Below are 57,671 nucleotides of genomic sequence, written 5' to 3'. Positions count from 1 at the left end.
TGGCGTGATCGAGACCCGCTACGCCCTCTACCCACAACACAGCGGCAGCGTGATGATTCCCGCGCAGACGTTCAGCGCAACCCTGGTGGAGTCGCGCCCGGCCCAGGAGAACACGCTACAGGGCACCAAGCCGGGCAAGATGATTCACGTCAGCTCCGCGGCCCTGCCCTTGACGATCAAGCCCAAGCCGGACCTCTACCCCGCCGACGCCCCTTGGCTACCTGCGCGTAGCCTGACCCTGAGCGAAGGCTGGAACCCCACGCCTGACCACGTGCAAGTCGGCGACTCCCTGACCCGCAGCCTGACCGTCCAGGCCGAAGGCCTGTCCAGCGCACAGCTGCCGGCGCTGCCCAGCACCGAGGTCAACGGCCTACGCCGCTACCCCGATCAACCGGTAATGGCTAACCAGACCAGTGACCGCGGCCTGACCGGCAGCCGTGAAGACCGCGAAGCCCTGGTGCCCACCCGCGCCGGCGCGCTGGAGCTGCCGCCAGTGGACGTGGTGTGGTGGAATACCCACGAAGATCACCTGGAACGCACCAGCCTGCCGGCGCGTACCCTGCAAGTGGCGGTTAACCCTAGCCTGGTGGTAGACACGCCCGCGACACCGACCATCATCACCGCACCCGACGATGAGCGCCTGTGGCTGTGGCAACTGAGCACACTGGCCCTGGCCTGCACCACCCTATTGGGCTTCGGCCTCTGGTGGCGCGCCCGGCGGCAACCAGCCGTGCAGCGCGCCGCGCAAACCGGCCCAAGCCCACGCACCTTGCTCGACGACCTCAAGCGTGCCACCCAGGCCAACGACCCCCACGCCACCCGCCAGGCCCTCGACGCTTGGGCGCGGCAACAGCCAGAAACCCTGGCCGACATGGCGGCGCGGTTTGTGCCGCTGTCGGATGCGTTGGATGGGTTGAATGGCGCGTTGTACAGCGAAAGCGGCCAGTACTGGCTGGGTGAGGATCTATGGCGTGCGATCAAGGCCATCCCGGTAGCCGAACGCGAGCAAGACCCGGCGACCGATACCACCAGCTTGCCGCCGCTGTATCCCAAATAACCGCACGCCAACTGACACACCACAATTCAAAATGTGGGAGCGGGCTTGCTCGCGAAAGCGGTGGGTCAGTTAACATCAACGTTTGCTGGGCCGACGCCTTCGCGAGCAAGCCCGCTCCCACATTTGATCTTCGCTACTTTGAACATTTCGTTCGCTTAACTGACTGGCATTAGGGCTTGCCCCCGATGACGATGGGTCAGCCACCGCTAACCACGATGCGCAGCGAGCCGATCTTGATCTTGATCTGGCTTTTGATCTTAGGCGCCCCGTTAAACCACGCTGGCCGGAATTCGATATTGATTTGGGGGGTAAACCGGCAGGGATGCCGGTTTAGCCGCCCCGCGCCATGGATGGCGCGTGGCGGCGGCCCCCCAAATCAATGTCGGATTACGGGCACACCGAGCCTAAGCGAGGTGCCGAGTGGTGGGGCAAGAGCCTTTTGGTTACTTTTGGGCTCTTTTCAAAAGTGACCCGCTGTAAGAGCGGAACCAATAGCAGCCGTTACCGCAGAAACGGATATGTACCCAATCAGACCCAACATCCCGGCCAGCTGTCAGGCCGCCTTCGCAGGCAAGCCCCCTCCCACATTGGATCTGTGGTCACCCACAGGCACCGGGTGCGCTTTTACAGGTAAACTCCCCTCCTTTTCATCTTCTCCACGGAGTTCGCCTTGCGTCTGTTCCACACCTCCGACTGGCACCTGGGCCAAAACCTCCACGGCCAGGAACGCGACTTCGAACACGCCTGTTTCCTTGAGTGGCTGCTGGGCCAACTGAATGCCCAGCGCCCGGATGTGCTGTTGATCGCCGGCGATATTTTCGACACGGTCAACCCGCCGCTCAAGGCTCAGGAGCGCTTGTATGACTTCATCATCAGCGCCCACGAACAAAACCCCAGCCTCACTATTGTGATGATCGCCGGCAACCACGACTCTGGTTCGCGTATCGAACTGCCCGCACCGCTGATGCGCCGCCTGCGCACCCATGCCCTTGGCCGGGTGTTGTGGCTGGACGACGGCCAGTTGGATGCCGAACGCCTGCTGATCCCCTTGCCGGATGCCAAAGGCAAGATTGCCGCCTGGTGCCTGGCCTTGCCATTCCTGCGCCCGGCGGAAGTCACCGGTGCCCACCTTGGGGACGACTACCTGCGCGGTATCGGTCAAGTGCATGAATGGTTGATCGCCGCTGCCAACGCCAAACGCAAGAAGGGCCAGGCGCTGATCGCCATCAGCCACGCGCATATGGCTGGCGGTTCGGTGTCGGAAGACTCCGAGCGCAGCCTGATCATCGGCAATGCCGAGGCGCTGCCGGCCAGCCTGTTCGATAAGAGTGTCGGTTATGTTGCCCTCGGCCACCTGCACAAGCCGCAGAAGGTCAATGGCGAAGAGCGCATACGCTACAGCGGCTCGCCGATTCCGCTGTCGTTTTCCGAAATCGGCTATAAGCACCAGATTCTCGACGTGACGTTCCAGGGCGAACGCCTGGTCAACGTCGAAGCGCTGCCGATTCCGCGCTCGGTCAACCTGCAACGCCTGGAAGCCGCGCCCCTGGCCGAGATCCTCACGCAACTGGCCGAGTTGCCCGACATCGACTTGCTGGCCGAAACCCAGCGTCACCCCTGGCTGGAAGTGCGGGTGCGGCTCGACGAACCACAACCCGACCTGCGCCAGCAGATCGAAACCGCCCTGCAAGGCAAAGCGGTGCGCCTGGTGCGTATCGCCGCCGAGTACGCCGGCCAGCGCGGCAGCGCAGAAGCGGACGACGAGCGCCTGGTCGAACTCGACCAGCTCACACCCCAGGAACTGTTCAGCCGCGCCTGGCAGGACAGCTATGGCAGTGAAGTCGATGAACAGACCATGAAGGATTTCGCTGTGCTACTCCAGGAAGTGCAACAAGCGGGTGAACAGCCATGAAGATCCTTGCCATTCGCCTGAAAAACCTCGCCTCCCTGGCCGGCCCGTTTGAAATCGACTTTACCGCCGAGCCTTTGGCCAGCGCAGGTCTGTTCGCCATCACCGGGCCGACCGGCGCCGGTAAAAGTACCCTGCTCGATGCGCTGTGCCTGGCGCTGTTCGGTGCGGTGCCGCGCCTGGGTAATCTTGGTAAAGAAGGCAAGATTCCGGAAATCGACGCCGAACTGGGTACCGATGATGCACGAACTCTTTTACGCCGCGGAACTGGAAGCGGCTACGCCGAAGTAGATTTCGTAGGCGCTGACGGACATCGATATCGGGCACGCTGGGAAGCAAACAGAGCCAGGGAAAAAGCCAGTGGGCGTTTACAGGCAGTGCGTCATAGCTTGTATGACCTTGATATCAATCAGTTACTGGCTAGCCAGAAAAAAGAAGCTGAACAACTCATCCAAACAAAACTGGGCCTCAATTTCGCTCAGTTCACTCGCGCAGTTATGCTCGCTCAAAGCGAGTTCAGTGCTTTTCTCAAAGCCGATGATAAATCCCGTAGTGAGCTCCTTGAGAAACTCACTAATACAGCCATCTATAGTCATCTCGGCCGAAGAGCTTTCAGCAAAAGCAAGGAAGCTGAAAAAATACATGACGACCTGAAAACCCAATCCAACGGTGTAGTTCCGCTGGCCGCCGAAGCCCGCGCCGAACTGGATCAACAGTTGGCCGTGGCCCAGCAACAGCTCAAGGCCCAGCAGGCTCAGCTCAAGCAGTTGGAGTTGCAGCACACCTGGCTCAAGGAACTGCGTGAATGGCAGGAGCGCCAACTCAGCGCCGTCGAACAGTTGCAACAAGCCCAGCAACACTGGGACAGCCTAGGCCCGCAACGCCAGGACTTGAGCCGCCTCGATCAGTTGGCGCCGCAACGCCATCACTTCCTGCGCCAGGCAGAACTCAGCACCTTGCTGACGCCGCTCGCGGCACAGATTCAGCAGCACATTGATCAGCAAGTCATCCTGCATGCCCGCCAGGAACAGGCGCAACAACAGCAAGTGGCCGCCCAAGCGGCTCTGTCCGAGGCCCTGAAAAACCAGGCCGACGCCGCGCCTCTGCTGCGCCAGGCCGTCGACGAACAAAACAACCTCGCCCACGTGAACAGGGAACTGGCCAAGCGCACCGAGGAGAAGCAGCAGCACGCCAGCGCGTGCACCGAAGGCCAGGCCCTGCTCGACGGTTTGCACGAGAAGCAGGCCCAAGTCGCCGAGCGCCTGCAACGCCTGGCTACCGAGCTTGAGCACAGCGCCGCCCTCGCGCCGCTGAGCAATGCCTGGAGCGCTTACCGCGACCGCCTGCAACAGCTGATGTTGATCGGCAATCGCCTGAACAAGGGCGAGGCCGAACTGCCGCAGCTCGAACAGCGTGCCAGCACCGCTGCCGAACACTTCACCCAACAGCGTGAAGCCCTGAACCTGCTCTACCAGGAGGCCGGTGCCGAACCCCATGCAGTGGCCGAACAAATTCAATTGCTGGCCAGCCTGTTGCAAGACAATCGCAAGCAGCAGCGTGCCTTCGAAGACCTCACCCGCTTGTGGGACAGCCAGCAACAGCTGGATCAACAGGCTGGCGTGCTGACGCAGAAACTCGCCGACGCCGCGCAAAAACGCGAGCAACTGAACCAGACCGGCCTGCAAACCAAGGCCGAACTCACTGTGGCCGAGCAAACCCTGACGGTGACCAAGCAACTGCTCGAGCGCCAGCGCCTGGCCCGCAGTGCCAGCGTCGAGGAACTGCGCGAGCAGTTGCAGGATGACCAGCCCTGCCCGGTGTGTGGCAGTCATGAGCATCCGTATCACCAGCCCGAAGCGCTGCTGCAAAGCCTCGGTCGCCACGATGAAAGCGAAGAGGCTGCGGCGCAGAAAGCCGTCGACAACCTCAAGGAAAAACTCACCGAGCTGCGCGCCGAAGTGGGCGGCTTGATCGGCCAGCAAAAGGAATTCCTGCAGCAGCAGGAGCAGTTGGCTACGCAGCAGCAGGGCCTGGCGCCGAGCCTGCAAGCGCACCCTCTGTACACGTCGCTGTTCAACCAGGACGCCACCCAGCGCAGCAGTTGGCTGGCCCAGCAACTGGCCCAACTGACCCAAAGCATCACCCAGGACGAGCACCGCCAGGGCGCCCTGCTCAACCTGCAACAAAACGCCGGGCGCTTGCAGCAACAACTGCAAGCCGCCCAGGACGCCAGCCAGCAAGCCCGGCAATTGCTGGTGGACCAGCAGCGCGAACTGGCCAACGACCGCGAACGCCTCGACACAGAACTCAGCGCCTTCGCCAGCCTGTTGCCCGCGCACACCCTGGAAGGTTTGCGCAGTACACCTGCAGCGACCTTTATGCAGCTCGACCAGCAGGTCAGCCAACGCCTTGAGCAGTTGGGCCATCAGCGTGATGAACTGGCCGAGCAGCAAGAGCGCCAACAGGCCATCGAGAAACAACAGACCCACCAGCAACATCGCCAGCAACAGCTCGACGCCCTGAATCTGCAGGTCGCCGAGTTGGCGGCGCAGCATCAGGTCGTCCAGGAAAAACTCAGCGGCTTGTTGGGTGACCACCCCAGCGCCGAACACTGGCAGCAGCAACTGGAGCAGGCCGTCGCACAGTCACGCCAGGCCGAGACCGATACCAACCAGGAACTGCACGCCGTGCACACGACCCTGGTGCAGTTGGTGGCGGACCTCAAGGCCCAACAGGAACGCCAGCAAGCATTGGAGGCAGAGCAACACAACCTGGCGACGCGTGTCACCGAATGGCGTGCCCTGCACCCCGAACTGGATGACGACGGCCTGACGCGCCTGCTGGCCCTGGATGAAGCCCAGGTCGCGCAGTTGCGCCAGCACCTGCACAACAGCGAAAAAGCCGTCGAGCAGGCCAAGGTACTGCTGCAAGAGCGCGAACAGCGCCTGGCGGAACACCAAGCGTTGCACAACGGTAACCTGGACGCCGAGCAGTTGGACAACACCCTGGCGACGCTTAACCAGCAACTGGCCGAAGGTGAGAAACAATGCGCCGAACTGCGCGCACGTCAATCCGAAGACCAGCGCCGCCAGAACGCCAACCAGGCCCTGGCCGAGCAGATCGCCAAGGCTTACGAGGAATGGCAGCGCTGGGCGCGCCTGAATGCGCTGATCGGCTCGGCCACCGGCGACACCTTCCGCAAGATCGCCCAGGCCTATAACCTCGATTTGCTGGTGCACCACGCCAACGTACAACTGCGCCAACTGGTGCGCCGCTACCGGCTTAAACGTGGCGGCAGCATGCTTGGCTTGTTGGTGATGGACACGGAGATGGGCGACGAACTGCGCTCGGTGCACTCGCTGTCGGGCGGCGAAACCTTCCTGGTGTCGTTGGCACTGGCCTTGGGCCTGGCGTCCATGGCCTCGAGTACCTTGAAGATCGAATCGCTGTTTATCGATGAAGGGTTTGGCAGCCTGGACCCCGAGTCGCTGCAATTGGCGATGGACGCCCTGGATGGCCTGCAGGCCCAGGGCCGCAAGGTGGCCGTGATTTCTCACGTACAGGAAATGCACGAGCGCATCCCGGTGCAGATCCAGGTCAAGCGCCAGGGCAACGGGCTGAGCACGTTGGAGGTCAAGTGAGCGAGGTGCTGCTGTATTCGTTCCGGCGCTGCCCCTATGCAATGCGGGCGCGCCTGGCGTTGCGTTATTCGGGGGTAGCTGTGCGCATTATCGAAGTCAGCCTGAAAGCCAAGCCGGCCGAGATGCTGGCGCTGTCGCCCAAGGGCACGGTGCCGGTGCTGAACGTCGGGGACCAAGTGATCGAGGAAAGCCTGGAGATCATGGAATGGGCGCTGGCCCAACACGACCCCGAGGACTGGCGCCTACAGGGTAATCCGGCGGTGTACGAGCTGATTGAAGCGAACGACCAAGGGTTCAAACATCATTTGAATCGATACAAGTACCCCGAGCGGTACCCGGAGCAACCGATGGAAGCTTACCGGGCCGAGGGCGAGGTGTTCTTGCAGAAGCTGGAGGGTTTGCTGGCAGAGCGGGAGTATTTGCTTGCCGATCACCTGAGCCTGGCCGACGTGGCGCTGGCGCCGTTTGTACGGCAGTTTGCCCATGTGGATCGCGAGTGGTTCGCGGGGACGCCGTATCGGCGCTTGCAGGCTTGGTTGCAGCGGTTTCTGGAGTCGCCGCTGTTTATTGCCGTGATGGCAAAACCCTGAGGCCAATACAATCAAGTGTGGGAGATGGCTTGCCTGCGAGGGTATCCACTCGGTGCATGGGCTACACCGAGTCGTCAGCATCGCAGGCAAGCCAGCTCCCGCACTTGACCGTCGCTCAATTGAGGCTCAGTGCTGGGTCTTGTGATCCAGCGCCGCATAGAAGTTGGCGCTCTGTTGCAGGTATTTCTGGGTGTAAGCCGTGACATTGGATTTTTTGCTGGTGACTTCTACGGTGGCGGCAGCTGGCAACGCTACAGTGGCGGAAACAGCGGAAGCGGCGATGATCGAGAAGAGATTGAAGTTCATGGCGGTAACCCTTGTGTTCGTTTGGTTGGGTGGCCGGGGAAGGCCTTGGAACCCAACTTACGCCCGAGGGTTGAACCTTAGAAATGCTTTGAAACAGTAGCCGCTATCAATCGAATTAATACAAAGGGTCAGGCCCCGCATGGCGGGGCCTGTGGCTTATTGACGCACCAGGAACTTGAGGTCGCTGGGGGCATCGATCGGCAATTTCTGCACGGTTTTACCCAGCAGGCCGGTATTGGGGTCGCGCTCTACCACCACGATCTCATTGCTTTTCTGGTTGGCGATCAGCAGGAACTTGCCGCTCGGGTCCAGGCTGAATTCACGCGGGTGGTCGCCATCTACGGAGCGACGCTGGATTTCCTTGAGGTGCGCGGTGGCCGGGTCGATGCTGAACACCAGCAACTGGTTGGCCGTGCCACGGTTGCTCACATAGAGGAACTTGCCATCGCTTGAGGCATGCAACGCGGCGCCGGCCTTGTCGGACACCGGTTGGCCGGCGGCATAGTCAAGCAATTGGGTTTGCGTCAGCTTGCCCTCGTTGTAATCGAACACAGCGACCTGGGCGCTCATCTCGGTGGTCAGCCAGGCGTGCTTGCCGTCAGCGCTGAACAGCAAATGACGCGGGCCACTGCCTGGCGGCAACTGCACCGAGGGCGGGTTGGCCGGAGTCAGCGGCAACTCGTGATTGGCCTTGGGGTCGTAGTGGTAGACAAACACCTTGTCCGCTCCCAGGTCCTGCACAAACACATAGTTGCCATCCGGCGACGACACCACCGAATGCACATGGTTGGAGGCCTGGCGCTCAGGGTTCACGCGGCTGGCCGGGTGCCCGCTCAACTGTACCGGGGCCGACAGCTTGCCCTCGGCGTCTACCGGCAGCACCGCCAGGCTGCCGCCCGGGTCTTCCAGCACCGAATAGTTGGCGACGAACAGGTGGCGCCCATCGGCGGCGACGCTGGAGTGAGTCGGCTCGTTGCCCAGGCTCTGCACCTGGTTGAGCAGCGTGAGCTGATGGTTCTTTGGGTCGATGCTGTAGCTGCTGACGCGGCCGACCGGGTCTTTCTGGCCCGGGCCGTTCTCGTTGACCACAAACAGGTACTTCTGGTCCTTGGAGACCGTCAACCACGATGGGTTGGCCGTCTTGGCCGCCAGCACTGGCTTGCCGCTGAACTGGCCGGTGCGGCTGTCAAATTGCAGGCGGTAGATGCCTTCGCTGCTGCCGGCGGTGTAGCTGCCTACCAGCAGTTCATAGGTGTCGGCCGGTGCGGCTTGCACCGACATGGCACCGACGCTGCCCGCCATCAGCAGGGGCCAGAATTTACGCATCATCATCGGCTTGATCCTCATCGTTATTGTTGCCGGTGAAGGCGCTCATGCAGATCAGGCGGTGCTCGCCCGACTCACCGGTCAGGGTCCAGCTTTGCAGGGTGTCGTCGAACGTGGCCGCCTGTACCTGGGCCAGGCTGAATGCCCAGCGTTTTTCAGCACGGCCGTCCATGGCGGTGATCAGCAACTTCTCGTCGTTTAACTCGAAGTCAAAGGCGTGCAGGCCATCGATTTCGAGCATGTTGCTGGTGGCAAGGACGGTGGTGAGGGTCGCAGTTTCGGCAGTCATAACATCAGTCGTTCAGAGGAAAGACCTCATGATAGGTCAAAATGTTGCATCAACCTAAAACCCTGTTTTCTCCCACCGGGGGCATTCATATGCCGCCACAATTACTGCCTCCTCACCCGCCCTGCGTGCCATCGACCTTTGCCGCTGGTACAGCGTCTCCGGAAACAGCTGATTACTCATTGCTCATTTAACGGTTGAGCGCCGGTCGTTAGTTTTCAGCGGGAAAGATCTCAACGACAAGGAAGCTACACGATGATCCATGGAAACCACCCTCCACGACTTTTCGACTACGCCTTTAGCCCTGTACTGCCAACTCCCGCTGCCCTCCAGCCGGCTGAAACAGCCCAAGCAACACCGCCCCTCCCTTCCAAACCTGCACCCCAATCAGATCACGGCCAGCCACTGCGCAGAAGCAGGCGTGATGCCACCTTGCATTACGAAGTAGCGGGTGAGTCCGGGTTAACTGTTGTACCCCTGCGTTCAACGCCTCTTACCACGCTTTCCACGCATCAACCGGCGACAGCGCCCCGCTCACCTGACATCACCGCTAACACCGTTGCCCACCAGTTCGCCGAGCGCCCCAAGCTGCGTTCGGTGGTGTCGGGCATGCTCAGCGATGCCCTGAAAAACCTCTACCCCACCCTGGCGTTCGACCTCGAATACACATCACTGGCCGAACCCACCTCAAACAATCCGCCGCAATACTGCCTGACGCCCTTGCTGGACGTGGCCTTGAAGCACCTCACCAGCGACGGCGAGCTGGACTTTACCGACAAACACTCACTGGCCTGCACCTTGATCGACCAAGCCACAGGCCATACGCTCAAGCCGGCACCCTCGGCGCAAGGGTTGACGCCGGGCATCGATATGCAGGCCGTCGAGTTGGTGATCCGCAGCCTGCGTACCACCCTCAAGAGTGAGTTCGAGCACGCGTTGATTCGCCACTTCACCGGCGATGACTATAACGCTCAAGACACAGGCGCGGCCGGTGCGAACCGTTGGCTGTGGCTCAGCGACGCCTTGAGGGACACCCTGAGAACCGCCGCCTTGAAACAACCCGGGCTCACGGAGCAACAACGCGAAACCCTCGATCAGGTCATCACCTACCCGGACCGTGCGCAACGCCAGAGCGCAAAAGGCGACGCCGCAGCCAAGGTGTTCATCCTGGACACCGCCGTGCGCAAAGGTACTGATACATCCGCTCAGCTCAGCCCGGACCTGCTGATCACCCGGGAAGTGGCCGGCCGTACGCAGGTACTGCATGCGACCGCGGCCGGGGTAATTACCGCGTACGACTCATTGCAAGCATTCGGCGATGCCTGGGGGCGAAACCTGGAGAAGGCATTCGTATTCGACAGCCTCGACTGGAAGCGCCAGGAGCCCGACGCCAATATCTTCGATACACAAGCGGCGCTGATCCTAAATGCCATGGTGGAAAACGTAGCGTCCATTCGTCTTCCAACATCGGGCACCCCGGATGAGCTTGAACAGGTGTTCTCCCGGGCAAGCGACCCAAGCCCCTGGTTCGTGGGCGCCTACACCCCCGACCCTACTGAGCTTGGGCGCCTGCGTGACAAGCTGCCGGGTTGGCTCAGTAACGCCAACGATGCGGAACGCGACACCTACCGACATCACGCACTGGCGCTGGCCAGCAGCGTGAAACGCAACGACGGTCGTACTTTCCTCGACGGCGTTCCCGATATCCGCACCTATGCCCAGCAGCAGTTGGACCAGCACCTGGCCGGCAAAGGCTATACCGCCCAGGATGTGGACGTGGTGTTCAAGGTCGCCGTGGGTAACCTGGGCAGCGGCTACATTGAACGGGTGAAGATGAGCCTGGTCGACATGGCCCTGGAAAACCTCGCGGGCTTGCCCAAGGGCGAGATGGAAGTCCACCTGCACGGGCAACCGGTCAGCGACCCGCACATGCCGCAGATGCTCAAGAACGTGATCAGCAGCGTGGATATCGGTCGCCACTACCCACAACTGCTCAATCGCGAACTGCTCAGCGACACCCCGCAATCCCGGGAGCGGGCAGCACGGTTTGTCGAGCAGGTGCCGATCCAGCTCGCCATGCAGGCGTTGGAACTCAAGCTCAAGGGCGAAGCGGGCATAAGCGCCCAGGGTTACCGTTTTGTCGAAGCCCTCACCCAGCCAGGCGCGGGCAGCAAACAGGTGGACGGGCAGGAAATCACCGTGCGCCCCCTGGCATTTGTGCGCAAACCGGGGGCAACGCCAGACGTGGTCGACAATATGTTCATCATCGAACCGCTGGCCGGCAGCAGCGGCCCACATATTCTCTATCGTCCTCAATTGAAACCCGCGTTGCTCGAATTCGCCAGCCGCGAGGCACTGCTGGAGGCCGTCCGCAAGCCTGGGGCATTGCAAGACAGCGTGCTGGCCTGGCTCAAAGATGACAAAACCCGCGCGGTCTATGGCAACGGCGGTTTTCATACACCCAATATCGCGCGCTTTACCGTGTTCAACGAGTTCGACCCACCCACCACACCCAAGCCCACCACCCTCGCCGTCGACGGCTATGCTGACGCCACCACGCTGCGCCAGGACCTGCTCAACGGTGACCTGTTCACCCATTGGTTCCGCTCCAACGCCAACAGCCTGGTCACCCTGGCAGAAGGCCAATCCACTTCCGACGCTGAAAGCCGCTGGGCCTCGCACAAGGAACTCGGCTGGCTGTTATTCAACACATTGTTGCCGGTATTGCGCGGGCCGGGGGCGATGGCGGGCTGGTTGCTGCAACTGGCCAATAGCGAAGAAGACATCAAGCGGCTTTCCACACAAAACGACCCGGACCCGACGTCGGCAGTGGTCGACCTGTTGATCAACCTGGGCCTGACGCTGGGCCACGCCTCCAGCGCGGAACCCGGCAAGCCGGCACACACGTTTGAACGCTTCGAGCCAGACGCTAATCCCGACAGTCCTGGGCCTAGCCGCCGTGACACTCAAGAGCCCGTTGTTCACCAAGCCGTCATCCGCCAGGATCCGACACCCCCTGTCACCACCAGTTTCGGTGGCGACGGTACGGCCATCGATATCCGGTTATCGAGCCCACGCGGGCTGACGCCAAACCTGCTGGCGCAGATCGACACGTTCAAGGTACCGGCGCCGGCTGAGCCTGGCTCTCCCCTGACCGAAGGTATCAGAAGGGGTCTGTATAAGGTCCACGACCAACTCTATGCCAATATCGGCCAGGCCTGGTTCCGCGTGGCGATCGACCTGGACGGCCCCTTCGTCATTGATGAACAGAACAAGGCCCGTATAGCGCCACCCATCTCCCGCGATGGCCAGGGTCTGTGGCACTTTGACGTCGCCCCCAAGCTCAAGGGTGGCATGCCAAAAAACGAGAGCCTGCAAGATACAGTCAAAAGAAACCTGCTAGCGCAGAAGCAAGCAAAGGCGAACTTCCACCGCAGCAAGCGGGAATTGAGCAAAGTGGAGGAAGCCCATTCAACCGCAATCGAAAAAATCAATACCAGCCTCTCCGAGTACGAGACCGCTCGAAAAAAACTCAAGACGCTTCGCAACCTTTCCAAGAATGAGGGTTCGGCACAGCGATTTCTTGCGCCCTATCTGGAACAGTGCCGAGCCACCGAGCGGCTCAAGAGCAACCTGGACCAGCAACTTCAGGCGCTCAAACCGCTGACACAAGCCCTGAAGGTGGCTGGCGAAAAAGCCATTGAAATCATTGCGCCCAAAAAAATCGGTGGGTTTGACGACCTGTCCGAATTCAAAAAGGACCGCTCATCGGTATACGAAAGCATCCTGCACGCCCTGACTGAAATAGATAACGTTTACACGTCTCTGGCCAACGACGCCCGCCACGTTGGAGTGAATGGCGCCTCGCTGGAGGAGTTGATGAGCCAGACCAATAGAGGCTCCAGTATCGCTTACGATGAATTGATGGAAGTGTCCGAAATGGCCTATCACGCTACTGAAAATCTATTGGCGTCGAGGCAACCGGTCAGTGACACATTTGATCAGTGGAAGAACGACTCCCCCTTTGGTAAGAAAAACGCCGAGGAGTACATCCAAGAGCGATACGCCTCCCCTCCCGCTGCCAGAGTACTGACAGCAAAACTGAACAGGATGTCGTTCCTCAAACTATTGACCACGACATGGACAGCCCGCAGCCCAGAGGCAACCGATCGGTTGCAGATGAGGCGCTTCCTGACAGAATCCCTGAAAACCGAAATAGCCGCTTTTAACGATCTGCGCCAATACACCGGCTACACCTTGAGCGAACGCAATGCCACACTGACAACCATTATCTCTAAATACAAACAGGTATTGAGCGACGGCCTCCTTATGCAGGAGGAGCATCCGGAGCTCTTTCGGGAGCAATACCACCAGCGTTTCACCGAGGTACTCAATGAGCTCATCGCTGAAGCGGAAACCGAGTTGGTCCAGGTCGTCGACGAAGAGCAGTTTCTTATTCCAGCAGCGCCCGCACGCAACGACCTACAAACCAGACCGCATAATCAGCGCGTGTTCAAGACCGAATACAAGGAGACCTTGCTCGGCATACTACGCGCCCCGGAACCCGGTCGGACCTTTGATATTGTCGATGTGCTCGATCCACAAAGCGGCCAACCAGTAGCAAGCTACAGCGATCACTCGGATGCGGATGGCCGTGGGTGGGTGAGGATCGTCCCTGCTGAGCCCGTACAAGCGCCCCAAGGCTCTACTCCCGCGAAGTCCTTGGCGAGCTACAAGAAAGAGGCGCAAACGCTGATAGATGGCACGGCAAGCATCGAGCGTACGATTCGCTTCCAGAAGACAAAGCTTGCCGATCCGCTGCGACGCGACACCGTCTCCCCCAGAGACTGGTACGACATGATCAATACACCTGCCAAACAACTCAAAGCAATGGCAGACCAGGCTGAAGCCAACCATCTCGCCAGACCTGAAACCGCCGAATTGGTTGCATACTGGCGAGCCACCGCCGAAGAAATGTTTCAGAACGCGCGCCAACATGCGGCAGACGGCTATTTGGTTCAGCCGCCGACAGCGGAGAATGTAGACTTCTTGTGGCGCAATAAATTTGTCGATATCAACCTTGTGCAGCGGGACACTCCTACAGAGAGTGGTGATTTCTTCACCGAATACTCTGTTCGCCAAAAAGGCCAAGAAAAACCGGTGTGGTACGCCCACTTTCACTACCCAAAGGAAAACTGGCCACGCGCCGATTACTCAGCCGCGCATCTGAAAATCGCATCCCAGCGGCGCAAAACCCAAAAAGACTTGATTCGCGAGGCAGGAAAAAACGGCACCGTGGAGAAAATAATCAAGGCCAGGATCACAGTGCCTCTGGATGAGAAACTGTTCCTGCCGTTGTGAAACTAAGCCGCTGACACGTAGTAAGAAAGCCGCACACCGTGCGGCTTTTTTACGGGCCTAGTGTGCAAACAGCGAATTGCCCTTCTGCCCCGCCAACTTCTCAGGCTTGATCAGGAACCGCGCCAGTGCCGGCAGCAGCCACAGTGCACCGAACATGTTCCACAACAGCATGAATGTCAGCATCAGGCCCATGTCGGCCTGGAACTTGATTGCCGAGAAGATCCAGGTGCATACCCCAATCGCCAGGCACAAGCCGGTAAACAGCACGGCCTTACCGGTAGACTTGAGCGTCTGGTAATACGCCTCTTGCAGCGGCAAGCCCGCCCGCAGGAAACTTTCCAGCCGGCTGTAAATGTAGATGCCGTAGTCCACACCAATCCCCACGCCCAGCGCCACCACCGGCAAGGTTGCGACCTTGACGCCGATGCCCATGAACGCCATCAGCGCGTTGCCCAGCACCGAGGTCAGTACCAGCGGCAGCACGATGCACAGCGTGGCAGCCCAGGAACGGAAGGTGATCATGCACATGGTCGCCACGCACAGGTACACCAGGATCAGGATAATCAGCTCCGATTCCTTGATCACCTCGTTGGTGGCCGCTTCGATCCCGGCATTACCGGCGGCGAGGATGAATTCCAGGCCGTCCTTGTTGTTCTCCTTGGCGAAGTCCTGCACCGCATGCACCGCGCGGTCAAGGGTTTCGGCCTTGTGGTCGTTGAGGAACACCAGCACCGGCGCCAGGGAGCAATTGTTGTTGTACAAGCCATCGGCACGGGCGATGGAGTTGTTGAGCACGTCCGGGTTGCGCGACAGGGTTTCCCATTTCAGGTTGCCCTCGTTCATGCCCTTGATCATCTGCTTGGACACGGTCACCAACGAGATCGCCGACTGCACACCCTCGGTGTTCTGCATCTTCCACATCAACTGGTCGATAGGCGCCATCGCCTCGTAGCGCGAGCAGCCTTCGGCCTTGGTCTTGACCATCACCACCAGCACGTCGGAACTGGTGGAATAGTTGCTGATAATGAAGTTGTTGTCCTTGTTGTAGCGCGAGTCCGGACGCAGCTCCGGCGCGCCTTGGTCCAAGTCACCGATCTTCAGGTTCTGGCTGTACCAGAGGCCGCCACCGAAGGCGATCAAGGCCAGGAAAATCGAAACCGGGGCGACTTTGGGGCTGGCGAATTTGGACAGCAGCCGCCAGAACGCATGTTCGCGGTTCGCGTCTTTCTTGCTTTTGGCGACGGCACGCTTGCTGATGCCGACGTAGGAAATGGCTACCGGTAGCAGGATCAGGTTAGTGAACACAATCACCGCCACGCCGATCGACGCGCCGATGGCCAGCTCACGGATCACGCCGATGTCGATGATCAGCAGGGTAATGAAGCCCACCGCATCTGCGAGAATCGCGATCATCCCTGGCAGGAACAACTGGCGGAAGGTGCGCCGTGCGGCGGTCAGGGCGTTATCGGCGTCGCTGGATTGCAGGGCGATACCGTTGATCTTCTGTACACCGTGGGAAATACCGATGGCGAAGATCAGGAACGGCACCAGCATCGAGTACGGATCCAGCCCGAAGCCGACGGCATGCATCAGGCCCAGTTGCCATACCACGGCCACCAGGGTCGTGCTCAACACCGCAATGGTGCTTCGCAGGCAGTTGGTGAACCACAACAACAGGACCAGGGTGATGGCGAAGGCCACACCAAAGAACAGCACCACCATGATCAGGCCATCGATCAGGTCACCAACTTTCTTCGCAAAGCCGACAATGTGAATTTTTACATTAGGGTTTTGCGCCTCAAACTTGTTGCGGATCTTGTCCTCAAGCTCGTGGGAAAACTTCTGGTAGTCCAGGGCCAGTAACTTGCCCTGATCCTGCGGGTCCGGGTAGGACTCCAGCAGCGGGATATCGACGATGCTCGACTTGAAATCGTTAGCCACCAGGCGCCCGACCTGGCCGGACTTGAGCACGTTGTTGCGCAACTGGTCGAGGCTTTGCGGCGAGCCGTTGTAACTTTGCGGGATCACTTCACCGCCGGCAAAACCCTCCTCGGTCACTTCGGTCCAGCGCACGCTGGGGCTCCACAGCGACTTGAGGCCCGAACGATCGACGCCGGAGATGTAGAACACCTCATCGTTGATCTGGCGCAGCGTCTCCATGTACTCCTTCGTGAAGATATCCCCGTCCTTGGCCTCCACCGAGATGCGCACGGTATTGCCCAGGTTGGCCAGATCGTTGCGGTGCTCCATCATCTTTTCGATGAAGGGGTGCTTGAGGGGGATCATCTTTTCAAAGCTGGTGGACGGGCGAATCAACGTCGCCTGCCAGAACAGGAAAATGCTCACCAGCAAACAGATGACGATCACTGCCGGGCGATTGTTGAAGATCAGGCGCTCAAGAAAGGTCGCTTTATCGTTGTGATGACTGCTCATTGAAACCCGCCTTCTTATTATTTTGAGAGGTCAGCGCCAGCTGGCGTGGCGACGCGAACGCCACCCTGCCCGACCAGAATCAAGTTGCCGTCGCCCGCCGCCGTGACGGCCGACAGCGAAATGCGGTCCGGGCGATTGAACACGCTGAACGTCGCCCCGTCGTCATGGCTGACCACCACGCTACCGCCATTACCTACGACTACGATGGAACCGTCATCCAACAAGGCCGCGCCCGACAAACCAAACTCCAGCGCGCCCCGCGCCGCATTCAGCTGGACTTGTTCCCAGTGGCTGCCGAAATCGGTGGAACGGTACAGGTTGCCGCGCAGTCCGTAGGCCAGCAGCGTGCGCGGTTGCGCAGTGCTGATCACGCCGAACAGCGAGCCTTCATAAGGCCCTTCGAGTTTTTCCCAGGTCTGGCCGTCGTCACTGGAGCGGAACATGCTGCCCTGCTCACCAACGATGAACAGGCCGGCGTCCTTGATCTGGGCAATGGCGTTGAGGTGGAACTGGTCTTCGTTGTCGAGGCGGTCGCTGATGTCGTCCCAGGTTTTGCCGCCGTCGGTGGTCTCGATCAACGCACCGTAGGCGCCCACGGCCAGGCCGTGGCTGGCGTCGTTGAACCACACATCGAGTAACGGGGCTTCGCGCTTGAGGTCTTGATATTGCGGGGTCCAGGTGGCACCGCCATCGGAGCTGGCAAGCACTTGCGCATCATGGCCAACGGCCCAGCCGTGTTTGTCATCGACGAAAAACACCGCCGTGAGCAGTTGCCGGGTGGGGACTTTGGCTTGGGCCCAGGTGTGGCCCTGATCATCGGAATAAAGGATATGCCCGCGATCACCGACCGCCACGAGGCGCTTGCCCGCGTGAACCACGTCGATCATCAAGCCTTTGGCGGCCTTGGGAGATTCAATCGCAAAAACCGCGGCGGCGGTGGTATCGCTGGCGGCCAGCACTGGCGTCGACAACACGGCACCTGCAAGCAGCGAGAGCGCTGTGGCCAGCAACGCAACCCTGCGTGCGGCGCGTGGGCGGCAGACAACCCAACCCATGACAGGCTCACTCATAGACCTTTCTCCCATTTATTATTGTTAGGTCGTCTCATCCAGGGCCTTGAAACCTGCAATCTAGAGCGCCTGGAGTAAGCAGGAGCCATCCTATCGGGCTTTGGAATCGTCTGACAATCGGCGCTACGTTATCTTTTGTTAACTGGCGGCGTTTGGCCAGATGGTGAATGTAGCGGCATCAGGGGAAATGATGAGTACAAGAAGCGCGTCCCACTGGCGCCGCCAAATGAATTTTTATTCCATCTATTGAATTAAGGGAATTTTTATTCCATTAATAGCCTTCCTGAAAACAATAATCCAAAGGACCACGGCTATGCGTGAACTCGGAATCGGCTTGATCGGCACAGGCTTCATGGGCCGCGCCCACGCGCTGGCGTTCAATAACGCGCGGGCGGTATTTGAACTGCCGGTACACCTCAAGCTGGCCGCCCTGGCCGACGCCGACACCGAACGCGCCCAACGTTGCGCCAGCGCCTGGGGGTTTGCCCAGGCCCATGGCGACTGGCAGGCGTTGATCAATGATCCCAAGGTCGACGTCGTGGCCATCACCACACCCAACCATCTGCACTACCCCATGGCCATGGCCGCGATTGCGGCAGGCAAGGCGGTGTATTGCGAGAAACCCCTGGCCGTCAGCCTCGAGCAAGCCGACGCCATGCGCTGCGCCGCCAGTGCTGCCGGGGTGGTGACGCGAGTCGGCTACAACTACCAGCACAACCCGATGATCGTGCTGGCCAGGCAGATGATTGCCCAGGGTGAACTGGGCGAGATCATCAGTTTCCAGGGTGAATTCAGCGAAGACTTCATGGCCGACCCGACGTCCCCGTGGTCGTGGCGCTGCGAGGTGGCCCACGCTGGCGGCGCCCTGGCTGACCTGGGCAGCCATCTGCTGTCGATGGCGCGCTACCTGGTGGGCGATGTGGTCAGTGTGTGTGCCGATACCCAGACCGTGCATGCCCAACGCCCCGCCACGGCCGGTAGCCCGACGTCAAAAGCCATCGCCGTGGACGACCAGGTGCATGCGCTGCTGCGCTTTGCCAACGGTGCCCGCGGCACAGTAAGCAGTAGTTGGCTCAAGCACGGCTACAAGAACCACCTCAGTTTCGAAATCAGCGGGACCAAAGGCACACTGGCGTTCGACCAAGAGCGCTTGAATGAACTGAGCCTGTGCCGCATCGGCCAGGACGGTTTCCAACGCATTCTGGCAGGCCCGGCCCTGCCAGGTTATGCAGCGTTCAGCCCGGCGGCGGGGCATCAGTTGGGCTACAACGAGTTGAAGACCTTGGAGGTGCAGGAGTTGATCATGGCGCTGGCCGGCCAGGGTGCACAGGGGACAGACTTTGAAGCCGCGTGGGAAGTTGAGCGGCTGGCGACGGCGATTCGCGTGGCGGCCCTCGAGGAGCGCTGGGTCAAAGTGGCCACGGTTTAAAATGTGGGAGGGGGCTTGCCCCCGATGGCGGTGGGTCAGTTACAGATGTATTCACTGACACGCCCTCATCGGGAGCAAGCCCCCTCCCACACTTGAATCACCAGTGGATTCATGTCAGCGCAACGCCCGACGAAGTACTTTGCCCACAGTGGTCTTGGGCAGTTCCGTCGTACGAAATTCCACATACTTGGGCAGCTTGTACCCCGTCAGGTACTCCCGGCAATGCGCGAGGATCTGCTCCTGTGTCAGGTTCGGGTCCTTGCGCACCACGATGATCTTGACCTTCTCCCCCGTCACCGTATCTTCCACACCAATGGCCGCCACTTCACCGACACCCGGATGCATCGCCACCACATCCTCGATTTCATTGGGGTACACGTTGAAACCCGAGACCAGGATCATGTCCTTCTTGCGGTCTACCAGGCGGATATAGCCGCGTGCGTCCATCACCCCGATATCACCGGTAGACAGCCAGCCCTCGGCGTCCAGTACCTCGGCGGTTTCCTTCGGGCGTTTCCAGTAGCCCTGCATCACTTGCGGGCCACGTACTTGCAGTTCACCTTGCTCACCGATATCCGCCAGCTCGCCGTCTTCGCGAACAAAGCGCACCCAGGTCGACGGCAACGGCACACCAATGCTGCCGGTAAACTCCATCTCACGCATGCGCGAAATATCAATGGGGCTGATGCTCACCACCGGCGAACATTCGGTCAGCCCGTAGCCTTCGATGATCGGCAGGCCGGTGACTTCTTTCCAGCGCTTGGCCACGGCCGTGTGGGTGGCCATGCCGCCAGCGATCACTATGCGCAGGTCGGAAAAGTCCCGCGCACAGAACGCTTTGTTCTCCAGCAAACCGTTGAACAGCGTGTTCACCCCGGCGATCCCGTTGAAACGCTCTTTGCGCAGGATCATCTGCACACGCTTCACGTCCCGCGGGTTGGCGATCAGGATATTGCGCCCGCCCAGGCACATGAACATCAGGCAGTTCACCGTCAGCGAAAAGATGTGATACAGCGGTAGCAACGTCACGTTGGTTTCCTGCTTGTGCTGGTCCAACTGGTCGCCGACCCAGGCTTTGGCTTGCAGCAGGTTGGCGATGATATTGCGGTGGCTGAGCATCACCCCCTTGGCATCGCCGGTGGTGCCACCGGTGTATTGCAAAAACGCCAGCTCATCGCGGTCCAGGCTGACCGGCAGATGATTCAGCGCCCTGCCCTGTTTCAGCACCTGGTTGAAACGCAGGGCGCCGGGCAGCTTGAACGCCGGCACCTGCTTCTGTACGCGGCGCAGGATGAAGTTCATCGCCGCGCCCTTGAAGGTGCCCAGCAAGTCACCGATGGCCGCTATCACCACCCGCTTGACGCTGCTGCCGGCCACGACTTTTTCCAGGGTGTGGGCAAAGTTCTCGAAGATCACCACGGTCTCGGCGCCGCTGTCCTTGAGCAGGTGCTTGAGCTCATGGCTGGTGTACAAGGGGTTGACGTTGACCACCACCGCCCCGGCGAGGATCGTGCCCAACAGGCAGATCGGGTACTGCAAGCAGTTGGGCATCATCAGCGCCACGCGGTCGCCCTTCTGCACGCCCTGGCCCTGCAGCCAGGCGGCAAAGGCAATGCCCTGGGCCTGCCAGTCGGCGTAGGTCATCTCGGTGCCGATGCTGACGTAGGCGACCCGCTCACGGAATTTTTCCAAGTGTTCCAGGAACACTTCGCGCAACGACGGGTAGTCCTCGATCCCGGCATCGATATCGGCCGGAACGCCGGGCAGGTAAGCGTTCAACCAGATGCGTTCGGCGTGTTCCAGGCTGATAGCGTTCATGGCAGTGTCCTTATTGTTGTTGTGAATAGCGCTACTTTTCGACGATGGCGGTGATGCCCAACCCGCCCGCTGCGCAGATCGAGATCAGGCCGCGACCACCGCCGCGTTCATGGATCGCCTTGGCCAGCGCCGCCAACTGCCGGCCGCCGGTGGCGGCGAAGGGGTGCCCGCAGCCCAGTGAGCCGCCGTTGACGTTCATCTTGCTGCGGTCAATGGTGCCCAGCGGTGCGTCCAGGCCTAGTCGCTCGCGGCAATACTCGGGGTCTTCCCAGGCCTTGAGCGTGCACAGCACCTGGGCGGCAAACGCTTCGTGGACCTCGAAGAAATCGAAATCGGCAAAACTCAAGCCCTCGCGCTGGAGCATGCGCGATACGGCGTAGGCCGGCGCCATCAACAGGCCCTCGGTGCCATCGACAAAACTCACTGCCGCCGTCTCGCCAGTGCGCAAGTACGCCAGCACCGGCCAGCCGTTGGCGCTGGCCCAATCTTCGCTGGCAAGCAGCACCACTGAGGCGCCGTCGGTCAGCGGCGTCGAGTTGCCGGCAGTGAGCGTACCGTTCTGCGGGTCGAACGCCGGCGACAAGCCCGCGAGTTTTTCCAGGCTGATATCGGCACGCAGGTTGTTGTCCCGGGCCAGGCCGCGATAGGGGCTGATCAGGTCGTCGAAAAAACCGCGTTTATAAGCCGCATCCAGGCGTTGGTGGCTGGTGAGGGTCAGTTCGTCCTGGGCCAGGCGCTTGATCTGCCAGCGCTTGGCCATTTCTTCGCAGTGCTCGCCCATGGACAGGCCGGTGCGCGGCTCGCCGTTACGCGGCAGCAGCGGTTTGAACAACATCGACGGCCGCACTTTCAGCAATGCCTTGAGTTTGTCGCCCACGCCCTTGGCCCGATTGGCCGCGAGCAAGGTCTGGCGCAACGATTCGTTGATGCCGATGGGCGCGTCGGACGTGGTGTCGGCGCCACCGGCAATCCCGACTTCGATCTGGCCGAGGGCGATTTTATTCGCCACCAGCAGCGCGGCCTCAAGCCCGGTGCCACAGGCTTGTTGCACATCATAGGCGGGCGTTTGCGGCGACAGCGTGGTGGACAACAAAGACTCACGGGCCAGGTTGAAATCCCGCGAATGCTTGATCACCGCCCCGGCGGCAAACTCACCCAGGCGCTGGCCGTGCAGGTTGTAGCGGTCTACCAGGCCTTGCAGGGCGGCGACCAACAGGTCCTGATTGCTGTCATGGGCGTACACCGTGTTGGAGCGGGCAAACGGGATGCGGTTGCCGCCGATGATCGCCACACGGCGGGTCGGGGCCGGGTTGAAGCTGTAATCAGTCATTGCTGGCTCTCTTTCCAAATGAACAGCCCGCGCATATGGGGTTTGTCCCCAGCAAAATTGCGCACTTCGAACTCACGGCGTGGGCCGGTCACCGGGTGGCTCCACAGGGCGACCTGGCCGGGCAGGAAGATCGGCAACTTGAAGTCGCAATGGGCTTGGGCCTGGCTCAATCCACCGGGCGGTTGTTGCGCCGCCAACGCGCGACCCAGTGTCCACATGCCATGGGCGATGGCGCGACGAAAGCCGAAGAGCCTGGCGCCGATCACACTGGTGTGAATCGGGTTGAAATCCCCCGAGACCTTGGCAAAGCGGCGCCCCAGGTCAGCAGGCAGCACCCAGCGCTGGGTGCGCAACAAGCCGTCTTCCTGCAACGGCAGTGGGTCACTCCAGGGTTCACCCACGGGGTTGTCGACGTCACGACGCAGGTACAGGCTGTCGCTTTCCCATGCCAGGGCGCCTGCACTGTAGGCACGGGTGGCGATGCTCAATGCCTGGCCCTTCGGATGGGCTACCCAGCGCTCGCAATACACCTCCAGGCGCAGCGCGTGGCCCTCGTGCAGGCGCTGGTGCTGACGAATGCGATTGGCCAGGTGCACCATGCCGCTGGCCGGGTAAGGGAAGGTCGGCCGGGTCAGCAGCATCAAATGCAATGGGAACGCCAATACATGGGGATAGGACAGTGGCACGCCCTGTTCGCGACGAAAGCCGCAGGCCCGTGCGTAAGCGGCGATACCCGCGGGCGAAAGCTCCACCGCAGAGCGCACCAGCCGCGCCGTGGGCAACGGCGGCGCACCGTCGAGCTTGGGCTTGCGCAAGGCGCGCATGCCGTCGAGCAACAACTGCGTGTGCGAGGGCGGTGGGTCGATAATCTGCGTCACATACTCCATCGGCTCAGGCTCCCAACAGGCTTTGGCCACATACCCGCACCACTTGGCCATTGACCCCGCCCGAGCCAGGATGGGCCAGCCAGGCGATGGTCTCGGCCACGTCGATGGGCTGCCCGCCCTGGGACAACGAATTCATGCGCCGCCCGGCTTCGCGGATCATCAGCGGGATTTTCGCGGTCATCTGGGTTTCGATAAACCCGGGCGCCACCGCATTCACCGTGACCTGCCGGGCCGCCGCACGTGGCGCCAGGCCCTGTACCAGCCCAATCACGCCAGCCTTGGAGGTGGCGTAGTTACTCTGCCCAAGGTTGCCGGCGATACCGGAAATCGACGACACGCACACGACGCGCCCACCGGGGTTCACGCCCTGGCTGTCGAGCAACGCTTCACTGAGCAGCAGAGGCGCTTGCAGGTTGACCGCCAAGACACTGCGCCAGGCGGCTTCGGTCATTTTGGCGATGGTCTTGTCACGGGTGATCCCGGCGTTGTGCACCACCACATCAAAGGCACCGTATTGGCTGACATGGGCTTGCAGCAACGATGCGGTGTCGGCGGCCGTGATATCCAGGGGCAAGGCTGAACCACCGACACTGGCGGCCGCCTGCTGCAATGCGTCCTGGGCCTGGGGCACGTCCACGCACACCACATGGGCGCCGTCCCGCGCCAGTACTTGGGCGATGGCCAGGCCGATGCCACGGGAGGCGCCGGTGACCAAGGCGCGTCGACCGGCAAAGGGTTTGTCCCAATTGACGACGTTGTTGCCATCGACCGATTTTTCCAGGCGCACCACCTGCCCCGAGACATAGGCAGAACGGCGCGACAGGAAGAACCGCAGGCTGCTGTCCAGCGCCTCTTCAGCACCGGGAGCCACATAAAGCAATTGCACGGTGATCGCCCGGCGCAGCTCCTTTGCCAGCGACCGCACCAAGCCCTCGAGGGCACGCTGGGCGATGGCCTGGGGCAAGTCCTTGCAGTGTTCCGGCGCGGTGCCGAGTACCACCACGCGGCCATGCTGGCCGAGGCGCTTGGCATTGCTGTGAAAGAACACGTAGAGCTCGTCGAGCTGTTGCAGGTCGGCCACGCCACTGGCGTCGAACACCGCGCCTTGCACCTTGACCGTGGACGGCGCCTTGAGGGTCGCCGGGGTGGCGGCGACGGTGTCGGTGGCGCTGAAGATGCGCTGCACCGACGCCGTCAGGCGCCCTGCCCCAGCGATGATCACCGGATTGGCCAGCCCGGCCTGGCCGCTGCGATGACGTTGCAGCGGCAAGGGTTGCGGCAAGCCGACAGCCTGGGCCAGGCGACGGCCCCAGGGGGAATTGACGAATGAAAGGTAGTTGTCACTCATAGAAGGTTCCACTCACAACACAAATCCTGCCTGTAAACCCGGTCAAATGTGGGAGGGGGCTTGCCCCCGATGGCGGTCTATCAGGTAAATCTGCTGGGCTCACACACCGCTATCGGGGGCAAGCCCCCTCCCACATTTGGACCGCGTTTTTCCTAGTTAACCGAGGCGTTTTCGCTTTGGCTGCTGCGACGCTTGGCGGCCGGCTCGAGCGCTTGCTTACGCTGCTGCAACGCCTCCAACAAACCAAAGTCCTGGGGGAAGTCATCCACCTGGATGCCGTGGTCGGCGTATTCCACATAGCGCGCCAGCAAGGCGTCTTCGTCGTCGCTGATCAAGTCCAGTGCCCGCGCCTTGACGCGCCAGCCGGTAAAGGCCGCGGCAGAAATCGGCATCGGCTCGAGCAGGCCTTGCTTGATGGCAGGTTTGAGCCGAGCCTCGATCAGCTCCACTTGCGGCAACAAACGGAAGCCCAATTCGCCGTAGGCCAGCTTGTCGATTTCCGGGCGAGGAATGTAGGAATTGGCCAGCAAACGGTCGCGGGTTTCACCTGGGGTCTGCACCACATCCGCCACTTGCGCCAACAGGCGGTCCGAGGGTTTGCGCAGCGGAATGCCCAGCGGGAAACTCAAGCCACGCACCACTGCCGCAGCAGGTTTGGAGGGATAGTTGTCGAGCACTTCGGCCAAGGCTTCGTGGGCACGCAACAACGCGTCCTGGGCCGCCCAATGCACCAACGGCAGGTCGGCCTGGGGCCGGCCATCGTCCTCGAAACGCTTGAGCACGCAGGAGAGAATGTATAGCTGCGACAGAATATCCCCCAGGCGCCCGGTGATACTTTCCTTGCGCTTGAGAGCACCCCCCAGCACGCCCATGGAAACGTCCGAGATCAACGCCAGCACCACCGACAGCCGATTGGCCTGGCGGTAGTAGGACGCCAGCGCCGGGTCGGTCTTGGCCGGTGCCGAAATCAGCCGCCCTCCGGTCAGGGCATGTACCGCTGCGCGTACGGTGTTGGCCAGTACAAAGCTCACATGGCCGAACATCGCGCGGTCGAAGTCTTCCAGCGCCTTGCGCCGGTCCGGGTTGCGCGCCGCTTCCATCTCACGGAACACGTAGGGATGGCAACGAATCAGGCCCTGGCCAAAGATGATCAGGCAGCGAGTCATGATGTTCGCACCTTCCACCGTAATGGCGATGGGGCTTTGCTGATAGGCACGGGCAAGGAAGTTATTGGGGCCCATGCAAATGCCTTTGCCGGCGACGATGTCCATGCCGTCGTTGACGATCATCCGCGCGCGCTCAGTGACGTGGTACTTGGCAATGGCCGAGATCACCGACGGTTTCTCGCCGGCATCCAGGGACGCCACCGAGACCTTGCGCACCGCATCGCAGGCATACAAATGCCCGGCCATGCGCGCCAACGGAGCCTGCACCCCTTCGAACTTGCCGATGGGCAGGCCGAACTGCTTGCGCATCGCCGCATAGGCGGTGGTGCCACGTACCGCCACTTTACCGAGGCCGACGTTGGCCGACGGCAGGGAAATCGCCCGGCCTGCGGCCAGGCATTCCATCAACATGCGCCAGCCATTGCCGACCTGTTCGCGGCCGCCAATCACCCACTCCAAGGGAATGAAAACATCCTTACCGGTGGTAGGACCGTTCTGGAACACCGCGTTCAGCGGCCAGTGACGGCGGCCGCTGTTCACCCCCGGATGGGAGGTCGGGATCAGCGCACAGGTAATGCCCAGGGAACCGGCCGTGCCGAGCAAGCCGTCCGGGTCTTCGGCGCGGAACGCCAGGCCCAGCACTGTGGCAATCGGGCCGAGGGTGATGTAGCGCTTGTCCCAGGTCACTTTGAAACCCAGCACTTCTTCGCCTTCGTGCATGCCTTTGCAGACGATGCCCAGGTCCGGGATCGCGCCCGCATCGGAGCCGGCATAGGGGCTGGTCAGGGCGAAACACGGGATGTCTTCGCCCCGCGCCAGGCGCGGCAGGTAGTAATTGCGTTGGGCGTCGGTGCCGTAATGCAGCAGCAGCTCGGCCGGGCCGAGGGAGTTGGGCACCATCACCGAAATCGCCGCCGCCGAGCAGCGGGTCGACAGCTTCATCACCACCTGGGAGTGCGCGTAGTGGGAGAAGCCTTTGCCGCCGTATTGCTTGGGGATGATCATGCCGAGGAACCCGGCGTCCTTGGTGTACTGCCAGCCTTCGGGGGACATGTCCTGCCAGACCTGGGTGGTTTCCCAGTCATTGGCGATGTCGCACAGGGTTTCGACTTCATTGTCGAGGAAGGCTTGCTCCTCCGCACTCAGGCTGGCCGGCGCGGCTTGCAACAGGCGCTCCCAGTTGGGCTTGCCGCTGAACAGCTCGGCATCCCACCACACGGTGCCCGACTCGATAGCCGCACGCTCGGTGTCGGACATCGCCGGCATGATCGTACGAAACAGGCCAAGGGCCTTGCTGGTCAACAAGGCGCGGCGCAAAGGCCTGATCGCCAGCACCAAGGCCGGCAGTACCACCAGCACTGCCGCAATGGCAATGCCCAGGCCGGCCACTGCGTTGAACAGGTAACCAGCCGCCAGCCAGATCAGGCCGACGCCCAACCACAGGGTGGCGGCAGCTTGTCGATACGCCAGGGCAATCGCGGCTGCGAAACCCACCAATAACCAGATAAGCATGGGGATACCTCTACTTGATTCAGGGCGTGGCAAAAGCGCGGTCAGATCGAAATGAGCTGCGGCGTAAAACCACACTACAAACTTAAAAGAGTAAATTCAAATTTTGTTTTGAAATTTTTATTTAACGCTTTGGCGCAATAATCGAAGGCCGAACGAGTCAGCCTTTAGAGCAGTAATCAAGATCGTTCAGGCAGTGAGCACCAGATGCCTCCGGCGCTCATGCCACGGTGGGTTTAGAACTTGTAAGTAGCTGACAGACTGACAATGTCGCCTGAGGACTCGGCCGAGCCGTCGAGCCGGCCGCCGCCGAGTCGGTCAACGTTCTGGGTCTTGATGTTGACCTTCTCAACAAATTGGTGCGAATACGCGGCGTCCAGGGTCAGGCCAGGAACGGCCTTGATATCGTAACCCGCACCCAGCGAGAGAAAATAACGGTCGCCGTCAGGGATACGTGGATCGCGCGTGGAGTTGCGGGTCGGCGTTTGGTCATACGCCACACCAGCCCGCAGGGTCAACTCATCCGTGGCCTTGAAGTCACCGCCCACCGAGTACATCCAAGCATCCTTGTAGTTATAGGGAATGGCGACGATGGTCGATCCCTGGGACTTGAGCGTGAGGTCCTTGAAGGACGACCACTGGGTCCACATGGCACTGACACCCAAGGTCCACCGGTCGTTGAACTGGTGTACCCAGTCAAGCGCGGCGGTTGCTGGAATATCCAACTGAGTGCTGGCGTGGGCGCCATTGGGGTACAGCTTCAGCCCAGGGTAAGCCGTTTCGACCAGCGTTTTGCCGTTACCGAAGATCGTATCGTCGGTCATCAGGCCGTTGTTCAAGGCATCGGCCCGGACGCTGTATTTGCCCGTCATTTTGTTTTTGATTTTGGCGTGGTAGTTAAGGCCCAACGAGTCACGATCAGTCGGCTTCCAGACAACGCCGGTAAACCAACCAGTAGAGATATTGTCGACCTTCACCCGCATCAGTGCAGTACCGACGCCCGCCGGAAATGCACCGTTACCCAAGCCTGGAGAGACTGACGCCGCCGAAAACAGATCGACGTTCTGGCTGACGAAGCCTTGACTACGCTGGACGATAAGGCCGCCACCGATGGAGAAGTCGTCACGCACTTTGAAAGACAAGGAGCCCGTCAGGCCGACGGTCTCGATTTTGGTGTCCACGGCGAAGTCGCGAAACTTGGAGTTTTCATTCCAGGTGGTACGCATACCTTGCGGCACGACTTGGCTGAGACCGAATGCAAAGCGGTCACCGATGGGGATAACCAGGAAACCGGTAGGCAACCAGGCGGTGAAACCACCCTGGCCGCCATCATTGTTATTGAGTGTTGCCGTGCTGGGATCAAAGCTGCCATCCGGCAACACTGCAGTATTGCTCACCGGATTACCGGTGTAATCGTAAGCTTGGCCGCTGTATTTGATTTTGACGCGGGCGTAGTCCACGGTCTGTTGAACCACGGATTGGTCGACAAACGCCATGGCCGCCGGGTTGTTGTAGGCAGAGCTTGGATCATTCTTGAACAGAGAGCCGCCGCCGAATGCTCGGCCCCAGCCCGGGGCACCGTAAGTCGGCGTGGAGAAACCACCCGCCTGCACGGGCGCAGTCGTCATCAACCCCCCCAGTATCGCCAGCCCCAGCAGTGTTTGAGCCTGTTGTTTCTTACTGATCATGCGGCACTCCTTATTATTATGCGCTCCCGGCATCGCCGGCTTTCCACATCAGCCGGCACCTCTGGCGAGGCGCCGGCCTTTCAGCGGGTGATCAACCCTTTGTCCTGCAACGAACAGCCGTTATGGGTTGACGGTCAGGCCAGCGGCAGTGGTGGTCAGCGAGACCACGTTGCAACCGCCGCTCAGCGCTTGGTTGGCCGCGGTGAGGGTGTGAGTCGCAGCGTTCCAGGCCACGCTGATGGTGGATGGGCCGCAGTCAGTGCCGGGGATGATGATGGTCTTTTTGATGGTGTAGCCCACGTTCTCCACTTGACCGGCAGTGCCCGACAAGGCGGTCAGCTTCCAGCCTGGCGACGGGATGCTTTTCAGGGTTGGCAATGCGCACAGACCGCCGCCGGTCAGGGAGGCATTGTTGATAGTGGCAACGCCACCACTGACATTACCGCTGAAGGTAATGCCACAAGTCACAGAGCCCCCGAATGAAGACGGCGACTGCACCACGATGGAGCCTGCGGTGGTGGTGAATGGGCCTTCTGGGCTGATCGAAGCCGCGCTGGCCATCGAAGCAGCACCCATGCAAACAGCCAGAGCAGTCAACGACACGAGAGTTTTCAAGCTTTTCATTGTTTTTCCTCACATGTTATGGCGATTCGTTTCGCCAGGGGTAATGGCCATGATCGAGAGGTCACGGTGAAACTGCAGAACTTCCCTTTCCAGCCAAATTTCAAATCATCTACCGCTACAACAGTCGGATTCTTTTATTCGATAACTTTGAAGTTGGGCGGCATCTTGATCGACACCGTGTTGATCTTGCAGTCTTCGCCAATGGCAACATCGGCGGCTTCCAACTTGCCGGTGGCGTTGTCCCATGTACCGTCGGCCGTTGAAGGGCCGCACTTGCCGCCCAGGCCAAAGGCATGCACATCCACGCTGATCTTCGACATCGAGCCGCTTTTCGTATCGTTGGCTACCAAGACCCAGGGCAAGTTGATCGCTTCCACGCGACTGCACTTGAGGCCGCCGTCAAACTCGACTTTATCGACATTCACTGATGAACCATCGGCCGCGACCTTGCCGGCGACCTTGATGGTGCAGTCGGCGCTGATCAGCTTGCCTTTGGAAAAGCTGATGGGCCCTTGGGCAGTGAAGGCACTGCCCGCGGGTTCGATACGGGCAGCCTGGGCCTGGTGATAGAAGATAAGGCCCATCGCAGCCAACAGGACATGCGTGGTGAACGTGGCAGGGCTTTGCATGGTGGACGTCCTTCCCTTGAAATTATTTTTGTAGGGTCAAACCACTTTCGTGCACTCAGAACTCAATACCTTGGGCGATAAGAACCTGCGCGATTGACAGATCCCGAGTACGCCAACAACGGTTTAATTCACGTCAAAACGGCTTTGCACTGTTGCTGTACTTCTCCAGATACTTCAGGCGCTTTGACGGTTGAAGATTGGTCAGGGTGATATCCCCGGCATAGTGATTGAGTACGCGATGATCCATGCGCCGCCGCCATAAGTACGGTACATAGGCCCAGACAATCATGCTCGCGTAGCCATACGGCAGTTGCGGTGATTCATCGAAGTGACGCAACGACTGATAACTGCGAGTGGGGTTGGCATGGTGATCGGAATGCCGTTGAAGTTGGAACAGAAAGATATTGGTGACAATTCGATTACTGTTCCACGAGTGGCGTGGCGAGCAGCGTTCATAACGGCCATTGGGCAACTTCTGGCGCTTGAGGCCGTAGTGCTCGACGTAGTTCACCACTTCCAGTAACGAGAAGCCGTAGATGCCCTGGATAATCAGGAACGGAATCACCGCCGCCCCCAGCCAGGCAATCATTGCGCCCCACAACACCACGCTGTACATCCACGCGCTGAGCACGGCGTTCTTCCAGTGCAGGGCCGGCAGGCCGAGTTTGCGCAGGCGTTCGCGTTCCAGGTTCCAGGCCGACACGGCGCTGAACCACACCGAGCGCGGCAGGAACGCCCAGAAACTTTCGCCCAGCCGTGAGCTGGCTGGATCTTCCGGCGTGGCGACACGTACGTGATGGCCACGGTTATGTTCGGTGTAGAAGTGCCCGTAGAACGTCGGCGCCAGGGTGACCTTGGCCAGGAACACTTCCAGGGGCTTGGGTTTGTGCCCCAGTTCATGGGCAGTGTTGATCGCGATGCCGGTAGCGGCGCCGGTGGACATCGCCATGCCCAGGTAGGTGAACACGCTGATTTCACCGTGCAGCTCGGTGCGCGCGGTAATGAACGCAGCGGTCTTGGCCAGCCAGTTGGAGGGCTCCAGCGTGGCCGTGGCGTGCAGCAGGCCGCCGTTGATGATCCAGTCGATGCCACCCGCGGCGAGCCAGCCGGTGATAACCACCGAGGAGATCACAAACACCACGCCGGTGTAGACGATCCAGCGATAGTAGCTCTGGGACTCAAGGTTGCTGACGGCAGACTCGGGCGGGTTGCTGACGTCTTCGCCGAGCAGGCCGTCGATCAAGGGGATGAAACCGAAGATGATCAGCACGCCCACCCACCACAGTTGCTGTACGCCGGTGGTGATCGCCAGGGCGCCGGAGAGTAAGGGAGTTGCCAGGGGCATGATGCCGAGCCACCACAAGTGGCGTTTGCCGTCAGTCCAGACGTTTGGGGCTGCCAGGGTCTGGTTCATGGCAGCCTCCGTACGCAGTCGGTGGGCAGTTGGGCAGCAAACAGGTTCACGGAGCGCTGACTGCCCCGGGAAATCAACCATGCGATAAAAGACGTTGTTTTCATTATTTTATTCGCTCTTAGGCATTTCAAAAATAATTTCAAATTACACATTGAAATAATTTTTTTAAATAAATAACGCGGAATCGTTAGGTCGTCAACTAGTTTTTCAAGCCCTTTTTTACGTGACCGGGCAGTCTCTTTTTAAGCCGATTGGTCAGGTGTCTAGGGCAGGCATCAACGCCTTTGAACCGCGAGTCGGGTCGCACGTTTATTTACTCGCCAGGGCAATGGGCGGGTGCAGCAGCCTGACGTTTTCCCCAGGCCGAACGCGCTTGGCAATCTGCTCCACCAGCGCCGCGACTCGCTCTGTCGCGGTGATCGGCAACATATGCCCCCGCCCTTCCACCACCTGCATTTTCAGCCCTGGCACCTTGCTTGCCAGGGCCTGGCCGTGTTTCTGGAAGTCGAGCACCTTGTCCCGCGCGCCATAGATCAGCCCGATGGGCAGGGTCAGTTGCGGGTAGCGCTTGACCATGTCCGGCAGGTAATCGTTGACCCGGTTGATCTCGGTAGACGCGGCGTAGAAGTTATCGGGACGCATGCCCAGCAACCCGCCGCCGCGGGTGGCGAAGTCCGGCGGTGCAGCATCGGGGGCGAATACGCCCTTGACCACCGCATCTTTGGTCAGCAGGCCCAAGGGCATCGTCAAGGTATGAGCTATCCAGCGCCGTAACCAGGCCGGACGTACCGCCAAAGACAGGAATACCAGCGGTAACACGCGCTGGGGGTGGGTCAAGGGCGCTACCAGCACCAACCCGGACACGGCGTGGGGATGGTCGAGGGCCAGCGCCAAGGCAATCGCACCGCCCAAGGAATGCCCGAGTACCAGCGGCTTATCCAAGTCAAGCGTGTTGATAAAGGCCGCGACCTGCCGGGCCTGGCCCGGCAAATCTGCTGCCGTGCCACGGTGCCGGGTGGAATAGCCCGACCCCGGTCGGTCGAGCGTAATCACGCGAAAATGTTCACGCAGTTGTCCGGACAGGGCATAGGTCAGGTTGCGACTACTACCCATCAGCCCGTGGATCATCACCAGCGGCGGGCCCTTGCCCTCCTCGACATAATGAAAGCGCTCGCCCTGCACCTCGACGAAGCGCCCATTGATCGGCACGGCCGCTTCGATGCGCCGCGTCATCCAGGCACTCAAGCCCCATAACGCCGCGCTGGCGCCCACCAGCACACCTGCAGCGACAACCCATTCGACAGCCATAGCTCGGTCCTCGGCTTCCCTGCTGCTGGCGACCCGACCGGAATTGATCAGGGCCTCAGCCATCGTCCACACCCTGGACCTGGACTTAGTGCACTGCGCGGTCGTCCGTCGGACAAATCGCATATGCGCAACAAGGTCCTAGCGTAGGCGAATTTTTCAGGTAGATTATTTAAAATCTTTTTTAAAATAATTAATTCAATTTTCCTTTGCAATGGTGTTCTATCTAAAAGACAAAACAAAAACAGGAGCCCATCCGATGCCCAAGCGTTTTCTACTTATGAGGCAGCTCTATGAATGCCCACAGTGATTCAATCGACATCGCCATCATTGGCTCGGGGTTCGCTGGCCTGTGCATGGCGATCAAACTCAAGGAGGCCGGGCTTACCGACTTCTTCATCGCTGAACAGGCCGAGACCCTCGGTGGCACATGGCGCGACAACCACTACCCGGGTTGCGCCTGTGACGTGCAGTCCCAGGTGTATTCGTTTTCCTTTGCGCTCAACCCGGACTGGACGCGGCAGTTCGCGGCGCAACCCGAGATCCGTGCCTATCTGGAACACTGCGCAACGCGCTTCGAACTGGCGCCCTACCTGCGTTTCGGCATGGGCCTGCACCGTGCGGTATTCGATGAGCACCGGCAACGCTGGCACCTGACCTTCAGCAACGGCCGCCAGGTCAGCGCACGGGTGCTGGTATCGGGGATGGGCGGGTTGTCGCGCCCGGCGATGCCGGACATCCCGGGGCTGGACAGCTTCAAGGGCAAGCGTTTCCACTCCCAGCAGTGGGACCACGATTACTCCTTGAAAGGCAAGCGCGTGGCGGTAATCGGCACCGGCGCCAGTGCCATTCAGTTCGTGCCGCAGATCGCGCCGCAGGTGGCGCATCTGGACCTGTTCCAACGTACGCCGCCGTGGATCATGCCCAAACCCGACCGGCCGATTTCAACGCTTGAACGCTGGCTGTTCAAGCACGTGCCGTTCACCCAAAAGCTGGTACGCGTGGCTTTTTATTGGACATTGGAGGCTCGGGTGGTGGGGTTTGCCCTGCATCCACGCCTGATGAAGATGGTGCAGAAAATCGCCTTGCGTCACCTGCGCAAACAAGTGGCCCGCCCTTCCCTGCGCAAGACGCTGACACCGGACTACACCATCGGCTGCAAGCGCGTGCTGATCTCCAACGACTACTACCCGGCCCTCTCGCGCAGCAATGTCGAGGTGGTCACCACTAGCGTGCTGCGTATCGAAGCCGACGGTGTGATCACCGCCGACGGGATCAAGCATCCCGCTGACTGTTTGATCTTCGGCACCGGTTTCCAGGCCAGCGACCCCTTGCCCCGAGGCTGCATCATCGGCCGCGGCGGCATCGACCTGATGGACGCCTGGGGCGATGGCGCGCATGCCTACAAAGGCACCACCGTGCCGGGCTATCCGAACCTGTTCCTGATCGTCGGGCCCAACACCGGCCTGGGGCATAACTCGATGATCCTGATGATCGAGGCCCAGGTCACCTACATCCTCGACGCCTTGAAACACATGCAGCGCCAGCGCATTGCCACGGTAGAGGTCAAGCCCGACGTGGAGCAGGCCTACAACCACCAGTTGCAGGACCAGCTCAAGCGCACCATCTGGAACACGGGTGGCTGCCAGAGCTGGTACCTGGACCCACGCACCGGCAAGAACACCACGCTGTGGCCCGGCTCGACCTGGCGCTTCAAGCAGGTCACCCGCCACTTTGCGCTCAAGGACTACGTGACCAGCCCGCTGCCGATGCCCTGCGCGCCACGCCCAGCAGCCGCGCCCCACTCCGCCACAGAAGGCAGCCTGTCATGAAGTCATTCAACGGCCGCGTTGCGGCGATCACTGGCGCAGCCTCAGGCATGGGTCGCGCACTGGCCTTGGCCTTGGCACGGGAAGGTTGCCACCTGGCCTTGGCGGACAAGAACAGCCAGGGCTTGGAGCAGACGCTGACACTGATCCGCACTTCGACCTTGTCGCCGGTAACCGTCACCACTCAGGTGCTGGACGTCTCAGACCGCCAAGCCATGGAGGCTTGGGCCGCACGCTGCGCGGCTGAACATGGCCAGGTCAACCTGGTCTTCAATAATGCCGGGGTGGCGCTGTCGAGCACGGTAGAAGGCGTGGATTACGCCGATCTGGAATGGATCGTCGGCATCAACTTCTGGGGCGTGGTACACGGCACCAAGGCGTTCCTGCCATACCTCAAGGCCAGCGGCGACGGGCATGTGGTCAACACTTCCAGCGTGTTCGGCCTGTTTGCCCAACCCGGCATGAGCGGCTACAACGCCACCAAGTTTGCCGTGCGCGGCTTCACCGAAGCGCTGCGCCAGGAGCTCGACCTGCAACGCTGTGGCGTCTCGGCTACCTGTGTACACCCCGGTGGCATTCGCACCGATATCTGCCGCAGCAGCCGTATCGACGCAAATATGACGGGTTTCCTCATCCATAGCGAACAGCAGGCCCGCGCCGACTTCGAAAAACTGTTCATCACCGACGCCGACCAGGCCGCCAAAGTGATCCTGCAAGGCGTGCGCAAAAACAAGCGCCGCGTACTGATTGGCCGCGACGCCTATTTTCTCGATCTGCTCGCCCGTTGCCTGCCATCGGCCTATCAAGCGCTGGTGGTGTTTGCCAGCCGGCGCATGGCGCCCAAGCCGCGCACGCCGGTGTTTGAAACCAACGACGAGCCCCGTCTCTGAACAGGAGGACGCACCATGTTGCCGATCCGTCGCGATATCCGCTTTGCCTTGCCTGCCGAGCGCATCAAGAACTGGCACGAACAAGGGCCGGTTATCAGCCATTTCTTCAATGCCCTGTCGCTGTTGTTCCCCCAGGGCGAGCTGTTTTTCATGGACAGCGTGCGCCACTACCGCGGGCAGATCGACGACCCGGAACTGAAAAAAGAAATCCAGGGCTTTATCGGCCAGGAAGCCATGCACAGCCGCGAACATGTGGCCTACAACGACCTGCTGCAAGCGGCCGGCCTGCCGGCACACACCCTCGACCGGCGCCTGAAGTTCTTCCTCGACCTGCAGAAAAAACACCTACCGCCGTCGTTCAACCTGGCGGTGACCATTGCCCTTGAGCACTACACCGCGATGCTCGCGGAAATCCTGCTGAGCGACCCGTCACGCTTTGGCGACTCGCTCAAGGGTTACCAGCAGATGTGGTACTGGCACGCCCTGGAAGAAACCGAACACAAAGCCGTGGCGTTCGATGTCTGGAACCGCGTGATCAAGCCGGGGCCCGCACGCTACCTACTACGCACCGGCACCATGCTGACCACCACCGTGATGTTCTGGCTGGTGGTGCTGGATTTCCACGTGCGCCTGCTGATTGCCGACCGCACCTCGGGCGGCAAGCTGAAAGGGCTGTGGCGCATGGTCAAGTTCCTGTATGGGCCAAAGGGTGTTTTTCCGCGGATGGTGCGACCGTGGTTGCATTATTTCAAACCGGGGTTTCATCCTTGGGATCATGACAATCGGGCACGGCTGGCGGGAATAGAGGGGTTGGTTGAGGAGATTGAACGGACGCGCCGAGGGTATGAGTCGGCCTAGGCTATTTGGGTGGATCGGCCGTCAGTCCACCCTCAAGCCCAAGCCACCCGCTCACGCACAAAGCGTGGCACCTGATCGCCAGGCAATGCCTTGCTGAAATACCAACCCTGGATAAACAACTCAGGGCCCGTATTCAAGAAAGCCAACTGTTCGGCGGTCTCCACGCCTTCAACCACCACCCCCAGGTTCAGCGCCTCGCAGAAACGCAACATGCCGGTCAGCACCTGGGCGCCCTTGGGGTCGCGCTGGGCGACCACAAAGCTGCGATCGATCTTGATGAAGTCCACGGGAAACTGGTGCAAATAGCTCAATGCGGAAAAGCCGGTGCCAAAGTCATCGAGATACACTTTCGCGCCCAGGGACTGCAGCTTCTGGATAGTCTGGCGGGCCGCCGGGATATCGCTGACCAGCGCATCTTCGGTGATCTCCACCGACACCAGGCCATGAGCCTGGGCGAGAACTTCCACCAAGCGATCCCCATAGGCAGCATCCTTCAGGGTGGCACTGGAAATATTGATGGTCATCGGCAACTCAAAGCCGACCTTCTGCCATTTCTGATATTGGCGCACAGCCTGGGATGCCACCCACATGTCCACGTCCGGCATCAGCCTGGCCTGGGCCAGCCATTGCAGGAACTCCCAGGGTGAATGCACCTTACCTTGACTGTCCCGGGCGCGCATCAATGCCTCACACCCGGTGCACAGGCCGGTGCGGGTGGACACCTGGGGCTGGAACTCAAGGTAGAACTCGTAATCGCTGATCTGCTGGATGCGGCTCAATTCGACGGCTTGCCGGGCCATGCTCCGGTGGGACGCCAGCACCGGGTCAAATTCCAGTAGGCGGCCTTTTTCCTCAAGGCCACGAAAGGTCATGTCCAAGGACTTGAGGTACACCGTACCGCCATCCGTGGATTGGCGGTGGATCGCCCGTACATAGGGCGCATACACCAGCGTGCCTACGCCCAATAGCGCCAGTTGCAACACCACGGCCGCCACATCGCCATGGGTGCTGAGGTAGGCATTGAGCAGCACCGGGGCGGTAAACGGCACGCTGGCCACCGAAGGCGAAACCCACCCCAACTGTACCGCCGTCAGCGCCAATATCGTGTTGAACGCCGGCACCAGTAGAAACGGTATGAACAATCGCGGGTTGAGGATGATCGGCAACCCGAACAACAGCACCTCGCTGACGTTGAATAACGACAACGGCAAACTGGCAATCGCCAGCAATCGCATGGACTGGCTGTTGGAAAACAGCAGGATCGCCAGCAGCAGACACAATGTAGCGCCGGATCCTCCGATAAAGGCAAAACTGCCCAGCAAACCACTGTTTAGCAGGTACTGGACCGGCTCCCCCGCCGCCAGCGCCGCAGCGTTGAGCGCTACGGCCTGGTCCAGTACATCGAACAGCGGCTGCATGGCATACACGCCATGAATGCCGAAGAACCACAGCAACGAATTCATCAATGTCACGAACAACCCGCTACCGTAGGGCGTTTGCAGCGCATCGAGCACCTGGGGGCCCTGCAACTGAGCCACATAGGGGATCAGCAGCAGCAACGAAAGCACCACCACCAGCACCAACGCAGTGATCGCACCTGGGATCACCATATTGATGGTGCCCTTGAGGTTATGGCCAACCAGGTCCTCGTTGACCAGGCGCGTCCAACGGTAGCGGTGCAGCCAGGCAATTGCCGGCACATTGATCAAGGGTGAGGCAATAGCGATAAACAGCAGGAAAGTGGCCGAAGCCCGCGGATAGTCGCGCAGGATGAAGGTTGCAACCACCACATGAGCCAGGCACAGGAACGCTACCGGCAGCTGTGGCAGGCGGTGCTGAATCGCCAACATGTAACCGATGGAAGCCGCGACCAGTAATGGAATCACTGAGCTGATCTGGTTATGCAAACCCGCCAGGAAGCCCACCACCTGCGGACCAAACCCCAGCACCTGGGCGCATTCGGAGAGGATCAGAAAGCCGGCTGACACCAACAGGCACGGCAGGATCCACAACAATCCCTCACGAATCGCACGCAACGATTCAGTGCTGGCCAAAACCGCCAGGCGCTGGGTAAGGAAAAGTTTGAACAGCGTTTGCCCCATGAGCCGTCCTCTGCCCGTCACCGAATGCCGCTGGGAACCAGGGCCGGAAACACTCGCTAACGCTACACGTCCTGCTAGTGGAAGCGAAAGCCTTTTGCCAACACTCGCCACGCTTTCTCAGCAGTAAATGCGGTCTCGCTGCACTGATTCCCACATGAAATATCGAACTTTCTGACCTGAGTCATCCCCTAATGCTGTCTGAGTCGGTATCATCCGCGCCTTTCTGCGTGTTAAAGGATGTTACAAACTGCGTAACAACGGGCGCGCGCTCAGGGAATCCAGCCCGGTACGACAACTGGCACCAAGGAGAGAGAGCTTCACTATGCAAGACAAGCCGTCGAGTAACATGAGTCCCCTATTTGTCACCATCCTGCTGTGGTTATGCAGCGTGGTATTGCTATTTGTCATCAAGAACGTCATTGAACTGTTTACCGGGCCTGTCGCTGAGACCTGGGTAGACCTGGCATTGGTAATGGTCGCTTACCTGATGTTCTTTCTGCTGGCACCTGTGCATAGCTGGTTGCGACGCAGATCCCGCAAGCGTGCTCGCCATCACGTCAGCGCACGCGCCTCCGATACCGGCTCCCGCCCTTCTCACTAAGGTGCACGCCGTTGTCAGCACCCAGCGATACCTACCAACGCGCACTGGACACATTCCTGCGCGAACACCCGCAGATCGCCGCCGACCTGAACAGCCTCAACCCATTGGCAGCCCAGGCCAGAGGGGAAACCCTGGCGCAGTATCGTGCCGAACGCTTACATGAAGCTTTCGAAGCGCACGCTGAACAGCAACATCTGTTCGCTTGGGAGCTGACGCTCAAGTTGACGGCCGAGTCCCACGAAGCCTACGAGGCCCAACGTCGCGAAGTGCACAAGGAAGTTGCACAGATGGCCGGCATGGACTGGGTGGAGTACTGTCACCTGCATGACCTGGCCGTTTGACCCTCGCCCTACAAGTACCATCGTGGCCGGCTGCAGCCAATGACTTCGCGCAGTTCGGCGACCGTTATGCGTCGGTGTTCCGGGTCAATCGCCAACGCCGAACGTAACGCTGGCCAGCAATGCCTGGGCAGTTGCACGGGCCGCAGCAGCCGCCCCGTGGAGGTGCGTTCGCCAATGCGCTTGCCGTGGGCCAGCTCGTACAGGATGCAGGCCACGCCGTACACGTCGGCAGCGGTGGTCAGCGCACCGCCGGCCAGCAATTCCGGCGCTGCGTAGGCGGGTGTCCAGGCATTGAAACGGCTGCGGCTAACACTCGGCAAACCCACCGCCCCCTGCGATTGTGCATGCCCCAGGCCAAAATCGAATAAACGCACGCCTTCGTCGCCCACCATGACATTGGCCGGTTTGACATCCCCGTGAACAACGTTTTTCTGGTGGGTGTAGACCAATGCATCCAGCAATTGCAAGGCAATGGGTTGCAGTTCCCGCCAAGGCAAGCCAGAGGAGCATTCCAGAAGCAGTCGGTCGAGGGTCACCCCTTGCAACAGCTCCATGGTAAAAAAAGCAATCTGGCTGTGTGTATCGACCTCAAACGAAAACATCCTGATCACACGGTCGTGCCGCAGGCCGCGGGCCAATGCAAACTCGCCGTACAACAACACATGCGCATCGGCGCACTGGGAAATGGATTCGCCCAGCAGCTTGAGTGCCACGTTGGAACGGGGTTCGCCAAACTGCTCGTGCAACAGGTCGCGCGCCCGATACACCACGCCCATGCCCCCCCTGCCCAGGACGTGCTCAAGGTGATAACGCCCAACAAGTAAACGGGAGGGTTGGGACACCGAGTTCAAGGCTGCACCACTACCGCAGTCAGGTCATCCCGTACCGGTCTGCGCAACGCCCCGGCAAATAACCGCTCCACCGCCTGCTGGGGAGTTCCCATGCTCAATGCACGTCCGAGGTCAACATGGCTGAGGGCCTGGTACAGACCATCACTGCACAATAAAAATACATCCCCTGGACGGGTGCTGAGTTCCAACACCTCAAGTTGCAATCGCGAGCGCGCGCCCACAGCCCGGGTCAAGGCCCTGGCGCCAGGGTAGGCCTGCGCTTGGGCCACGCTGATGTGACGCTCATCCATGAGACGCTGCAGCAGCGAGTGATCCCTCGACAACTGGTAGAGACTCTGGCCGCGCCATAGATAGCAGCGACTGTCTCCCGCCCAGATACAGGCCGCCCGGCCTTTCTCCAGGAGCAGTGCAACCACGGTACTGCCCGCCATCTCGTTACCCTTTGCGCCCGGCTTTATCCACTCATTCCTCAAGCGCTGGTTGACCCCCTGCAAACTTTCCCGAACTGCATTGATGCGCTGATCAAGGTTGCCGTGAGCCGATACTGCCGCCAAGTTGCTGACCACCCACCGGCTAGCGACATCCCCGTGCCGATACCCGCCCATTCCGTCCGCCACCGCCCAGCTGCCAAGGCGCGGGCTGTCCAGGAATGCATCCTCATTGCGCAACCGCGCCTGCCCTCGCTGCGTACGCCCAGCGCTACGCCATTGGGCGCCCCCCTGGCTCACAGTTGCTCCGGCAATCGGAAGGTGCGCCATGTGTCGATGTCAAACGGGCCAGGCGTGCGTTGGCTGGTCAGCAGGTAATTAGCGCGCAGGCCGGCAAGGTCTGCCTTGAAAATATGCATATTTCGCCCACTTGCAGGTTCTTTCTGCAGCAGATCAAAAAACCGGAACAATGACCACGCCCCCGTGTTCTTCTCGATTCCCAATGGCCGCTGCTCCATGCCTCTCTCCAGCACGAGGCTGCTGCGCCCGTTGTCTGCATCGGTAGGCCAATGGAACGCCATCGGCACGATCGGGCCGTGGCGATACTCCAACTGCTGGTCGCCAAACCGAAGGATCGCGCGGCTGACCGATGGGTCCAGGCTGTAAGGCGCCAAACTGAATCGCACAGACAATTCCCCGCCGTCCTCGTTGAAAAAGCCGCGGCGGATTAACTGGGCTTTCATCAGCTGGTCCAGCAACGCACGGGAAACCGGCAAACTCTGGCCATCCAGCCCACGCAACCTGTAACGGGCGCCGTCGGCGCTGATAAATGGCCGCAGGTAACCTTCATAAAAACGCGCCATCACACCTTGTGGCTTGAAGAACTCCTGAAAATCGTTAAGGGCTACATCGCTGCTCGCGTGGGCGTTGAACGGGTAACGTCGGCGAATCGCCTTGGCGTAAAGACTTTGCACGTCACTCTGATAACGCTGGTTGACGTGCACATAGGCCTGCTCCAACACATGCCGCCAACTGTCATCGGCCAAACTCTCGAACCAACCGGCAAGCGGCAGCGGTAGACGTGCAGCGGCATCTCGCAGATTGCCCAATACATCCTGCTGCCCCTCCATACGTCGCCTGGCACGCATGAAGGCCGCCTGCTCTGGCGTGCTGTCACGGTTCAATGCCGTCAGTTGCAAGTGCAGTTCGTCCAGCAAGCGTAACGCCTGTGTCAACGCTGCGCCGGGGTTTTGCTGCTCATCAAGCAACTGATGCAAGGGCTCAAACCGCCGTTGCAATGCCCGCCGCGGCACATCGGAAAACGCCGCCTGCTCATCCGCCAACACCGCCTTGGCCACCCCGCCCAGCGCTCCCGGGCGCTGGGCCACCTTGTCCAACAATTCGTGACCAGGCAGCAACCGGGTGTTCTCGCGCAACTGCTGCAACAGCGCAATCAAGGGCGACTGGGCTGATGTCAGGTTCATAAGCAGCTCGGCATCCTGGCGCAGGTTGTCGGTCTGTTGCAGCCTGACACGACCGAGGACGTCGCTCCAGGCATCGGCATACTCACTGAAGTAGCGTTGTTGCAGTTCGGTCATCAGCCGGCGCAACTCCTGGGGACCCAGGTCGGTGCCCTCCCCCAGCACCCAGTTATCCTGGGCGATGGCATTCACCAACTTCGGGCCCTGGGCCTCCAAGTACTGCACATACCTTTTTGTATAAAAACCGGGAACAGGAGGGTCGATGGCGGCAAACACCTTGCCCTCTGCCAGGCGCAAAGGCTCCAGGTTGCGTGCTTGTTCGCGCAGGACGCGATACACCACATCGGCCAATGACTCTCCCCTCAGTGCTTCGCGGGCCTGGGCCACCCGTTCCTCGTTGAGCGGCGCGACAAACGGCCGCTCAAGCAGGCGCGAAAAGTGCTCGCTCAGGCGCTTTTGTGTCGGCGCATCCCCGGCAAAGCGCACCGACCAGAGGCCCGTCACATGCTGTGCCAACCAGGTCGGCTCACGGCGCTCGCGCAGATTGAGCATCAGGTATGCGCGCAGGTTGTCCAGCATCCGCTCCCTATCCCCAAGGCTGGCGTGTACCTGCTCTTCAAGCTCGGCGGTTAGCCAAACCAGCAGTTGTTGCAACGCCTGCTCATAGGCTTGGTCGACCATGGGCCGGCTCAGCTCGCCCTGATACAGACCGGCACGCTCGACCAGGCGTACATCTTGCGCTGCAGGAAAAACCTGGGTCGCCGCCAGCCGCGCATCCAACAGCGCCAACAGTGCCGTGCTGTCATCGCTGGCGGGCGGGACGAGCGGCGTAGGTGCTGTCAGTGCCGCCAATTGCGCCAGGCGTTGGTGATTGATAGTGAAACTGTGCATCCACAGCCCGCCGACACTGCCAAGAACCAGTGCGACAGCCATTGCCTGCAGCCCCTGGCGCCGACGAATGCGCTGCTGTTCGTGAACCTGCAGGCCCGCAAGGTCGGCTTCGGCAAAGATCACGCGATTGAACAGGCCCTGCACAAAGCGAGCCTGCCCCTCATCGGCGCAGGTCAGGAAGAACCCGCGCAAACCATTGATAGGTTGGTAGCGATGAACGGAAAACGCCATTTCCACAAACAGGCTGACGCGCTCACATATTCGTGCCGCCTGCTGGGGAAATTCCAGCATCTGGCCGCGACGCTCGACACTGCGCTCCTGGTGTAATCGCACAATCAGCTCACTGTTCAAGCGCTGTAATAATCGCTCGACCGCTTGGCGAACCAGCGTGATGTCAGTACCTCCAGTGCCGACGTCCAGGTGCTGCCCAAGTACGCTGTCGGCGCTTTCCCCATGGAGTGAGTCAAAGAACTCAGCGAACCCCGGCAATCGGTCGGCCTGGGTCAACACCAGGTAGATCGGCACATCCACATGCAACGTCTGTTGCACCTCCTGCAAGCGCGAATGTACACGACGAGCATGGTGGTCCAGGTCGTACTCGTTGGTGCTCAACAGCGTGTCTACCGACAGCGTTACCACCACGCCATTGAGCGGGCGCACTCGGCGGCGCCACCTGAGCAGGTTCAGCAAGGTGGCCCAGCCTGCGGCATCCACTGAACTGTCGGGCTGGGTCAAGTAGCGCCCTGGAGTGTCGATGAGTACGCCTTCGTCGGCGAAATACCAGTCACAATGTGCACTGCTGCCCATCGGCCGGGTATCAGCGTGATCAGGCGATAACTGCAAGCCGGCTGCCGCGAGCAGTTGCGTCTTGCCACTGCCCTGCTCTCCGATCAACAGGTACCAGGGCAGGTCATGGCGCCAACGCGCGTTACGCTCTCCATAACGGCGGGATGTTCTCAGCCAGTGGACGGCTTCCTTGAACCGACCGCGTACGTATCGATGCTCGTCCTCTACCCACGTCAACGGCTCGTGGGGCTCCAAGGGTTCAGGCCTTTGCCGCCTGGCGACACGGCCACCCCCTGCAAAGGCCATCACCAGCCCCCACAGCAGAAACAAGACGCTGATAGTGACCAGGCGAGCAGGTGCCCCCTGCCAGATGCGGTGGTCATCCACCGCCAGCAACGGCCCCAAAAACCACACCGCTGCCGCACAGGAGAGCACCAGCAAAAGGCTCCAGACCCAAAACCTGCCCAGCAGCACGCCCACACCCTTGAAAAATGCGCTCATTCATTGCTCCCAGCGTTTACAAGGGCGTGCGGATCAGATCCGACGCCGAAAATTGAAGGGGTTGCAGCACAGTCGCCCGCTCCTTGCTCAGCACCCAGGCAAATGCTGCGTACATAGCCAGCAAGCAGACCAGGGTGAAGACCACCAACCAGCCGGCGGGAATGACACGGGGCCACTTGCGCCGGCCCGCCCCCAGTGCTGCAGGCAGTAGCGGCAACGCCGGCGGCTCCCCGCGCACATGCCTGATCTGACGATACAAGGCATCGCGAACGGACTCGAGTTGCGACACGCCCCGCTCCATGACCCGATACTTGCCCTCGAACCCCAAGGACAGGCACAGGTACAACAGTTCCAGCAACGCCAGGTGCTTCACCGGGTCGCGCGACAGTCGCTCCAACAGTTGGAAAACCTTCTCGCCCCCGAAGGTTTCGTTATGAAAGCGGCTCAACAGGCTCATCTTCGACCATTCGCTCTGGGCCCCCCAAGGCGTAGTGACCACCGCTTCATCGAGCACACTGCACAACACATAGCGCGCCGACATGACCTGGCTGCTTTCAACACCGCCCTGCAACGCACGGGTTTCGAACTGAGTCACCGCCAACGACAATCGGTCGTTGAGCGTGCCCAGGCTTTCACGACCGGAGCAGACCTTGAGCCCCACGACCTCGGACAACAACGCCCAGGCGGCAGCCACCACAGGGTTGAGCCCAGCCTTGAAGCTCAGGGTCTCGAGCATATGGCCGGCGTAGATCATGCGGTCTTCCAACTGCTCATAACGCGGCGGCGACGGGAAGTCCGTCAACGGCCCCTGTGCAGGCCCATGACTCTCACGGTCAAGCAGGACGGTTTTTTCATCCTGAGTGTATTCACTGTCCATGGCATTCAGTTCCTGATGGCCCAGAAGTTGAGTTCAAGCCCGGCGAATTCACCCCCCACATGGAAAGCGAAACCACCCGACTGCTCCAGCTGTGCGATATCTCGGCTGCTCATATCGAGCATGAAATAGGTTTTGCCGGCATGAAACGGAATCTGTCGCGGCGCCACTGGCAGGGGCTTGACCTTGATACCGGCCAAGTGCAGGTTGACCAATTCACGTATGCGCTCTACCGGCCCGACCTTCAGGTGCGCCGGCAGGCGCTGGCGCAGTTCCTCCGCGTCACACTGCGCAGTGGCTGCCAGAATGAACGTGGCCGTACCGAGCAATTTCAACTCGCTTACCGGGCACACCAGCACCCCGTACTGACGTGGCTGCAATGTCAGCTCGATCGCATGTTGCTCCAACACCACCGACAGCACCGCACGTACACGCTCCATCAGCCCGCGAAAACTGGCGCCCTGGTCGGCGTGCTGGTAATGCACATCCAGATGCGCACGCTTACTGTCACTGGCGAACGTTGATAACTCACCCAGCATCGACACCAGCGCGCGGAACATCGCTTCGGGCCGGACCCGGGCCTGGCTCAGGCAGTGCCGCAACTCCAACTCGGTGCGATTGATCACTTGCAGCATCAGAAAGTCACCGAGTTGCGTACCGGCGGCCGTGCTCTCCCCGCGAATGCGCGCCGCAATGGCATCGCCCCGGCTGGCAAGCAAGCCGACCACCTCCTTGAGACATGACGCCACGTACCCATGCTCCTGCACGAAAATGAACGTGGGGACAAACGCCGTATCGAGGATCACGCCCCCTTCACCAGTGGCATCCAGTACCTGGGCAACCTTGAGCTTGACGAAGCGCTGGTCACCCGGCTGTTCGCCCAGCAGGAGACGTAAATCGGGGCGAGCACAGTTGATCCGGCAACGTGCATCCACACCGACGTTGGAGTCCCCCACTTCCACTTCACAGCTGAGGTAGCGCGCCAGAACATCACTCTGCTCTGGTTGACGGACGTCAAGGCAGGTGCCGCTAGCCAGGGGCAGCGCCAGGTAAACCCCTTGCTTGCCCGCATCAGTGGGCACCTGCAACACCAGTGGCTCCATGGCGGTACTCAAGTCAAACAGGCTACCGTCCGGCAAGACGCCACTGGCGTGGTTGACCACCAGCTTGCCTAGCTTGAGGTACTGCATATTGAGTTCCAGCGTGAGCAAGCCCCAGGCATCACTGCCCAACAGACGCGTCTGGTTAAGCTGCTGGTGGTAATAGCGATCGTTGTGCTGCAAGTGCTGGGGCCGCAACAGCATGCCTTCCTGCCAGATAACTTTATGAACAGGCATGTCACTGGGTCTCCACGCCGGCAAGCGAGCCGGCAGCGTGTATACCGGCCTGGCCCAGCACCAGGTCGGCCCGGTTCAATTGCTGCGCGGTTACGGGTAGCAGCAGCCGCCACTGGACATGCGGCAAGTCTCGATAAGCCGCCAGCACTCCCACAAAACGACTGTCAGGCCCGATACGAAGTTTGAACGCCAGGCGATCACCCGGGCGCAATTCAACTTCCTCGCTGTTTACCCAGTCTTTTGGTAGCACCTGCTGCGCATTGCCATACAGGCCGAAGAAGTCGGCATGTTCAAAGGCCCCGCCATGACGCAGTTCAATCAAATGCACCACCACTGGGGACGGGCGGCCGTGCAGGTCAGGGTTGACGTGCTCGCTGGCAGTCAGCACCACGTCCAGCTTGGTCAGCGTGGAAAAAGGCGACAGCGTGCTGCAGCCAGCCAGCAGGCCCAGCAAGAGCAACAGCGAAGTGAGGGTGGCTCTATACATGAATATCATCCTGAAAAATCAATGTGCAGGGTGGAGATCAGGCGCACCTGTTCCTCATACGCCTTGGCGAAATCGCCACCCAAGGGGCGATCGAGCAACCGTTCTCGCGCCACCAACCGTTGGTAGTGACGTTGGTAAGCACGCCAATGCCCACCATCCGTGAAAAACCTGGGCGACTTGCCCTGAGACTCAAAGCACCCCAGCAAATGGCCTGGCTCAAAGGCGGCGCGGGTGTTCCGTACGGCGCTTCGACAGGCCGCCAACAGCGCGACCTGGTGTATTTGCAGTTCCCGATGAGCCTGTGCGATAGCCCGTACTGCGGGCAGTTGGCCCAACTCTTTTGCATCCAACATCGCGGCTAACGCCGCTTGGGTATCGCTGTACATCTTCAAGGGGTTCTGTCCGGCGTCCTGGCTGTCTAGCGGTGCCCTGCCCAGCTCGTTATTCAACTCTTCACGAGTGCGCAGGCTCTGCTGCAGCCCCTCGATCGCCAAGCGAAACAAGCGCGCCACCTTGATCGCCAGCGCCTCCTTGCCTGGTTGGTCGAGGGCATCCAGGCCTACGCCAAGGGCCGCGGCAAACTGTGACCAGAACACCTCATCAGTCGGCGCAGTCGACGCAACAGCGTGCAATGCGGGCCCCTCCACCAAGGGTTCTGCCCGCTGTGGGAATACCACATGCTCCCATTCGGGACCGTGGGTGTCCGCCCACGCCCCTTGCTCGTCGACGACCTCATCCAAAGCCCCCAGGTCATCCGAGGTAGCCTGCCGCTGGTGATCAAGGTCCAGCCCATGCAGAGGGTCAAGCGACAGGAAGGCATCATCGGGAATCGTCACTGACGCGGTGGCCCGTAGCTCGCCGGCAGATTGGGTCGGTTCCAGTAGCCGCGCACGTATCGCCAACGACCCCAGTTCAAACACATCGCCATCGCTGATCAATCGCGCCTGCCCCTTGCGCAGGCGTTCGGGGCTGCCCGCCACCCCGATACCGTTGCGACTGATATCAGTCAGGAAATAGCGGCCTTCACGGTAACCGACCAACCCATGGTGACTGGAGAGTACGCGGCTGGGGTCGGGTATCACCCAGTCACACCCGGAGCCACGACCGATCACACCGCCTGCGCCGTCGAATACTTTTTGGTCCAAAGGTGCGGCCTTGTCGCGCTCGACCGCGCAGACCTCAAACAGAAGCTGCATCGTCGCCACCCCTCCATTCATCGACCACGAATGATCGCCTGCGGGTCACCCAAAGGACGGTACTCGGCATCATCGAATACATAGTTCGCGTTACAGCCACCCAGCAAACACAACACAAGCACGACGGCGTGCCATGGACGATCAGGCATCAGGTTTCTCCCACAATAAAAATCAAGTGCGCCATTCAGCGTTTCTCCCTGGCATCACCAAAGGGAATGTTCAAGCGTGCAAGACGATAGAGCAGCGTGCGCCGGGCAACGCCCAACTCCCGCGCGGTACGGGTGCGATTACCGTGGTTCCTGTGCAAGCAATCGAGCAAGAACGCCCGCTCCACCCGCTCCATACGCTGACGCAGGGTCACATCATCGGTAGCGGATAGCGCCGGTGTCCGCGGCAGCGCCAGGTGCTCGGGCAGGATCACGCTGTGGTCACACAACAACACGGCGCGCTCTACCAGGCATTTGAGCTCGCGTACGTTGCCGGGAAAACCGTGGCTCGACAGTTGGTCAAGAGCGCTATTGGACCAGTCAACAGGCGCCCTCTCCAACGCTGCGCAAGCCTTGTCAGTGAAATGGCGCGCCAGTTGCTGCACATCACCGTCTTGCTCACGCAGGGCCGGCAACGTGATGGGGAACTGTGCGAGCCGGTAATAAAGGTCTGCGCGAAAGCGTCCCTCCTCGACCATCGCATTGAGGTCGCAATGGGTTGCCGCAATAATGCGTACATCGACCTTGTGTGCCGCACTGGCGCCCAACGGGCGCACCTCGCCCTCCTGCAGAACCCGTAGCAACTTGGCTTGCAGTGACAGGGGCATATCGCCGATTTCATCCAGCAGCAACGTCCCGCCGTGGGCGGCGTCAAACAGCCCCGCATGATTGCGCTCGGCGCCCGTGAACGCGCCTTTGCGATAGCCGAAAAGCTCGCTCTCGAGCAGCCCTTCCGGGAACGCTGCACAGTTTTGCACGACGAAAGGCTTGGCCCCGCGCGGGCCGCCCGCATGAATCGCCCGGGCCACCACTTCCTTGCCAGTGCCGGTCTCGCCGCACAACAGCACGGTGTAAGCGGTATGCAGCACTTTAGTGATCAACTGGCACGTCTGCTCCATCGCCGCACTGGTGCCGATCAAGCCGTATGCCCGGGCCAACGGTCGGGTGCGACTCGGCTTTACGCCGCCGTTGGGCCGCATACTGCGCAATACGACTAGCTGATTCAGGGCAAAACTGCCCAGTTGCCCCAAGGATGTTGCGTAGGCTTGCAACTGGGCCGGCTGTTGGCGGGCGCACACCAGCACACCGACAATGCGCTCGCACCGGTTGAACAGCGGCACGCTTAAAAGTGCACGCCAAGGTGTCGCCAACGCCGGCAGGAAACGCGCGTCATAGCAACTGCGTTGCACATCTTCCAGACTCAGGACGGCGCCTTGGTTCAAGGCGTAGTGCAGCAGTTGTTGGTGGTGCAACTCGGGATGAGAGGGGGCGACGGCCAGCGACGGCACCTGGGGTAAATGTTGGGCGATAAGTTCAAGCCCGCCGGTCACTTCATCGAGCAGGTACAACTGGCTGAGTTCGCACTGGCTCAGTCGCGCGGCCCCGGCAACGCACACCTGGGCCAATGAGTGTTCATCACGTTCCAACCCCAGGCGTGTGAAGCAGGCGGACAGCGCATCGGCATATACCAGTGGGGCGGACAATTCGCCAGGCAGCTTATTGGTCATCGGCTGAACTCGCAGTTGTGCCGGCCATTGCCATCCTCTGTGCCGACAGTGTGCGGATCAGTTGTTGCAGGTCCAGATTAATCATGGTCATTCGTCCCTAATGAAAATTGCCGGTAAGCGTGACCACGCCGTCGGCCCGTTCATGTTCCAGCCAAGTGGTCCAGCCCAGGCGGCAAACCGTGTTTTCTCCGATATGCAACGCCCTGATCTGACCCTCAGCCAACACCAGGCGCAGGTCATATTCCAAGGGATCCCGCAGGGTCAGACGCACCAGCGAGCAAAGCGGCTGATACGCCCTCCCCGTGGGCAGGAAATCGTGAAAACGCTGCCAGTTCAGCGCCCGCACATGCACCCTGAACTTGCCGCTGCGGTCAGCGATGCGGTGCCCCAGGACCAGATCCTGGCCAAGGGCGCAATTGGCCCGCCCCAGGTCATTACGCTGCAACGGATTGACCTGGACCGTGCGTTCAACCCACTGCTCGATAAACAGCGCGTCGTGCTTGAAGTAGTAACGCAGCACAGACTCGATCAACGCAGCCGAGTGCACGCGTAAACTCAGCAGGCCCAGGTAAGGCAGCAGGCGCTTGCAATCGAGTTGCGAAGCGCCTCTGATTGCGCTGCCACCCAGCCCCATCAAGGCAAACATCTGCTCGGAAAGCCGATCGTTGGCACCTGCCTGGAAACATGCCCGATAGCGGTATTTGCGCCAGATCGGCAGCATCAGGCGATGTAGACGGTGGTGGAACAGATCAAGGAAGTCTCGAGTCGGGTTGCCACCCGATCGCTCGGCAGATGCCTGCTCACCATAAAACGCAGGCAGTGGTGACCCGGCACCGAATAACCCCAACACGTTGAGGCGCAGGCGAGCGCGCAAATGCCCGTTCTCCTTGAAGAACTCCACCCGGTCGATATCGTGCGCGGCAAACCCCAATCCAGGATTGGCCTGAAACTCCAACTGGTCGTACAGCGCGTCGTCATCCAGCAGTGGATGGGCTTCGCGCAGTCGCTCGGTGACCTGCAGAACCGCCTGAAATAGCGTGTACTCACGAATAACACGGCAAAGGTGAGTCAGAGCAGGGGTTGCTGTCCCATCCGCGATGGCCATTGATACACGTCTCCTTGTGTGCTGATGACTCGCAACTCGTGATATGAATTGAGGCTGGCATAGAGGGCAAAAAACTGATTGAGGACAGAAGCGAATACGAACAGGTCGCCCTGGCCGACAAAGCCCTGGGCATCGAGCGTCAGGTCGACCCGCAAGCCACGGACAGGCAGACCACGGTGCAGTCGATCCACGGCCTCATGGCGGATTGAACGCAAGGCACCCAATCTTTTCTGGCTGACCTTCAGCGCCTGTCGATCGTGATAACGCGGCAGATCATAGGTTTCGAGAATCACTTTCAAGGCATTGATATCGGTCAACGATAAATAGTTGAGTGACATGTTACTGATGAGTTTCCACAGGAAATCCTGGTCCAGTGGCGGCGCGAAGCTAGCAGTTGGCGTGCTGATGTTGCGGAACGTCAACGACTCCGGGGTCTGCTCGCCGGGCTGGTTGATCTCGCCTGCGCGTAGCCGCTGCGGCAGGTTGCCGTTGGTACAGGTCAGTTCGATTGACAGGGTTTCCTGGCCCTGTTCGCGCCGGTTACCGAATCCCATCCAGGTGTCCAGGCCGGCATGCTGCACCGAAGAGCGTTGGCGAATGCTGTAACTGGGCGGTGCCGCCATAGGCTCACTGGCGCTGTCATGTTCAAACGACTCGAACGGCACATAGGTTTGGTAGCCCAGCCCGCCAGGGCGCCACCCGGTGACCAGGTCCACGGAAAACACACCGGCATTGCCCGGCGTATATTCCCCAGGCACCAGGAGATACTCATCCTGTTTACCGTCCAGGCGAATGGGGATCGCATCCTGTTTGAACAGGTTGACGATGGGCGTGCAGTACAGCTTCACATTGTCCAGGGTAGGTCGCTGAGGCTCACGGCCCTGGGTACGAAGTTCGAAGCGCATCACCATGCCATGCACCTGCCGAAGCAACTCATGGGACAGTGAGTGCACTACATCCAGCCCTTCGACATCGATAAACAGGTACTTCTCGGGAAAGGCGAAGTACTCCTGCAGGTGCCGGTAACCACCGAAGGTGTTCTGCGGATAAGGAATCAGCGCATGCTCCGGGGAAAACCCCACCGGCCGGACCTGGCCGGCATTGAGCCGCAGCGCCACAGGTTGGCCATCGTTGGTGCTGACGGGCAGACCGTCGTGATCCAGGAGTTGCAAGCAAATGCCATCGAGATGGCGCAACAGGCTGAGGTACAGGCCCTGGCTGAGGTAGTGGTCTCCGGCCAGGTGCAGTCGCAGCGAATCAAATGCCAGCTCACTGAAGTTACCTTCGGCACTCATGGTCAGACGCAAGTCCAGCCAGGCACCTTCGCCTTTGCATGTGTAATCCAGAGCACTGAGTTGCAAAGGCATGATGTCGGTGGCATAGTATGTACGGAACCGGCAACGCTCGCCGTGGATCGGGGCGCTTTCCACGGCGGTGTCCCGAGCCACTCGAACGCTGGGGCCAGCACGTTTCAAGGGGTCAAATTGCAGGATGCTGAAGCCCGGTATTGGCCGCATGTAATGGGGCCATAGCAAGTGCATCAGCGAATGCGTCAACTCTGGCAGTTCGTCATCCAGCTTCTGGTGCAGGCGCGCGGTCAGAAATGCAAAGCCCTCCAGCAAGCGTTCGACATCCGGGTCCTGGCCAGCCTCCGCGAGAAACGGCGCAAGGGCGGGATTGCGCTCGGCAAAACGCCGCCCTAGTTGGCGCAAGGCACTGAGTTCGCTTTTAAAATAGCGGTTAAAAGCCATCGGCACAGACCTCAACCCGCCCAGGATCAGCCAGGCGTGCGTGGAACACCACGGATTGCAGAACGCCGTCGATAACCAGCTCAGCCTCAATGGCAAATGCCAGGGCCAAGGACTCACGAGCACCAGGCAACAGCCTGACACGCACACTCGCCAGCCGCGGTTCATAGACCTGGATGACGCGCTCGATATGCAGCCGCGACTGAGTCAAGGATTCATGCAGGCTGAGCCGCATATCATTGAGGTCAGGCAAGTCATAGTCAGGCAGTGCCTGGACACTGCCCTCGCGAGTGCTGAGCATTTTTCCCAGATGTGCGGCGACGGAAGCCACCGGACACGCCCGGGCCTGCGCACCGTACTCAAGGCGTTCGAAAAGGCTGTTGTGCTCAAGCATGCCCTGGCCTCTGCTCATTCTTTATCGAGCTTACCGACCAGGGACAAGGTGAAGTCTGCCCCCATGTACTTGAAATGCGGGCGCACACTCACACTGACCCGGTACCAGCCAGGCTCGCCCTCGACATCGCTGACGACGATACGTGCAGCACGCAGCGGACGCCGCCCACGTACTTCAGCACTGGGGTTTTCCTGATCCGCCACATATTGGCGAATCCACTTGTTGAGCTCCAACTCCAGGTCCGTGCGCTCTTTCCAAGAGCCCAACTGCTCGCGTTGCAGCACCTTGAGATAATGGGTCAGACGGTTGACCACCATCATGTAGGGCAATTGGGTGCCCAACCGATAGTTCAGCTCTGCCGCCCTGCCTTCTTCACTGGTGCCAAAGGATTTGGGTTTCTGCACAGAGCTGGCGGAAAAGAACGCTGCGTTATCGCTGCCCTTGCGCATGGTCAAGGCGATGAAACCCTCTTGCGCCAGCTCGTACTCGCGACGGTCCGATACCAGCACCTCGGTAGGGATCTTGGTTTCGATCTCGCCCATGCTCTGGAAGTGATGCAGCGGAAGGTCTTCGACGGCCCCGCCGCTTTGGGGGCCGATAATGTTCGGGCACCAGCGAAAGCGCGCGAAGCTGTCGGTCAGGCGCGTAGCAAAAGCATAGGCAGTATTGCCCCACAAATAGTGCTCGTGGCTGTTAACCACGTTTTCCTGATAGGCGAAGGTCTTGACTGGACAATCAAGGGGGTCGTACGGGGTGCGTAATAGAAAGCGCGGAACGGTAAGGCCAATATATCGGGCGTCTTCGCTCTGGCGAAAACTTTGCCACTTGGCAAACTGCGGGCCTTCGAAATGGTCCCGCAGGTCCTTCAGGTCGGGCAGCCCGGTGAAGCTTTCCAAGCCAAAGAAACTCGGCCCTGCAGCGGCAATGAAGGGTGCATGGGCCATGCTGGCGACGCTGGAAGCGTACTGCATCAGCTTCACATCGGGAGCACTGGGCGAGAGAAAGTAGTTGGCAATGATCGCGCCCACCGGCTGCCCGCCGAACTGACCGTATTCAGCGCTGTACACATGCTTGTAAAGCCCGGATTGGGTAATTTCCGATGAGTCTTCGAAATCCTCCAACAGGTCCTGGCGCGAGACATTCAACAGCTCGATCTTGATGTTCTCGCGAAAATTGGTGCGCTCGACCAGCAACTGAAGCCCTCGCCAGGAAGCCTCCAACGCTTGAAAATCCGGGTGGTGCAGAATCTCATCCATTTGTTGGCTGAGCTTGGTATCGATCTCGGCGATCATCCGGTCGACCAGACGCTTCTTTACCGGTTCGCCGCGGTTGTGTGGCCTGACCAGCTCTGCAATAAACGCCGACACGCCGCGCTTGGCGATGTCGTAAGCCTCGTCGTCGGCGCTCAGCAATGTCTGGGCAACGATGTTATCGAGGATGCTGCTGGCTTGGGTGACGTGTACGGGTTGCAGGTCGTGCTGAATCGTCGTCATGGTGTCAGTGTCCTTTTACTGAAAATGTCAGGCTTCAGGGCTGTCCAGGCCCAATTCGGCCAGGACCCGAGAGCGGGAATCGCCATTGGCCAATACCTGCTCAATGGCCTTGCGAAAGCTCGGCGTGTTCCCCAGTGGGCCCTTGAGCGCCACCAATGCTTCACGCAATGCCATCAGCTTCTGCAACTCCGGGATCTGCTCGACCAGGTTCGCGGGGTTGAAGTCCTTCATCGCGTTGATCCGGACCTGGATCGCCAGCTCATCCCCATCGGCTTGATCCTGGAGGCGGTCGGGAACGCTGAGCGTCAGGCTCAACGCTTGCTTGGCCAACACTTCGTCAAAGGTGTGCTTGTCGATGCCGATAGGTTTGCGATCTTCCAGCTTGCGTGGGTCCGCACGCAGGGAAAAGTCCCCCAGCACCATCAGCTTCAGCGGCAGCTCGACTTCTTCCTGGGCTCCACCGACGGCGGGTTTGAAGGTGATATTGATACGTTCCTTGGGGGCTACCGAACCATCTTTGGCCATGGAGCTTTTCCTTTTTTGATGAGGCTTTATTCGAGTACTGCTTCTAGGTCGAAATGGCACAACCGGCGATGCAGGGCGTCCTTGCCGTCGCGTAAGGCCTGGTTTTGTGGCAACAGGTCATAACAGCGGCACAGGAGCTGACAGACTTGTACGGCCAATGTCGGCTCCCAGCTCTCCAGGCCCGTGCGCTGCAATTGAAGGTCGAGGTGTTCCAGTTGGATCCTGGCCAGGTCGTGCTTGCCGGCCGCCACACACAACCTGGCCAGTGCCAGGCGCCAATGAAAGCGGGTGCGATCGTTGCACGCGCCTTGCAAGCCTTGCTTGAGCACGCCGACCGCAGCCTTGAGTCCATCCTTGCGCAAACAGGGCATCACCGCCTGCAACGCGATTTCCCAGGGCTCGCTGGTCACCTCGGCTACCACGTTGGACGGCTCGGGTTTACGCACATGGCGCATAACGTGGAGCGCGATCCACTCGCCTGTCGCGGGGTTGGCAAAGGGAGTGCCGTCGTCGAACCTGTACTCAGGCAGGCTCGGCAGACGCTGTAGCAGCAGCGCGAAATGCATTTCCAGCTCGGTCATGGCCAGGTCTGCGCGCAAGGCCTCCAGGCACTCCCACGCCATGCGCAAGCCATCGAACCAGAACAATGCACCGGCCAGGCTGGCCTCGAGCTCAAGTAGCACATCGGCGTAATGACCTTGGCTGAACCGGTCCTGATAGCGCTTGAGCTTGTCGGCGGCCAACGGGCGCAGAGCCGTTATCCGTTCACTGTTGGCGTCGGGATAGCTGACGAGCATCAGCCATGCCAAGGTTCGCCCCAGGCGCAGGGCACGCAGGTCGGCGGCGTTCTGACGCAACCACCAGGCACATAAAGGGCGGGCCTGTTCCTGTAATGCCCGTAGCAGTTTGTGCGCGTCTTTCTCGTTGTTGACCGAATGCTCGGGCTTGAACAACGGGGTTGTCGCTTGCGTGACGTGGGCAATGGCGCCCGCGACGCCGCCAGGTTGCGCCGCACCTTGCGCGGCATGGGCCAGGCGCTCCGAGAGCTGTCGGCGAATCGGCAGCAGCAAGGGAGCATCGCCGCCAAGATGGTGGGCCCATAACTGATCCAGACGTTCGAGGTGCTCCAACAGCACCTGGAATAATGGCCGTTGATCGCTGAGCGACAGGTGTTGTGCAAATGCGTGCTCGAGGCGCGATACCAACCAGCCAAATGCCGCTACCCGGGTACGCAGCTTGGCAGGGTAGACATCCGCCCAATGGTGTTCGCAGAGCTCAAGCAGCAACCCGAGACCGGCCAGCAGCCCAGTAAAGGAGTCACGCTGATACAGCGCCCAGGTCAACCAGGCCGCGACGCGCAGATCCTTGGAATGCTCACGCAGCAGGCACTCGCTGATTTCGCTGACCTTCTGCCAATCCGGCAGCCCCGTATCATGAATCGATTGTGCCTTGCCAAGCTCGGCTTCCAGCGTTTCAAACTCGCTGGAGAAACGCATGTCACTGCCAACAAAACTGCCTGAAGAGCAGGCTGTTCGTGCAAGTTCCCGGTAATAAACAATAAGATTTTCTGAATAAACCATTTTGGGCCACACAAACCGTCCAGGGCAAAATAGGCAAACTTAGCGCCATTGAAGTACGCATCAGATTGCCCTTTAACTTCCGTTCAAAACACATCGAAGTGTGCGAACCTTAGCCATGGAAAAAGCAATCAGCAAGTAACGGAACGGAACTTAAGAAACTTCCTACACGCAACGGCAAATAGGCGCCTGCGCAGTTATTTGCGCAGGGATATCACACAAAAATAACCGTCTGCCTCGCACGACCGCGTATTTCCAGAACAAATGACATGAGCAACTAAATGCGCATACATGTGCAACTTACAGGCGTAAAAACAGCCGCAGCCCGACAACAACTTCCAAAAATCCGAGCATTAAACCGTTATCACCTTAACTTCATTGCCCCTCACACTTTCAGGCACGCTTCTTGTTAAGGATGGTCTGAAGTAGCCATGTATTTCCCCGGCATACCACCTAGCGCAACTTTTAAACTCGCCAAATGATCAAAAAACAATCAATTCGACGAGTATTTCTTACGTTTTCGCCACCCGGACCCC

General features: G+C 60.3%; 42 protein-coding genes (1 of these 42 running past the window's edge). 11 read left to right on the top strand and 31 right to left on the bottom strand.

Features of this window, described 5'->3' with window-relative positions:
- From JFT66_RS17215 to JFT66_RS17200, 4 genes are all read left to right on the top strand, one after another.
- Positions 1-1,057, top strand: the 3' portion of a protein-coding gene (locus tag JFT66_RS17215; protein WP_153839568.1) for a BatD family protein. Its footprint begins 584 nt before the window's first position; only the last 1,057 of its 1,641 coding nucleotides appear in the window; the start codon falls outside the window, past its left edge; the stop codon is at positions 1,055-1,057.
- A 670-nt stretch (positions 1,058-1,727) separates the two neighbouring features.
- On the top strand, positions 1,728-2,969 hold the full coding sequence (locus JFT66_RS17210) for an exonuclease SbcCD subunit D C-terminal domain-containing protein (RefSeq protein ID WP_198859725.1): 1,242 nt from the start codon (positions 1,728-1,730) through the stop codon (positions 2,967-2,969).
- A complete protein-coding gene (locus tag JFT66_RS17205) occupies positions 2,966-6,607 on the top strand; it encodes an AAA family ATPase (protein WP_198859724.1) in 3,642 nt (1,213 codons plus the stop codon). Before JFT66_RS17210 ends, JFT66_RS17205 begins: the two co-directional genes overlap by 4 nt.
- Entirely contained in the window at positions 6,604-7,197 is a 594-nt protein-coding gene (locus JFT66_RS17200; RefSeq protein WP_198859723.1) for a glutathione S-transferase, read from the top strand. Before JFT66_RS17205 ends, JFT66_RS17200 begins: the two co-directional genes overlap by 4 nt.
- Before the next feature lie 126 nt (positions 7,198-7,323).
- Here the strand turns inward: JFT66_RS17200 and JFT66_RS17195 are convergent, their stop codons facing one another.
- The 3 genes from JFT66_RS17195 to JFT66_RS17185 form a co-directional block, all read right to left on the bottom strand.
- Positions 7,324-7,503, bottom strand: a complete 180-nt coding sequence (locus tag JFT66_RS17195) for a hypothetical protein (RefSeq protein WP_153839566.1) — start codon at positions 7,501-7,503, stop codon at positions 7,324-7,326.
- A 156-nt stretch (positions 7,504-7,659) separates the two neighbouring features.
- Complete coding sequence (locus tag JFT66_RS17190) at positions 7,660-8,835, bottom strand: lactonase family protein (protein WP_198859722.1); 1,176 nt, start codon at positions 8,833-8,835, stop codon at positions 7,660-7,662.
- Positions 8,822-9,118 (bottom strand): DUF5629 family protein, encoded by a 297-nt coding sequence (locus JFT66_RS17185; protein ID WP_198859721.1) that lies wholly within the window; start codon positions 9,116-9,118, stop codon positions 8,822-8,824. The genes JFT66_RS17190 and JFT66_RS17185 overlap by 14 nt, the downstream gene beginning before the upstream one ends.
- Before the next feature lie 429 nt (positions 9,119-9,547).
- Between JFT66_RS17185 and JFT66_RS17180 the strand changes: the two genes are divergently transcribed.
- Positions 9,548-14,476, top strand: a complete 4,929-nt coding sequence (locus JFT66_RS17180; RefSeq protein WP_233097123.1) for a dermonecrotic toxin domain-containing protein — start codon at positions 9,548-9,550, stop codon at positions 14,474-14,476.
- Between the two features lie 57 nt (positions 14,477-14,533).
- Here JFT66_RS17180 and JFT66_RS17175 read toward each other — a convergent pair whose 3' ends face one another.
- Together JFT66_RS17175 and JFT66_RS17170 are read right to left on the bottom strand one after the other, a co-directional pair.
- The gene (locus JFT66_RS17175; protein WP_153839563.1) at positions 14,534-16,909 is read right to left on the bottom strand and encodes an efflux RND transporter permease subunit; all 2,376 of its coding nucleotides are present in this window, start codon (positions 16,907-16,909) and stop codon (positions 14,534-14,536) included.
- A 17-nt stretch (positions 16,910-16,926) separates the two neighbouring features.
- The gene (locus tag JFT66_RS17170) at positions 16,927-17,964 is read right to left on the bottom strand and encodes a WD40/YVTN/BNR-like repeat-containing protein (RefSeq protein ID WP_198859784.1); all 1,038 of its coding nucleotides are present in this window, start codon (positions 17,962-17,964) and stop codon (positions 16,927-16,929) included.
- Between the two features lie 328 nt (positions 17,965-18,292).
- On the opposite strand from JFT66_RS17170, the gene JFT66_RS17165 reads away from it, so the two are divergent.
- Complete coding sequence (locus JFT66_RS17165) at positions 18,293-19,408, top strand: Gfo/Idh/MocA family protein (protein ID WP_198859720.1); 1,116 nt, start codon at positions 18,293-18,295, stop codon at positions 19,406-19,408.
- Between the two features lie 114 nt (positions 19,409-19,522).
- On the opposite strand, the gene JFT66_RS17160 is transcribed toward JFT66_RS17165, so the two are convergent.
- From JFT66_RS17160 to JFT66_RS17115, 10 genes are all read right to left on the bottom strand, one after another.
- The gene (locus JFT66_RS17160; protein WP_153839562.1) at positions 19,523-21,226 is read right to left on the bottom strand and encodes an AMP-binding protein; all 1,704 of its coding nucleotides are present in this window, start codon (positions 21,224-21,226) and stop codon (positions 19,523-19,525) included.
- Between the two features lie 31 nt (positions 21,227-21,257).
- Complete coding sequence (locus JFT66_RS17155) at positions 21,258-22,556, bottom strand: acetyl-CoA C-acetyltransferase (RefSeq protein WP_198859719.1); 1,299 nt, start codon at positions 22,554-22,556, stop codon at positions 21,258-21,260.
- Complete coding sequence (locus JFT66_RS17150; RefSeq protein WP_153871816.1) at positions 22,553-23,443, bottom strand: MaoC/PaaZ C-terminal domain-containing protein; 891 nt, start codon at positions 23,441-23,443, stop codon at positions 22,553-22,555. The genes JFT66_RS17155 and JFT66_RS17150 overlap by 4 nt, the downstream gene beginning before the upstream one ends.
- Positions 23,444-23,447: 4 nt before the next feature.
- Complete coding sequence (locus tag JFT66_RS17145) at positions 23,448-24,791, bottom strand: 3-oxoacyl-ACP reductase (protein ID WP_198859718.1); 1,344 nt, start codon at positions 24,789-24,791, stop codon at positions 23,448-23,450.
- A gap of 152 nt (positions 24,792-24,943) precedes the next feature.
- The gene (locus tag JFT66_RS17140; protein WP_198859717.1) at positions 24,944-27,469 is read right to left on the bottom strand and encodes an acyl-CoA dehydrogenase; all 2,526 of its coding nucleotides are present in this window, start codon (positions 27,467-27,469) and stop codon (positions 24,944-24,946) included.
- A gap of 233 nt (positions 27,470-27,702) precedes the next feature.
- Positions 27,703-29,154, bottom strand: coding sequence for an outer membrane protein transport protein (locus JFT66_RS17135; protein ID WP_034119905.1), 1,452 nt, complete (start codon positions 29,152-29,154; stop codon positions 27,703-27,705).
- A 120-nt stretch (positions 29,155-29,274) separates the two neighbouring features.
- On the bottom strand, positions 29,275-29,778 hold the full coding sequence (praB, locus tag JFT66_RS17130) for an alkane oxidation protein activator PraB (protein ID WP_034119906.1): 504 nt from the start codon (positions 29,776-29,778) through the stop codon (positions 29,275-29,277).
- Positions 29,779-29,912: 134 nt separating this feature from the next.
- A complete protein-coding gene (gene praA, locus JFT66_RS17125) occupies positions 29,913-30,407 on the bottom strand; it encodes an alkane oxidation protein activator PraA (protein ID WP_198859716.1) in 495 nt (164 codons plus the stop codon).
- Positions 30,408-30,540: 133 nt separating this feature from the next.
- The gene (locus tag JFT66_RS17120) at positions 30,541-31,821 is read right to left on the bottom strand and encodes an alkane 1-monooxygenase (protein ID WP_153871814.1); all 1,281 of its coding nucleotides are present in this window, start codon (positions 31,819-31,821) and stop codon (positions 30,541-30,543) included.
- Between the two features lie 309 nt (positions 31,822-32,130).
- Complete coding sequence (locus JFT66_RS17115; protein ID WP_153871813.1) at positions 32,131-33,129, bottom strand: alpha/beta fold hydrolase; 999 nt, start codon at positions 33,127-33,129, stop codon at positions 32,131-32,133.
- A gap of 290 nt (positions 33,130-33,419) precedes the next feature.
- Here JFT66_RS17115 and JFT66_RS17110 point away from each other — a divergent pair, with 290 nt between their 5' ends.
- From JFT66_RS17110 to JFT66_RS17100, 3 genes are read left to right on the top strand one after another with little or no spacing between them, the layout of a single operon-like run.
- On the top strand, positions 33,420-34,958 hold the full coding sequence (locus tag JFT66_RS17110; protein WP_034119910.1) for a flavin-containing monooxygenase: 1,539 nt from the start codon (positions 33,420-33,422) through the stop codon (positions 34,956-34,958).
- Positions 34,955-35,845, top strand: coding sequence for an SDR family NAD(P)-dependent oxidoreductase (locus JFT66_RS17105; protein ID WP_153839554.1), 891 nt, complete (start codon positions 34,955-34,957; stop codon positions 35,843-35,845). Before JFT66_RS17110 ends, JFT66_RS17105 begins: the two co-directional genes overlap by 4 nt.
- 15 nt (positions 35,846-35,860) lie before the next feature.
- Positions 35,861-36,703, top strand: coding sequence for a metal-dependent hydrolase (locus JFT66_RS17100; protein ID WP_034119912.1), 843 nt, complete (start codon positions 35,861-35,863; stop codon positions 36,701-36,703).
- Between the two features lie 32 nt (positions 36,704-36,735).
- Here JFT66_RS17100 and JFT66_RS17095 read toward each other — a convergent pair whose 3' ends face one another.
- Positions 36,736-38,805, bottom strand: coding sequence for an EAL domain-containing protein (locus JFT66_RS17095; RefSeq protein WP_198859715.1), 2,070 nt, complete (start codon positions 38,803-38,805; stop codon positions 36,736-36,738).
- Positions 38,806-39,151: 346 nt separating this feature from the next.
- On the opposite strand from JFT66_RS17095, the gene JFT66_RS17090 reads away from it, so the two are divergent.
- Both JFT66_RS17090 and JFT66_RS17085 read left to right on the top strand, forming a co-directional pair.
- Positions 39,152-39,406, top strand: a complete 255-nt coding sequence (locus tag JFT66_RS17090; RefSeq protein ID WP_233094268.1) for a hypothetical protein — start codon at positions 39,152-39,154, stop codon at positions 39,404-39,406.
- A gap of 11 nt (positions 39,407-39,417) precedes the next feature.
- A complete protein-coding gene (locus tag JFT66_RS17085) occupies positions 39,418-39,747 on the top strand; it encodes a DUF6388 family protein (protein WP_198859714.1) in 330 nt (109 codons plus the stop codon).
- A gap of 8 nt (positions 39,748-39,755) precedes the next feature.
- Here JFT66_RS17085 and JFT66_RS17080 read toward each other — a convergent pair whose 3' ends face one another.
- From JFT66_RS17080 to tssA, 15 genes are all read right to left on the bottom strand, one after another.
- Complete coding sequence (locus JFT66_RS17080; protein WP_198859713.1) at positions 39,756-40,598, bottom strand: serine/threonine-protein kinase; 843 nt, start codon at positions 40,596-40,598, stop codon at positions 39,756-39,758.
- The gene (locus JFT66_RS17075; RefSeq protein ID WP_052224591.1) at positions 40,595-41,356 is read right to left on the bottom strand and encodes a PP2C family protein-serine/threonine phosphatase; all 762 of its coding nucleotides are present in this window, start codon (positions 41,354-41,356) and stop codon (positions 40,595-40,597) included. Before JFT66_RS17075 ends, JFT66_RS17080 begins: the two co-directional genes overlap by 4 nt.
- On the bottom strand, positions 41,323-44,685 hold the full coding sequence (gene tssM, locus JFT66_RS17070; protein ID WP_198859712.1) for a type VI secretion system membrane subunit TssM: 3,363 nt from the start codon (positions 44,683-44,685) through the stop codon (positions 41,323-41,325). The genes JFT66_RS17075 and tssM overlap by 34 nt, the downstream gene beginning before the upstream one ends.
- 16 nt (positions 44,686-44,701) lie before the next feature.
- On the bottom strand, positions 44,702-45,562 hold the full coding sequence (icmH, locus tag JFT66_RS17065) for a type IVB secretion system protein IcmH/DotU (RefSeq protein WP_198859711.1): 861 nt from the start codon (positions 45,560-45,562) through the stop codon (positions 44,702-44,704).
- Positions 45,563-45,567: 5 nt separating this feature from the next.
- Positions 45,568-46,896, bottom strand: a complete 1,329-nt coding sequence (gene tssK, locus JFT66_RS17060; protein ID WP_198859710.1) for a type VI secretion system baseplate subunit TssK — start codon at positions 46,894-46,896, stop codon at positions 45,568-45,570.
- Between the two features lies 1 nt (position 46,897).
- Positions 46,898-47,383 carry a type VI secretion system lipoprotein TssJ gene (gene tssJ, locus JFT66_RS17055; protein ID WP_153839547.1) on the bottom strand — a complete coding sequence of 162 codons (486 nt, stop codon included), beginning with the start codon at positions 47,381-47,383 and terminating at the stop codon, positions 46,898-46,900.
- Positions 47,384-47,388: 5 nt separating this feature from the next.
- A complete protein-coding gene (tagH, locus tag JFT66_RS17050; protein ID WP_198859709.1) occupies positions 47,389-48,579 on the bottom strand; it encodes a type VI secretion system-associated FHA domain protein TagH in 1,191 nt (396 codons plus the stop codon).
- Positions 48,580-48,596: 17 nt separating this feature from the next.
- A complete protein-coding gene (locus JFT66_RS17045; protein ID WP_153839545.1) occupies positions 48,597-48,728 on the bottom strand; it encodes a type VI secretion protein in 132 nt (43 codons plus the stop codon).
- Positions 48,729-48,763: 35 nt separating this feature from the next.
- Positions 48,764-50,293, bottom strand: a complete 1,530-nt coding sequence (locus JFT66_RS17040; protein ID WP_198859708.1) for a sigma-54-dependent Fis family transcriptional regulator — start codon at positions 50,291-50,293, stop codon at positions 48,764-48,766.
- A 97-nt stretch (positions 50,294-50,390) separates the two neighbouring features.
- The gene (tssG, locus tag JFT66_RS17035) at positions 50,391-51,398 is read right to left on the bottom strand and encodes a type VI secretion system baseplate subunit TssG (protein WP_153839543.1); all 1,008 of its coding nucleotides are present in this window, start codon (positions 51,396-51,398) and stop codon (positions 50,391-50,393) included.
- Positions 51,362-53,149, bottom strand: coding sequence for a type VI secretion system baseplate subunit TssF (gene tssF / locus JFT66_RS17030; RefSeq protein ID WP_198859707.1), 1,788 nt, complete (start codon positions 53,147-53,149; stop codon positions 51,362-51,364). Before tssF ends, tssG begins: the two co-directional genes overlap by 37 nt.
- Positions 53,139-53,540 carry a type VI secretion system baseplate subunit TssE gene (tssE, locus tag JFT66_RS17025; RefSeq protein WP_198859783.1) on the bottom strand — a complete coding sequence of 134 codons (402 nt, stop codon included), beginning with the start codon at positions 53,538-53,540 and terminating at the stop codon, positions 53,139-53,141. Before tssE ends, tssF begins: the two co-directional genes overlap by 11 nt.
- Before the next feature lie 14 nt (positions 53,541-53,554).
- Positions 53,555-55,033 carry a type VI secretion system contractile sheath large subunit gene (tssC, locus tag JFT66_RS17020; RefSeq protein ID WP_153839541.1) on the bottom strand — a complete coding sequence of 493 codons (1,479 nt, stop codon included), beginning with the start codon at positions 55,031-55,033 and terminating at the stop codon, positions 53,555-53,557.
- A gap of 27 nt (positions 55,034-55,060) precedes the next feature.
- Complete coding sequence (tssB, locus tag JFT66_RS17015; RefSeq protein ID WP_153839540.1) at positions 55,061-55,558, bottom strand: type VI secretion system contractile sheath small subunit; 498 nt, start codon at positions 55,556-55,558, stop codon at positions 55,061-55,063.
- A gap of 26 nt (positions 55,559-55,584) precedes the next feature.
- Positions 55,585-57,138 carry a type VI secretion system protein TssA gene (gene tssA / locus JFT66_RS17010; RefSeq protein ID WP_198859706.1) on the bottom strand — a complete coding sequence of 518 codons (1,554 nt, stop codon included), beginning with the start codon at positions 57,136-57,138 and terminating at the stop codon, positions 55,585-55,587.
- Between the last annotated feature and the right edge of the window lie 533 nt (positions 57,139-57,671).

Origin of the sequence: Pseudomonas sp. MF6755 (assembly GCF_016405635.1) — a bacterium.
Lineage (GTDB): Bacteria > Pseudomonadota > Gammaproteobacteria > Pseudomonadales > Pseudomonadaceae > Aquipseudomonas > Aquipseudomonas haemolytica.
This window is presented reverse-complemented; position numbering and strand designations above follow the sequence as displayed.

Excerpts from the sequence above, each read along its gene's own strand:
- JFT66_RS17165 (WP_198859720.1), top strand. The coding sequence starts at position 18,293 with ATGCGTGAACTCGGAATCGGCTTGATCGGCACAGGCTTCATGGGCCGC.
- tagH (WP_198859709.1), bottom strand. The coding sequence starts at position 48,579 with ATGCAGCTTCTGTTTGAGGTCTGCGCGGTCGAGCGCGACAAGGCCGCA.
- JFT66_RS17145 (WP_198859718.1), bottom strand. The coding sequence starts at position 24,791 with ATGAGTGACAACTACCTTTCATTCGTCAATTCCCCCTGGGGCCGTCGC.
- JFT66_RS17090 (WP_233094268.1), top strand. The coding sequence starts at position 39,152 with ATGAGTCCCCTATTTGTCACCATCCTGCTGTGGTTATGCAGCGTGGTA.
- JFT66_RS17160 (WP_153839562.1), bottom strand. The coding sequence starts at position 21,226 with ATGAACGCTATCAGCCTGGAACACGCCGAACGCATCTGGTTGAACGCT.
- JFT66_RS17075 (WP_052224591.1), bottom strand. The coding sequence starts at position 41,356 with ATGGCGCACCTTCCGATTGCCGGAGCAACTGTGAGCCAGGGGGGCGCC.
- JFT66_RS17135 (WP_034119905.1), bottom strand. The coding sequence starts at position 29,154 with ATGATCAGTAAGAAACAACAGGCTCAAACACTGCTGGGGCTGGCGATA.
- JFT66_RS17155 (WP_198859719.1), bottom strand. The coding sequence starts at position 22,556 with ATGACTGATTACAGCTTCAACCCGGCCCCGACCCGCCGTGTGGCGATC.
- JFT66_RS17095 (WP_198859715.1), bottom strand. The coding sequence starts at position 38,805 with ATGGGGCAAACGCTGTTCAAACTTTTCCTTACCCAGCGCCTGGCGGTT.
- tssG (WP_153839543.1), bottom strand. The coding sequence starts at position 51,398 with ATGGCCATCGCGGATGGGACAGCAACCCCTGCTCTGACTCACCTTTGC.
- tssM (WP_198859712.1), bottom strand. The coding sequence starts at position 44,685 with ATGAGCGCATTTTTCAAGGGTGTGGGCGTGCTGCTGGGCAGGTTTTGG.
- tssC (WP_153839541.1), bottom strand. The coding sequence starts at position 55,033 with ATGACGACGATTCAGCACGACCTGCAACCCGTACACGTCACCCAAGCC.
- praA (WP_198859716.1), bottom strand. The coding sequence starts at position 30,407 with ATGCAAAGCCCTGCCACGTTCACCACGCATGTCCTGTTGGCTGCGATG.
- JFT66_RS17120 (WP_153871814.1), bottom strand. The coding sequence starts at position 31,821 with ATGAACCAGACCCTGGCAGCCCCAAACGTCTGGACTGACGGCAAACGC.
- JFT66_RS17150 (WP_153871816.1), bottom strand. The coding sequence starts at position 23,443 with ATGGAGTATGTGACGCAGATTATCGACCCACCGCCCTCGCACACGCAG.
- tssJ (WP_153839547.1), bottom strand. The coding sequence starts at position 47,383 with ATGTATAGAGCCACCCTCACTTCGCTGTTGCTCTTGCTGGGCCTGCTG.
- JFT66_RS17040 (WP_198859708.1), bottom strand. The coding sequence starts at position 50,293 with ATGACCAATAAGCTGCCTGGCGAATTGTCCGCCCCACTGGTATATGCC.
- tssA (WP_198859706.1), bottom strand. The coding sequence starts at position 57,138 with ATGGTTTATTCAGAAAATCTTATTGTTTATTACCGGGAACTTGCACGA.
- JFT66_RS17170 (WP_198859784.1), bottom strand. The coding sequence starts at position 17,964 with ATGGGTTGGGTTGTCTGCCGCCCACGCGCCGCACGCAGGGTTGCGTTG.
- JFT66_RS17190 (WP_198859722.1), bottom strand. The coding sequence starts at position 8,835 with ATGATGATGCGTAAATTCTGGCCCCTGCTGATGGCGGGCAGCGTCGGT.
- JFT66_RS17110 (WP_034119910.1), top strand. The coding sequence starts at position 33,420 with ATGAATGCCCACAGTGATTCAATCGACATCGCCATCATTGGCTCGGGG.
- JFT66_RS17175 (WP_153839563.1), bottom strand. The coding sequence starts at position 16,909 with ATGAGCAGTCATCACAACGATAAAGCGACCTTTCTTGAGCGCCTGATC.
- praB (WP_034119906.1), bottom strand. The coding sequence starts at position 29,778 with ATGAAAAGCTTGAAAACTCTCGTGTCGTTGACTGCTCTGGCTGTTTGC.
- JFT66_RS17045 (WP_153839545.1), bottom strand. The coding sequence starts at position 48,728 with ATGCCTGATCGTCCATGGCACGCCGTCGTGCTTGTGTTGTGTTTGCTG.
- tssK (WP_198859710.1), bottom strand. The coding sequence starts at position 46,896 with ATGCCTGTTCATAAAGTTATCTGGCAGGAAGGCATGCTGTTGCGGCCC.
- tssF (WP_198859707.1), bottom strand. The coding sequence starts at position 53,149 with ATGGCTTTTAACCGCTATTTTAAAAGCGAACTCAGTGCCTTGCGCCAA.
- JFT66_RS17100 (WP_034119912.1), top strand. The coding sequence starts at position 35,861 with ATGTTGCCGATCCGTCGCGATATCCGCTTTGCCTTGCCTGCCGAGCGC.
- JFT66_RS17185 (WP_198859721.1), bottom strand. The coding sequence starts at position 9,118 with ATGACTGCCGAAACTGCGACCCTCACCACCGTCCTTGCCACCAGCAAC.
- icmH (WP_198859711.1), bottom strand. The coding sequence starts at position 45,562 with ATGGACAGTGAATACACTCAGGATGAAAAAACCGTCCTGCTTGACCGT.
- JFT66_RS17140 (WP_198859717.1), bottom strand. The coding sequence starts at position 27,469 with ATGCTTATCTGGTTATTGGTGGGTTTCGCAGCCGCGATTGCCCTGGCG.
- JFT66_RS17105 (WP_153839554.1), top strand. The coding sequence starts at position 34,955 with ATGAAGTCATTCAACGGCCGCGTTGCGGCGATCACTGGCGCAGCCTCA.
- JFT66_RS17205 (WP_198859724.1), top strand. The coding sequence starts at position 2,966 with ATGAAGATCCTTGCCATTCGCCTGAAAAACCTCGCCTCCCTGGCCGGC.
- JFT66_RS17115 (WP_153871813.1), bottom strand. The coding sequence starts at position 33,129 with ATGGCTGTCGAATGGGTTGTCGCTGCAGGTGTGCTGGTGGGCGCCAGC.
- JFT66_RS17195 (WP_153839566.1), bottom strand. The coding sequence starts at position 7,503 with ATGAACTTCAATCTCTTCTCGATCATCGCCGCTTCCGCTGTTTCCGCC.
- tssE (WP_198859783.1), bottom strand. The coding sequence starts at position 53,540 with ATGCTTGAGCACAACAGCCTTTTCGAACGCCTTGAGTACGGTGCGCAG.
- tssB (WP_153839540.1), bottom strand. The coding sequence starts at position 55,558 with ATGGCCAAAGATGGTTCGGTAGCCCCCAAGGAACGTATCAATATCACC.